This window comes from Jatrophihabitans sp. (assembly GCF_036388195.1).
Lineage (GTDB): Bacteria > Actinomycetota > Actinomycetes > Mycobacteriales > Jatrophihabitantaceae > Jatrophihabitans_A.
Window position 1 is genome coordinate 1 of sequence record NZ_DASVSG010000108.1, and the last position, 55708, is coordinate 55708.

Below are 55708 nucleotides of genomic sequence, written 5' to 3' on the forward strand. Positions count from 1 at the left end.
AGAGGGCCGGTACCGATCAGGTACCGGCCCTCTCTGCGTCACAGCCGAACAGCTACCAGCGACTGTGGGCCTCACGCAGGCCCGCAAAGACCCCGCAGCAGGCGCGAGAGCTACTGCGTGGACCTGGTCGCCGAAGGGGACGCCGACCGGCTCGGGCTGGACGCCGGCGTGCCCGACGAAGCCGGGCTGCTCGGAGCCCGCGAGGTCCCGGTGGGCGTAGCCGTCGGGGACGGCGCCGCGGTGGACTTGGCCTTGGCCAGCGCCGCCGAGATGGCGCTGTCGATCTCGGCCACCGTCACACCGGCAGAACCGACCCGCTTCCCGTCCACGAACACCGCTGGCGTGCCGTTGACGCCCCGCTTGGACGCAGCCTCCGTCACCCCGGCCACCAGGTCCTTGTGCTCGTTCGCGGTCACGCAGGTGGAGAAGCTGGCGCTGGTGATGCCCGCCTCCTTGCCCCAGGCGATCAGCTGCGAGTCCGGCCGGCCCTTGCTGTTCTCCGCCGGCTGGTTGTTCTGGCCCGAGGCGTTCTTGCCGTACAGGATGTCGTGGAACTTCTGGAAGGTCTCAGGGCTCTGGTCCGCGGCGCAGTACCCGGCGTTCGCCGCCCGGGACGAGTACTTGTTGCCGTTGGACAGCGAGTCCAGGAACGACATCACGTGGTAGTTGACCTTGATGTTGGTGGCCTTGATCTTGGCCGCCAGGTTGGTAGCCAGCCCGCTCTGCTCCAGCGCGTTGCAGGTCGGGCACTGGAAGTCCTCGTAGAGGTCCACCAGCACCGGCGCCTGCTGGTTGCCGACCCTGACCCCGGTCGCGCTGCTGGCGTTCGCCGCGTCGACGTCGCTGGAGATCTTGGCCCGGCTGCCCTGTACCCCACCCCCGATCAGGGTCACCAGCAGCACCACCGCTGCCGCTCCGGCCGCGATGTAGCGCTGCTTGTACCGCAGCTCCGCCTCGGCGGCAGCCACCGCGGAGCGGTACCGGCGGACGTTCTTCTCGCTGCGGGCCTGCTTGGCCGTGAGCTCGGGCACCCGCTCGGAGTCGATGATCGCCTTGTCGGCCGACAGCCTGCTCAGCGGCCAGCGGATCAGGTACGCCGACAGCGCCAGCAGCGCCAGGTCGCGCAGGATGTCCAGGGTGTAGCTGGTCGAGGTGGTCGGCCCGCCGCCCCGGCCGAAGCAGCCGCACTGGATCTCCAGGCCGCGGGCAGCCGCCTGCACGATCCCTGCCAGGAACACCAGCAGCAGCGCCGCGCTGACGATCGCGGCGTACCGGGTGATCAGGCCGAACAGCAGCAGGAGGGCCAGCACCAGCTCCAGCGTCGGCAGGCCGTAGCCGATCGCCTTGCTCAGCCACTCCGGGGTGGCGTCATAGGCCCGCACCACCTGGACGAAGCGGCGTGGGTCGCCGATCTTGGCCAGCGCGGCCCAGGCCCAGACCGCCGCGAGCACCACCCGGACGGCCAGGCCCGCCCAGCTGAGTCGGTCTCCACGTGGGGACAGCCGGGCGGACAGCGCTGGGAACCTCACGTCGTAGAACCCCTTACTTGATGTCAGCCACCAGTGGCAGGTCGTGGGCGACCTGCGCGGCCTCGTTGTTGCTCTGCAGGAACGCCACCCGTGCGTAGTCGTCCGTACCATAGAGCAGCACTTGGGACGAATGGGTCCGGCCCTCGTCCTCGGCGAGTGTCACGTGCGCGGCGACCTGCGCGGCGTCGATCTCCGACTGGGTCCCGCGCAGCCCGATGAACCTGTTCGGCAGCCCCGGATCGAACTTGGCCAGGTAGCTCTTGATCACCGCGGCGGTGTCGCGCTTGACGTCGGTCGTCACGAACACCACCTGGGTCTGCTTGCGCACCTCCTCGGGCACCTGGCGCAGCCCGTTGGCGATGTCGGCCAGGGTGGTCGGGCAGACGTCCGGGCAGGTGGTGTAGCCGAAGAACAGCAGCGTCGGCTTGCCGGCCGTCTCGGCGCCGAACCGGAACTCCCGTCCCGCGGTGTCGGTCAGGGTGAACTGCGGCCGGGGCCGCGGCGGCGTCAGCGCGAGGCCCTGGTAGGTGCTGTCGGTGTGGTCGTTGAGCTCGCCGCGGACCTCGGTGGCGGTGCTGCTCGGTCCGGTGGAGCCGTCGGATCCGCAGCCGGCCACCGACAGGACGGCCAGCACGGCGAGCACCGCGGCGGCGGCACGTGGTCGGCTCATCTACGGCGCCACGGCGATCGGGGCCGGCGCGGTCACCGCGATCACCGGGGCGGTCAGCAGCAGCTGCCCGGCCTTGGCGAAGGTGAGCTGGAAGTTCACGCTCTGGCCCGGCTTGAGCGGGCCGTAGAGCTTCTCGATCATGACGTGCCCCTTACCCGGCGAAAGGGCGGCACTCCCCTGCGCCGGAATGCTGAGCCCGGCGCTGTTGCGCATCGCGCCGGAGGATTCGACGTGCAGGCTGGCCTGCGCCCCGGCTCCGGACTGGACCGTGGTCAGCACGTCCGCGACGCCGGTGGTGTTGTAGATCGTGAAGTACGCCGCGGCATTGATCCCGTTCGCCGGCTCGCGGACGTAGGCGCCGCTCACCACGATCGGCCCGCGCGGCACGGCGGGGGCAGCAGCGTCGGTTCCGGCCGCCTGCGGGATGGCTCCCCGGACCAGGCCGGCCAGGCCCGCGACGATCAGGAGGACCGCGGCGACCAGCGGCAACGGAAGGCGCTTCACGGCGTCCATGATCCCTCAGCCTCGCCATGACTTCGCTGTGAGAACGCCGGATGCGTCATGCGGCACACATCTCTCAGGACACCTCGACCCGGGCGACTGCGACCGTCGAGTCGAATTCCGAGGTCTGGACGGTCAAGGTCAGCTCCCAGACCCCGGCGACCGGCAGCAGCACGTCGTTGGAGACGTAGCTGGCCGGCCCGCTCGCCTGCAGCGCCACCGGGATCGGCCCGAGCTGCTGGGACGGCAGGCTGGCGGTGGCCGTGACCCCGATCGGACGCGGGCCGCCGCTGAGCCGCACCGCGATCCGGACGTTGCCGTGCACCCCGGGCGCGACGTCGACCGACGCCCGGGTGACCGCGCTGACCTGGACCGTCGCGTGCCGGGGCTTGCTCCGCTCGGCCGCCAACGCCACCTTGCCCGGCGGCTGGAAGACCAGCACCCCGGTCGCGGCCAGCACCAGCGCGCCGATCACCACCTCGCACAGCAGCGTGCGGCTCAGCCCGGACGGCAATCCGAGCCCGGAGCCCCACCCGGCTGTGGTGGCTTCGGACGTCGTGGCTGTCGTTGCTCTGGACGTAGGGGCTGTCGTTGCTCCGGTCGGGGTGGCTGTCGTTGCCGTCGTTGCCGCGGGCATCGCGCTCGCGGTGACCGGTGCGCTCGCGGTGACGGGCACGTTCTCGGCGACCGGCGTGCTCGCGGTGATCGGCGCGTTCCTACGCTGGACCGCCCGCCGGGCCAGGTACCCCAGCCCGAGCACCGCGACGAACAGCGCCACCTTCAGCAGCACCAGCCGGCCGTACTGGGTGGTGGTGAGCGCGTCGAGCGCCCCGACCTCGCGCCAGGCCTGCAGGGTGCCGGTCACCGCCAGGGTGGCGATGCACACCATCGCGATCCTGGAGAAGATCGGCAGCCCGGCCGCCAGCTGCGCCCGGTCAGCATCGGCGCCCACCAAGCCGGCCCCGTCCGGAGCGGGCTCGTCCGAGGCAGACCCGTCCGAGGCAGACCCGTCCAAGGCGTCCCCGCCCGAGGCAGACCCGTCCAAGGCGTCCCCGCCCGAACCAGCCCTCCCAAAGCCAACCGGGTCAGACCCGGCACGGCTGAGCGCCGCCGTGAGCAGCACCACCAAACCGCCCAGCCAGATGATCATGGCGCTCAGGTGCAGGGCGTCCACCAGCACCCACAGCCAGCGCGGACTGGCCGACTGGGTGTGCCCGGTCGCGGCGAACGTCACCACGATCGCCGCCCCGACGGTGGCCGCCGCCCCGGGCCCGCCACTCGGCCGGCGCCGCGGGTCGCCGTCGAACAGCGAGGCGAGCACCATCCCCAGCACTCCGAGCAGCAGCACCCGCAGCGACAGCAGCTGGCCGGCGTTGCCGTGCAGGCTGGCATCGAGCAGGCCGGTGTCAGCGAGCGTCGACAACCCCGTCCCGGCCCCGTACGGCCCTTCCAGCAGGTACTCGGTGACGGCGCCGGCGGCGGCCAAGCCCCAGCCGGCCCAGACCAGCCGGCGGATCGAGCGACGGTAGCTACCGGCCGGCCACAGGGTGAACACCAGCCAGCTGCCGCCGACCATCCCCACCCCGGCGAAACTGAGCCAATGGCTGACCGCCAGGCCGGTCGAGACCGCGCGGTCGACCGGCGCCGACCCGGACGTCCCGGTGCCGAGATCCAGCGGCCCGTCGCCGACCACGTACCGGATGCTGCCGGCCACCGGATGCGAGTCCGCCGAGATCACCCGGAAGCTGGCCAGGTAGCTGCCGTCACCCAGCCCCGGCCTCAGCGCCACCGTCACCGAGCTGCCGTTGCCGCCCGGATGGGTCGGGGACCCCTTGTCGACCCGCCGGCCGCCTGAGTCGACCACCCGCAGGTAGCCCAGCTGCAGCCCGACCTGCTCGTTGAACCGCAGGGTCACCGACGCCGGCGACTGGGTGAGCCTGCTGCCGTCGGCCGGGTCCGAGCCCACCAGCACGGTGTGCGCCGACGCAGGCGGGGCCAGCAGGACGCCCAGCACCAGGGCGCCAAGGACTGCCAGCAGGACGTGCAGCCACCGCCTCACGCGGCCCCCCGATCCCGGCGCGGCAGGGCCCGCGACAGGCTGGAGCCATCGCTGCGGGCCGCCGGCCGGCCTGGGGTGGGCACCCGCTCGGCGCGCGCCAGGACGGCCACCAGCAGCAACCCCAGCACCACCCCGGCATGGCTGCTGAGCCGGGCGCCGGTGACCGCGCCGGCCAGCAGATCGGGCACGCTGAGCACCGCGAGCACCACCACGAACGCGAGCAGGATCGGCGCGGTGCCGGCTGCCCGGGCCGGCCGCAAGGCCACCGCAAGCAGGGCGGCGCCGACCGCGACGTTCCAGGCCGCGCTCTCGTGGGCCTGGTGCGCGCCCATGTGCATCGCCGCGTCCATCCCGATGTTCGCCCCCCACGCCCCCGGCGCCGCCAGCGCCCACTGCAGGACGGCCACCAGCGCCAGGCCGAGCTGCAGCAACCGTCGCCGCCGCAGCAACCGGGCCGCGGGCAGCCCGGCGTCGCGCAGGATCTGCTCGCTCAGGTCCGGTGGCGTGGCGCCGGACACCCGCAACAGCCGTCCGGCCCGGGTGGCTGTCGCCAGCCAGGTAGAGCACTCCTGACAACCTGCCAGGTGCTCGTCCAGCACTACGCTCGGCATGCCGGGAGCCTCGCCGTCCAGACGGGCCGACGCGGCTTCCCGGTAGGGCTCACAGGTCATGCTCAGGACAGTCGGATGCACCGGCTGTTCAGTTCCCGTCCTGTGGCCAGGGTCACGGGGTTAGGGTGCAGACACCAGACGAACCCATCCGTTCGCGCCCGCACGTCGAATTGCCTTCACACCCGCCTCAACACTTCCCGGAAGGAGACCCGGTGCCGCCAGAGCAGGATCTCGACGCCGTCACGCTGTCGGCGCTGCGGGCCCGGACCGGTGACTCCGAGGCCGCGACGTCGTTCGTCCGCGCCTGCCAGGGCGACGTCTGGCGGCTCTGCGCGCACCTGGGCAGCTACTCCGACGCCGAGGACCTGACCCAGGAGACCTTCGCCCGCGCCTTCGCGTCCCTGCACCGGTTCGCCGGCCGGTCCTCGGCCCGCACCTGGCTGCTCTCGATCGCCCGGCGGGTCTGCGCCGATGCCATCCGCACCCGACGTCCGAGCACCCCGGTCGCCGAGCTGGAGCTGCCCGGACGCGCCGTTGACCCCGCCGACACGGTCAGCCTGCGGCTGCTGCTCGACAGCCTCGACGCGCCGTTCCGGGAGGCGTTCGTGCTGACCCAGATGCTGGGGCTGGCCTATGCCGAGGCGGCCGAGGTGATCGGCTGCCCGGTGGGCACCATCCGATCCCGGGTGGCGCGAGCCCGCGACGCGCTGGTGGCCGGTCTCGGCGAGGGCGGCGTGCGGGCCGTCCGCAGCGCCGGCTGAGCTCCTCGAGACCGAAACCCCTGCCGAGCTGCTCAAGACCCGGAACCCCTGCAGAGCTGCTCAGGCGGGATCTGCGGCCGAACTCAAACCCGTCCCCGTGCGCGGACCTCCTCCGAAGCCCGCCGCTCGGCGATGAACGAGGCGAACGGAATCGTGCCGGCCAGCATCACCAGGCCCAGCTTCAGCCAGCGCCAGCGCAGCCGGATGCCGAGGTCCAGCGCCGTGACCAGGTACACCATGAACAGGAAGCCGTGCGCGGTGCCGATCACCGAGACCGGGCCGGGCTGGTGCGCCAGGTACTTCATGGGCATGGCCACGAAGGCCAGCAGGAGAAGCATCACCCCGGTGACGAACGCCAGGATCCGGTAGCGCAGGAGCGCCGCGGACAAACCACGCTGGCTGGCGGTCGTGGTGCTGGTCACTCGGTGGCCTCTCGGTCGGCGGCGCTCAGCTGCGCCAGGTAGGCGTTGAGTCTGCGCCGCTCCGGATCGGTCTCCTCCGCGGGGCTGGACGGAGCCTGGGTGTAGCCCCGGTACCGGCTCGCCGGGGCCGCGGACGGCCGCTCGGCAGCGGCGTCCCCGGCCGGCCGCCCCCGGTCAGAGACGATCCGGAACCACATCAGCACGGTGAAGCCGACGAAGGCCCACCACTGCAGCGCGTAGGCATAGTTGCGCAGGTCGCCGTGGTGCCGGATGGCGGCCCGCCACTGCCAGTGCCCGAGCCAGATCATCGCCGCGCAGACGGCAAGCGTCACCAGGTGCAGCAGCAGCCACTTCGGCCGCAGCAGCGTCAGCTTGCTCGGACGTCCGGACACGCCATCACGGTACGTCCTGCCGCTGGCGGCCAGCCAGGGCGCTGGCGGGTTTGCCCCGTCCGGGCTCAGCTTTCGAACGGGGGCCGTCCGGGCTTCCAGGCGTACAGCTCCAGGGCGATGTTGTCCGGATCGCGGAACTCCAGGATGTGGGCCAGCCCGATGTCCTTCACCCCGGCGTGGGGGATCCCCGCCTCGTCCAGCGAGCGGGCGATGTTCTCCAGATCGGCCACCCCGTCGACCAGGAAGGCGAGATGGTCCAGGCCCACCCGGTTCTCGTCGAAGCGGTCTCCGGCCGGCGCTGCTGGACGAAGCCCGAACAGGGCGGCGCCGACCCGGTAGATCACGCCGCCGAACAGGAAGCTCAGCTGCTCGCGGGTGGCCTCGTCCGCGCCTTCGGGCACCTCCAGGGCAATCGGCATCCCGAACACCTGCTCGTAGAAGGCTCGGGAGCGGGCGATGTCGGTCACGGTCAGGCGGACGTGGGAGTAGGCGGTGGTGATCGGCATCCAGCGATCATGCCACCGCCTCCGAGACGGCCTGCGCCGGCAGCTGGCAGGCTGGCGGGATGGATCCGGTGATCGTGGTCGGCGCGGGAATCGCGGGCATCAGCTGCGCCCGGGCGCTTGCCGAGGCCGGCGTGGCAGTGCAGGTGCTCGACCGTGCCGGGCAGCCCGGTGGCCGGATGGACAGCCCGCAGCACGCCGGCCGCCCGGTCGACACCGGCGCCTCGTACTTCACGGTGTCCGATGACCGCTTCGACCGCGTCGTCCGGGACTGGCAGCGACGGGGCCTGGCCAGGCCCTGGTCCGACACCTTCGAGGTGTACGAGCACGGCGCCACCCGGCGCACCGCGGGTCCGTCGCGGTGGGCCGCCGACGCCGGCCTGCGCGCCCTGGTTCAGGATCTCGCCGACACCGCGGGCCTCAGCGTCGAACGGGCCGGCGTCGAGCTCGTCGCCCGCGCCGGGTCCGGGCTCACCGTGGACGGCCGGCCCGCCTCGGCGGTGCTGCTGGCGATGCCGGACCCGCAGGCCAGAGCGATCCTGCAGCCGGCGCTGGCCGCCGAGCGGGCCGGGCTGTACGCCCGCTTCGATCCGGTGCTGGTGCTCAGCGCGGGCTGGCCGGAGCGCGTCTGGCGCCGCTTCGACGGCATGTTCGTCAACGGCGACGAGCGGCTGTCCTGGATCGCCGACGACGGCAGCCGGCGCGGGGACGGGGCGCCGGTGCTCGTCGCGCACTCCACGACGTCCTGGGCGGCCTCCCGGCTCACCACCCAGGACGAGGACGACGCCACCCAGCTCGCCACGCAGGACGAGGACGACGCAGCCCAGGCCCTGCTGCAGGCGCTGCAGGACGTGCTGGACATCGACACCGCGCCGTCCTGGACGCGGCTGGACCGATGGCCGCACGCCAAGCCCGCGGCCGGCCGGGCGGCCAGCTTCCAGCTGTGGCCGAGCCTGGTCGGGGCCTGCGGGGACGGGTGGTCGGAGCGGCCGCGGGTGGAGGCGGCGTTCCTGTCCGGCCTGCTGCTGGGCCAGGCGGTGGCACGGCGGCTGGGCCGACCGGGAAGCTGAGGCCGACCGGGAAGCTGAGGAGGGCAGCGCTGACACCGAGGTGACGCCACCGGCCCGGAGTTGGCATGATGGGTTCCATGCTTCTCGTCCGCGCCCTCGCCCGCCCGCTCCTGGCCGCCCCCTTCATCGCCGGTGGGGTGAGCACCCTGCGCAAGCCCACCAGCCGGGTTGCGGCTGCCGACCGGGTGGTGAACCCGCTGCTCGCCCGGGTGCCGCAGCTGTCCAACACCGAGCAGGTGGTCAAGATCGACGCAGCCGCCAAGGTGATCGCGGGCTCCATGCTGGCCTTCGGCAAGCTGCCCCGGATCTCGGCCGCCGTGCTCGCGGTCAGCCTGGTGCCGACCACGGTCGCCGGCCACCCGTTCTGGGATGAGCAGGATCCGGCCCGGCGGGCCCAGCACCGGCAGCAGCTGATGAAGAACGGCGGCCTGCTCGGCGGGCTGCTGCTGGCCTCGGTCGACACCGCCGGGCGCCCGTCGCTGGGCTGGTGGGCCAGGCGCACACCCCGGGTGCTCAGCCACGCGGCCAGCGGGCTGCGCCGGGACACCGAGCTGGCGCTGCAATCGGCCTCCCACAACGTCCGGGAGAAGCTTCCGATCTGACGCTCTGACTGCTCGCGCGCGCTCCGCGTCGCGGCTGCGTGCAGCCACGTCCGGGCGATCAGGCCATGAAGATGGTCAGCGCGCCCATCACCGGGAGCGTACAGTCGATAACCGGGGACAGCAGCGTCCTTGCCCTGGCAAGGGCGATTCGTTTTTTCGCGCCAGCTTGCTGGAGACATCTTAATGAGGACACGCATGACGGCACCCCCCGCGATCGGCGTGAACTGATGGCTTCCGCGTTGCAAGAACTTGCCGCGGCCTTCGCCGGCCTCGAGCCCCACGTGGTCAAGTCCGCCCCTGCCGAGAGTGTGCTCAACTCGATCACCAGCAACGCGGTGCGGGTGGTCCAGGGCGCCGAGCACGCGGCGATCACCCGCGGCCGGCCCGGGGCCTTCAAGACGGTGGCCGAGACCGGCGACGTGCCGCTCAAGGTCGACGCGATCCAGTACGAGCTCGGCTCCGGCCCCTGCGTCGATGCCATTGTCGACAACACCACCTACCACTGCCCCGACCTTGCCGAGGAGCAGCGCTGGCCGGACTTCGGGCGGCGCGCCGTGGAGGAGGTAGGCATCCGCAGCATGCTGTCCTACCGGATGTTCCTCGAAGACGACGACCTGATCGCCGGTCTCAACCTGTATTCCAGCAAGACCGACGCCTTCGACGAGGCCGCCATCACCACGGGCCTGCTGCTGGCCACTCATGGCGCCCTGGCGCTGTCGGCGCTGCGCCGCGGCGACACCGCCGCCCATCTGGCCCGGGCGCTGGAGAGCAACCGCGAGATCGGGGTGGCGATGGGCGTGCTGATGTCGCAGCACAGGATCACCCGGGAACAGGCGTTCGACCTGCTGCGGATCACCAGCCAGCACACCCACCGCAAGCTGTCCCAGATCGCCGCCGATGTCGCTGACACCGGCACCCTGGAGCTTCCCAAGCTCCAGTAGCGCTGCTCGGGCTAACGCTAGGGCAGGATGTCCTGGGCTTTCTGCTTGATGCCCTGTTTCACCATGCCCCAGGCGTTCTCGTCACTGGGTCGGAGCAGCGCGACACCCCTTAGCTTCTGTTTAGCTCGGGCCCTGACTGTTCAAGGTTTCCCTAGGGTGTCGTCGTCCTTCCTGTCTACTGGAGATGCCTGCCAATGGCAACGGCCTGCTGTCACGTCATTACATTCGGTGATCAGCAGTAGCGGCCGGGCTAGTCGGCCGATCCTCCAGAGCGCCCCTCGCGCGGCGGCACAGGCCAGGGCTCTTGCGGGCAGCAGGCAAAGCGAGTAAGTGTAAAAGCCTATTGTCGGCGATGAGAGCCCCAAGCAAGCGATCTCTTGGCGTCCGCCGGCTTGCGCGGAGAAGTCGCGCGCCTCTCTGAGTCCCGACGGCTACTGCCCGGTCGGTGACTGTTGCCCGCCGGAGAATCCCATGGCGCTGTCTGAGGAAGAGCACTCGAAACTGACCGAGGTCGAGCGGGAACTGGCCGCCGACCGGTTATTGGCATCGTTCTTCGCCTTTGCGGCGGCTGAACCAGGCCGCCCACGGCCCGGGCCGGCCCGGCGGATGCGGTGCTCGCAAGCCCGGCGGCGCTGAGCAGAGCGGCGCGGCTGATCGCGCAGGGCCGTCGCGGCCGTTCGCCGCTGACGCCTTGAGGACCGCCGGGGTCAGGACGTCCGGCGTCGCAGCGTGGCCGCGCCCAGCGCCAGCGCGGCCACGATGCAGGCCACCACCACCAGGACGTCGCGGATCAACACGGCATCGACGGTGCCCTGCCCGACCCGGCCCAGCCCCTCGACCGCGTAGGACATCGGCAGCACGTTGCTCAGCCAGCGCAGCAGGTCCACCATCTGCGCGCGCGGCGTCAGCAGCCCGCACAGCAGGAACTGCGGCAACACCACCGCGGGCAGGAACTGCACCGCCTGGAACTCGGTCCGGGCGAAGGCGCTCACCAACAGGCCCATCGCCATCCCCAGCAGCGCGCTGGCCATGGCCAGCACCAGCACCCAGCCCACGCCTGCCGGCGCGCTCAGCCCCAGCCAGCCGAACGAGATCAGGGATACCACGCCGACCTGGACGACCGTGGCGGCGGCGAAGGCCAGCGCGTAGCCGATCAGCAGGTCCAGCTTGGCCAGCCGGGTGGTGAACAGCCGCTCGAGGGTGCCGCTGGTGCGCTCGCGCAGCATCGCCACCGACGTCACCAGGAACATCGCCACGAACGGGAAGACACCCAGCAGCGACAGCCCGATCCTGTCGAACGTCCGCGGCGAGCCGTCGTAGATGTAGCGCAGCAGGATCATCAGCGCGCTCGGGACGACCACCAGCATCGCGATGGTGCGCGGATCGTTGCGCAGCTGCCGCAGCACCCGCCACGCGGTGGCCAGGGTGATCGACGGGTTCATCGGGGCGCCTGCTCGGACTGCTCGGACTGCTCGGACTGCTGGGATTGCTCGAACTGCTCGGACTGCTGGGACGCCAGCCGCAGGAACGCCTCTTCCAAGTCGTCCGCGCCGGTCTGCTGCCGGATCGCGGCCGGGGTGTCGTCGGCGTACAGCCGGCCCTCGCGCAGCAGCAGCAACCGGTCGCAGCGGGCCGCCTCGTCCATCACGTGGCTGCTGATCAGGACGGTGCTGCCGGCTCGGGCCAGGTCGTGGAACAGGTTCCACAGGTCCCGCCGCAGCACCGGGTCCAGCCCCACCGTGGGTTCGTCCAGCACCAGCAGCGGCGGTGACCCGACCAGCGCGCACGCCAGCGACACCCGAGCCCGCTGGCCACCGGAGAGCGCGTCCACCCGGTCGCCGGCACGGTCGGCCAGGTCGACCGAGGCCAGCACCTGATCGATCCGGTCCGCGCCCGAGGTCAGCGCGGCGAAGTACCGCAGGTTGTCGCGCACCGACAGGTCGGCATAGACCGACGGCGCCTGGGTGACGTAGCCGATCCGGGTCCGCAGCGCCCGGTCACCGGCCGCCAGGCCGAGCACGGTGACCGTTCCGGACCGGACCTGCTGCACCCCCACGATCGCGCGCAGCAAGGTGGTCTTGCCGCCGCCGCTGGGCCCGAGCAGGCCGGTGACCTGCCCGGCCGGCACCGCGCAGCTCAGGTCGTACAGCACCTGGCGCTTGCCCCGGTAGACGACCAGGTTCTCCACGGCGACTGCTGGCTCGGCCATACGCAGCTCCGGAAACTCCGACGGACACCCCTATTTGCGCCGAAGATTACGCCCTGCCTGGAATACCCCGGCGGATCTGACTGCGCGTTACGCGATCCGCGCGAACCAGAGTCCGGATGTGGGGCGTCGATGACTGCGCACGCAGCCGCTTGAGGTGTTGCCCTCGATCGTGACGATCTCACCGCCGCCGGCGGACCACACCCAGCCCATGTGATCGCTGCCGACGCCGAAGACGTCGCCGGCCTGGGGTCGGCTCACCAGCTTGCCGTGCTGCGAGGCCCAGGTGTGAACCGACCGCACCGCGCCCGGGGTGTCCCACGGGGTGCGCCGGTTGCGGTCGGTGGCGTTGTCCCAGCACCACGACACGAAGTACGCGCACCACGGACTGGGCGGATAGTTGCCGAACCAGCGGACATAGCGCTGATGGGGCACACCGCCGTTCTCGCCCTGCTCGCAGACGCCGGCTCGAAGCTCGGCCCCGGCGTAGCGCAGCGCCTTCATCACCCGCGGGTCGGCGGAGGCCATCAGGGAGCGGACCGATTCCTTGGTGGTGTCGAGGGTGGTGTCGAGGGTGGTGTCGAGGCCAACCTCCACCGCCCCGGCGAACGCGGCATCCGTCGGAGGTGGCTGCTGCTGCGGTGAGTCGACCGGTTCGACGTCCGCCAGGGCGTCTGCCGGCGTGTCCGGGGTGCTCACCCGATGCCTCCGGCCCGCAGCATTCCCAGACCAGCACGCTCGCCCAGCCGTCTGGCGGCCTCTTCGGCCTGCAGCCGGATACCCGGTGGGACCGGCCCGGCGCCGCACTTGGGGCAGTACTGCGCCGACATCGGAAAACTGTGGTTCTTCGGGCAGCCGATGTAGCCGGGGGCAGCCGTCCAGATCGGCGCGTTGACGGCCGCCTTGAACCCCGAGTTGGACGCCAGGTTCTGGTACGCCTGCGCAAGCGCCGCATCCATCATCTGGTCCGCCTCACGCCACAGCGGATCCTCCGGATGTGCCGGATACAGCGCTGGCGGTTGCGTGCTCGGATGCTTGGCCATCCACGCTTGCTCGAACATCCTTCGAGCTGCGCGGACCTCCGGCGTGCCTGCGATATCCATCTGATCCCCCATCAGCAGCGGTCTGGGTGATCGTCCTCGCATTCGACGCAGCGCGCCATAGCTGGAACTGACATAACAACCTCGGCTCACTCCAGGTCTTCGACGGCGGGCGCTGACCGGCTATCTCAGGACCGGTACCGCCGGTGCCACTCGTCTCGCCGGCTCGGCAGCGCCAACATCGCGAGCCAGCTGAACACGGCGATCAACAACCCGCCCAGCACCGCCGCCCGGAAGCTGTCGACGTCCAGGTGGCTGCTGAGCCCGGCGGTGATGGCCAGCAGCGCGGCGTTGACCACCAGCAGGAACAGGCCCAGGGTCAGCACGATCAGCGGCAGGCTGAGCAGTTTGAACACCGGCCCCAGGATCGCGTTCACCACCGAGAACAGCACCGAGATCCACAGCAGCGCCCCGAAGCCGCCGTTGACCTCGATGCCGGGCACCATGACCGCCACCACCCCGATGACCGCCGCGAGCAGCAGCAGCCGGATCGCCAACCGCACCAACATGGCGCCCTCCTCCGCGACGCTCGCCGGGCTAACCGCTCGTCAGCCCTGGTAGTGGTGGCCGATCGCGGCCAGCGCCTTGTCCACGGCGGCCAGGCCCTGGCGCATCTCCTCGTCGGTGATGGTGCACGGCGGCACGATGTGCAGCCGGTGGTAGTTGGTGAACGGCAGCACGCCGTTGGCCTTCAGCGCCCCGACCAGCTCGGTCATCGCCGGTGAGGTGCCGCCGTACGGCGCCAGCGGCTCCTTGGTGGCCCGGTCGGTGACCAGGTCCAGCGCCCAGAACACCCCGAGCCCGCGTACCTCGCCGATCATCGGGTGCCGTTCGGCCAGCTCCCGCAGCCCGGGGCCGAGCACCTGCTCGCCGATCCGGGCGGCGTTGGCGATGATGCCCTCCTCGGTCATCGCCGTCATGCTCGCCACCGCCGCGGCACATGCCAGCGGGTGCCCGGAGTAGGTCAGCCCGCCGGGGAACGCCCGGTCGTCGAACGTCCGGCAGATCTCGTCGGAGATGATCACGCCACCCAGCGGGACGTAGCCGGAGTTGACGCCCTTGGCGAAGGTGATCAGGTCCGGCGTCACGTCGTAGTTCTCGACGGCGAACCAGCGGCCGGTCCGTCCGAACCCGCACATCACCTCGTCGGCGATGTAGACGATGCCGAACCGGTCGCACAGCTCCCGCACCCCCTGCAGGTAGCCCGGCGGCGGCGGCATGATGCCCGCGGTGCCGGGAACGGTCTCCAGGATGATCGCGGCGATGGTGGCCGGCCCCTCGAAGCTGATCACCTGCTCCAGGTGCTCCAGCGCGCGCTGGCACTCCTCGGCCTCGGTGCTGGAGTGGAAGGGCGAGCGGTACAGGAACGGGCCGAAGAAGTGCACCGCGCCGCTGGCGCCGAGGTCGTTGGGCCAGCGCCTGGGGTCACCGGTCAGGTTCACCGCGGTCTGGGTGCCGCCGTGGTAGCTGCGGTAGGTCGAGAGCACCTTGGTGCGTCCGGTGTGCAGCCGGGCCATCCGGACCGCGTACTCCACCGCCTCGGCGCCGGCGTTGGTGAAGAACACCTTGGCCATGTTCTCCGGCGCCCGCTCGATGATCATCCGGGCGGCCTCGCTCCGGGCGGCGTTGGCGTGCTGCGGTGCGATCGTGCACAGCAGGTCGGCCTGCTCCTTGATCGCGGCGACCACCTTCGGATGCTGGTGCCCGATGTTGGTGTTCACCAGCTGCGAGCTCAGGTCCAGCAGCTGGTTGCCGTCGCCGTCGGTGACGTAGCTGCCGGCGGCCGCGGTGATCACCAGGGGTTTGAGCGCGGCCTGCGCCGACCAGGAGTGGAATACGTACTGTCGGTCGAGTTCGTAGGTGGTCTCGGCGGTCATCTGAAGATTCCTGTCTGGCGCAGCGGCCCTTTAGGTTGGCAGCGGTTCGACCACTCGGTGGGCCGAGCACTCGGCGGGACGCAGTCACCCACCCGGTGATCGTAGAGAGTGCGCCCGTCGCACCGTCAAGGCCGCAACGTCGAAAAGGCCCGGGACACCGACCTGCTGGACCTGGCCTGAGGACGTTCTGGGCTCAGACCCGGTACTCCTTGAGCAGGCCACGGCTGATGATGGTCTTCTGAATCTCCGAGGTGCCCTCGCCGATCAGCAGGAACGGCGCCTCGCGCATCAGCCGCTCGATCTCGTACTCCTTGGAGTAGCCGTAGCCGCCGTGGATCCGGAACGCCTCCTGGGTCACCTCGGCGCAGTACTCGCTGGCCAGCAGCTTCGCCATCCCGGCCTCGACGTCGTTGCGCTGGCCGGCGTCCTTCAACCGGGCCGCGTTGACCATCAGCAGGTGCGATGCCTCGACCTTGGTCGCCATCTCGGCCAGCTTGAAGGCGATCGCCTGGTGCTCGGCGATCTTCTTGCCGAAGCTCTTGCGCTGCTGGGCATAGTCCACGGCCAGCTCGAAGGCGCGCAGCGAGATGCCGCAGCCCCGGGCGGCGACGTTGACCCGGCCGACCTCGATGCCGTCCATCATCTGGTAGAAGCCCTGGCCGCGCTTGTCCGGCCCGCCGAGCACCTCGTCGGCGCCGACCGCGACGTTGTCCAGGATCATCTCGGTGGTCTCGACGCCCTTGTAGCCCATCTTCTCCAGCTTGCCCGGGATCCGCAGCCCCGGCCGGGTCTCGCCGAAGCCGGGCTCCTTCTCGAGCAGGAAGGTGGTCATGTTGCGGTAGACCGACTCCGCGCCGAGGTCGTCCTTGACCAGGGTGGCCACCACCCGTGACCTGGCGCCGTTGGTCAGCCACATCTTCTGGCCGTTCAGGCGGAACCCGTCCCCGTCGGCGGTGGCCCGGGTCTTGATGGCGGCGACGTCGGAGCCGACGTCGGGCTCGGACATCGAGAACGCGCCGCGCACCTCGCCGGTGGCCATCTTCGGCAGCAGCCGCTGCTTCTGCTCGTCGGTGCCGTGCTGCATCAGCAGGTAGGCGACGATGAAGTGGGTGTTGATCACGCCGGAGATGCTCATCCAGCCCCGGGCGATCTGCTCCACCACCAGGGCGTAGGTCAGCAGCGACTCCCCCAGCCCGCCGAACTCCTCCGGGATGGTCAGGCCGAACAGCCCCATCTCGGCCATGCCCGCGACGATCTGCTCGGGGTACTCGTCGGCGTGCTCGAGGTCGTGGACGGTCGGCAGGATCTCCTTGTCCACGAACTCCCGGACGGTGGACAGGATCTCCTTCTGGATGTCGCTGAGACCGGCTGTCTGGGCGAGACGAGCCATGATGGCGCTACCTCCGGAGGGGGGTTGGGTTACCGGCCAGTATCGGGGCCGTAAGCCTTATGAGGCCAGCGGCCGCCCGGTGACAAGGCTCTCAGCGCTAGCTCTCCGGCGGGGTGAATGCCGAGGTGCGGGTCAGGCCAGCGGCCCGGCCCTTGGCCGCGATCACCAGCGCCATCTTGCGGGACGCCTCGTCGATCATCTCGTCCCCGATCATGGCCGAGCCCTTCGCCCCGCCCGCTTCGGAGGTGTAGTAGTCGTAGGCGTCCAGGATCAGCTCGGCGTGGTCGTAGTCGGCCTGGCTGGGCGCGAACATCTCATTGGCCGCATCGATCTGCCCCGGGTGCAGCACCCACTTGCCATCGAAGCCGAGGGCGGCCGAGCGGCCGGCCACCCGCCGGAACCCGTCGACGTCGCGGATCTGCAGGTACGGCCCGTCGATGGCCTGCAGGTCGTGGGACCGGGCCGCCAGCAGGATCGACATCAGGATGTGGTGGTAGGCATCGCCCACGTCATAGCCCGGTGGCTGCTCGCCGACCACCAGCGAGCGCATGTTGATCGAGGCCATGAAGTCGGCCGGGCCGAAGATCAGCGTCTGGATGCGCGGCGAGGCCTGCGCGATCTCGTCGATGGCCAGCAGGCCGCGGGCGTTCTCGATCTGGGCCTCGATGCCGATCCGGCCGACCGGCAGGCCGACGGTCTTCTCGATCTGGGTCAGGGTCATCTCCAGCCACTGCACCTGCGCCGCGCTCTGCACCTTCGGCAGCATGATCGCGTCCAGGTTGGCGCCGGCGCCCTCGACCACCTCGATGACGTCGCGGTAGGTCCAGTGCGTGGTCAGGTCGTTGACCCGGACCACCCGGATCTTGTTCCCCCAGCCGCCCTCGTTCAGCGCCGCGACGATGTTCTTGCGGGCGCCGGGCTTGGCCAGAGGCGCGCAGGCGTCCTCGAGGTCCAGGAACACCTGGTCGGCCGGCAAGCCCTTGGCCTTCTCCAGGAAGCGCGGGTTGGAGCCGGGCACCGCCAGGCAGGAGCGGCGGGGACGCAGCGGCTCGGGCTGGGCAGGAAGTGAGTCAGAGGCCGTCATAGCTGCTGAGGATGCCACCGCTGGCAGTGGGAGCGCTGAGCGATGTTCGCGGTGTCACATCGTCCGGGGCTCTGCCGTCGGACTGTGGACCTGCGCTTGACCCTTCCATTCCCTTTGTCCGCTACATACGATTCAGTTTATTTCTCGGGAGATCCTTATGAAGCTTGGCACCCGGTCCCGGATCGCCATCGCGGCAGCCATGCTCAGCAGCGGCGCGCTGCTGGCGCCGGCTAGCCCGGCGGCAGCGACCAAGACCCCCTGCACGTTCCAATACTGCGACACGCTGATCCAGTACTACTCGGACTCCACCAAAACCTACTTGGTGGGGGAATACGAGAACGGCCCCTGTGGGCAGGTCAATTGGGGCCAGCAGACCGCGTACGTCGAGCGGATCCTCAGGAGGTGCTAACCAGGGTCTCCGGCTGATCGGGCCTACCCCGCCGCGCTGGGGCTCATAGCAATTGTCCTAATTCGCGTGTTAATCGAGAACACACCTTTGTAGCTCCAGCTCAGGAGGCACCATGAAGCTCGGCACCCGTTCCCGGATCGCGATCGCGGCGACCGTGCTCGCCACCGGAGCCCTGCTGGGGCCGGCCGCCGAGGCGGGAACGACCCTTCCCTATCCTCCGCCGCAGTGCATGGAGGACCACTGCGACATGCTGATCCAGTACTACTCCGACGCCACCTACACCGTCCGCGTCGGGGAGTACGGCTCGGAGGTCTGCGGCTACATCGAGTGGGGTCAGGTCACCGAGTTCAAGAAGGGCTTCCGTAGATACTGCTAGCCGAGGCCCGACCGCCTCAGAACCGGCCTCAGTCCCGGTGGGCACCGGCCCGCAGCCCTCTGATCAGAACTCGGCCATATCCCATCAGGAAACTCGGCCATATCCCATTCAGGAGTAGTAGATGAATCTTGGCACTCGTTCCCGGATCGCGATCGCGGCAACCGCCCTCACCGTCAGCGCCCTGCTGACCTCCAGCACGCCGGCTGCGGCCTATGACACCTGCACCGTCGACTGGTGCGTCGGCGTAGTGCTGTACTACTCCGACTCCACGTACACCCAGTTGGTCGGCGAGCGCTCCTACGCGCCCTGTGGGGCGTACCAGTGGGGGGAAACGACCCGGCACTACGTCGAAACCAGGGCGTGCTAGCACGCTCGCGACTGCTGTGCCGGACTATCCGTCGTGACTAGTCCAGATCGGGCACCGGCTCAACGGCCCGGTCGCGCGAGCGGGACCGCACCACCACGACCAGCCCGGCCAGCAGCAGCACCAGCCCGGGGATCGCGCTGGCCGGTGGCCGCTGGTGCAGCCAGACCGCCGCGATCAGCGCCGCGCCCGGCACCTCGATCAGGATGGTCAGGCTGACGAACGTGGCGCTGACCGAGCGCAGCACCACATTGATCAGGCTGTGTCCCAGCAACTGGGCGCAACCGGTCACGGCCAGGATCAGCACCCAGGCCCGGCCCGAAAAGCCACCGAGCGGCTGACCGCCGGCCAGGCAGGCTGCCAGCAGGCCCAGCGCGCAGACGCCGTAGCAGATGGTGGTGTAGGTCGCCGTGGACATCCCCCGGCGCGCGCTCGCGCCGGCCGTGACGTAGGCCGCCGCGAAGATCCCGCCCAGCAGCGCCAGCCCGTCCCCGGCCAGCGCTCGGGCCGAGACCGCGAAGTCGGCGCCGGCGATCAGGGCGGTGCCGACGATCGCCAGCGCCATGCCGAGCCAGGCCAGCCGGGGCAACCGGCGGCCGGCCGCCGCCGCGATAAGTCCGGTGAACACCGACTGGGTCGCGACCAGGGCGGTGGCCGAGGCGACCGAGGTCAGCTTGACCGAGGGCACCCAGGTACCGAAGTGCAGCGCCAGGAACACCCCGGCGACCGAGGCCAGCGCCCAGCCCCGCCGGTCCAGGGCGGCGAACTCGGACCGGTGCCGCAGGCCCACGACGAGGCCGGTGCCGCCGGCGCCGAGGGCATTGCGCCAGAACGCGATGGCCAGCGCCGGCGCGGCGGTGGCAGCCATCATCGGCCCGGACGCCGACACCCCCGCCAGCGCCACCGCCAGCAGCCCCGCATCGCGGGCAGACGGCAGGACCAGCGACTCCAGGGGCTGCTCGATACGCGACACCCGACCATCCTGACAGTCCTAATCTCCTGACCTCATGCCCACTAAGCTTTGCCCGTGAGCACCGCGACCCGCGTCTTCGTGGCCAGGCTGGCCGGCCTGGGGGTCTTCGACCCCAACGGCGACCAGCTGGGCCGGGTACGGGACGCGGTGGCGACCCTGCGGGTGGGACGCCAGCCGCCGCGCATCCTCGGCCTGGTGGTCGAGGTGCAGCACCGGCGGCGGATCTTCGTCCCGATGGGACGGGTCACCCGGATCGAGCCGGAGGCGGTGGTGCTGACCACCGGCAGCGTCAACATCAGGCGCTTCGAGCAGCGGCCGAACGAGCTGCTGGTGCTCGGCGAGGTGCTGGACCGGACCGTGGTGCGGATCGAGGACGGCGCCCGGATGGTGGTGGTCGACGCCGCCATGGAGCAGAACCGCACCCGGGACTGGGTGATCACCAAGCTGGCGGTGCGCTCGGTCACCAGCAAGCTCGGACGCCGCCGCGCGGTGCTGCAGCAGGTGGACTGGAACGACGTGGACGGGCTGTCGGCGACCGAGCACGGCCAGGGCGCGGACTCCCTGCTGGCGGTGCTGGCCGGGCTGCGGCCCGCTGATCTGGCCGCCCAGCTGCAGGGCATGCCGGACAAGCGGCAGCAGGAGGTGGCCGAAGCGCTCAACGACGAGCGGCTTGCCGACGTGATGGAGGAGCTGCCCGAAGAGGATCAGATCAACATCATCAGCGGGCTGACCGACGAGCGCGCGGCCGACGTCCTGGAGAAGATGAACGACGACGACGCGGCCGACCTGCTGCGTGAGCTGCCCGCCGACGAGCAGGAGCGGCTGCTGGAGATCATGGAGCCGGAGGAGGCTGCTCCGGTTCGCCGGCTGATGACCTATGGCGAGTACACCGCCGGCGGCATGATGACCTCCGAGCCGGTGGTGCTGCTGCCGGACGCGACCGTCGCCGAGGCGCTGGCCAGGTTGCGCAATCCGGATCTGTCGCCGGCGCTGGCCGCCCAGGTGTACGTGGTCCGCCCGCCGCAGGCCACCCCCACCGGACGCTTCCTCGGGGTGGCGCACTTCCAGCGGCTGCTGCGCGAGCCGCCGTCCTCGCTGGTGTCCGGGGTGCTCGACGACGGCATCGACCCGCTGACACCGGAGTCGACGCTGCAGGAGGTGACCCGGCACCTGGCGACCTACAACCTGGTGGCGGTGCCGGTGGTGGACGAGAACGACCGGCTGCTGGGCGCGGTGAGCGTGGACGACGTGATCGACCACCTGCTGCCCGAGGACTGGCGCGATCGCGACGAGCTGCCCGCGGACGCCGCCACCACCCGCCGGAGGGCCCAGTGAGCGAGAATCGCAGCGAGCGCCAGCGAGCGAGGATCGGAGCGAACGCCGCGATGAGCGCTCGCGCGAAGAGCCGGCCAGCGCAGAGCGAGAATCGCAGCGAGCGCCAGCGAGCGAGGATCGGAGCGAACGCCGCGATGAGCGGGTCACCGTGACCGAACCGCGTCGCCGGCTGGACCAGCCCAAGGCGCCCCGTGGCCTGCGCGCGCCCAAGTTCAGCGCCGATGCGATCGGAACGGCGGCCGAGCGCATCGCCCGGTTCTTCGGAACCGCGCGTTACCTCGCCATCCAGACCGTGCTGGTGATCTGCTGGATCATCTTCAACGCGGTCGCGATGGGGGTCTGGAAGTTCGACCCGTACCCGTTCATCCTGCTCAACCTGGCGTTCTCGACCCAGGCCGCCTACGCCGCGCCGCTGATCCTGCTCGCCCAGAACCGGCAGGCCGACCGGGACCGGATCCAGGCCGACGCCGACCGCAGGCGCGACCAGCGCGCGATCGCCGATGCCGAGTACCTGGCGCGAGAGATCGCCGCGATCCGGATCGCGCTCGGGGACGTGGCCACCCGCGACTACCTGCGCTCGGAGCTGACCCGGCTGGACCGCAGCCGGGGCGAGGACCGGGACGGCTGAGCCGTCACCGGGGCAGCTCGGCCGAGCCGGCGCCCTGGCTGAGCCGGCGCCCTGGCTGAGCCAGCCTCCTAGGCTGGGCGGCCCGGCAAGGAGGTCAGTGCCCGGCGCCGGCCGGTCGCTCAGCCGGCTCGATCTCGATCTGCTGTTCGAGTTCCTTCAGCCGGCGGTAGTCGACGTCGATCGCCTCCTCGGTCGGCGCGGCGAGGATCACCCAGGCCAGGAAGCTGGACAGGTCGGTGGTGGACTGCACCCAGTCACCGGTGCCCTTCGGGAAGTTCTTCGTCGCGTAGGTGGGCAACCGATCGACCTCGTCGAAGATCTCGGCGTTGCGCCAGATGCCGGCGTGCGGCGCTGAGATGAACACCCCGCACAGGTGCTGCAGCAGGTCGTAGGACGGCTTGAACTCCCCGTGCACCCAATGCCTGACGGTGCGCAGGATGTGGTTGGAGCCGGTAGCCATCTTGCTGATCAGCTGATGGCCGCCGCCGGCCGGCCGCTCGGCGATCTCGACCAGTCGCGGGCCCTGCGGGGTCAGCATCACCTCGGCGTGGCCGCAGCCGTTGCGGAAACCGAGGGCGTCGAGCACCTGCAGCGTGTACTCCCACACGATCTTGGTCTGCTCGTCGTCGGGCGCCAGGAAGTCCACCCGGTCATAGATGCCGATCCGGTCGCCCTTGCGGATCTTGGTGTAGCGGCAGACGTCGATCAGGCCGTGCTGGCCGTCGACGGTGTAGGAGTCGACCAGGTACTCGTGCCCGGCAGCGAACTCCTGGATCAGGATCCCGCCGTTGACCATCCCCAGATCATTGATCCCGGTCGCCATCCGGGCCAGCAGCGGCCGCCAGGCGTCGCTGCCCGCGGGGACCAGGTGAACGTCTTCGGTGCCGCCGCTGTTCGGCGGCTTGACCACCAGGTCGTGGTCGGCCAGGCCGCTGTCGACGATCCAGGCCGCGATCTCGTCGGCGTCGGCGGAGAACAGCTGGCGCAGGTGCGGAACTCCGGCCGCGGCCACCGCCTTGGCCATCTCCCACTTGTCGCGCCGGGCATCGGCCAGCTCCGCGACGTTGCCGGCGGCGGGCAGCAGCCTCACCATCAGCGCCTCGTACAAGCGGATCGCGGACTCGCACCCGGGGACGATGCAGATCGGGTCGTACTTGGCGAGGTCGGCGGCCAGCGAGTCGATCCGGTCGGGCGAGTAGTCGCCCTCGAAGTAGTGCACGTGCTCGAAGTTCTCCGGATGCCAGCTGCCCGCCATCACCGGAACCGGCTTGGGGGTGGACAGCACCGCGATCGGGGTCACGCCTTCGTCGCGGAATGCCCCGGGATACTCCCGGCCGGTGGACAGCGGGTCGACGATGATCGCATAGCGAGTCATGAGTGATACCTGCTTTCAGCAGCGGACGGGTACGTGATCAGCTCGGCGGCGCCGGCTCAGCCCAGCTCGTGGAAGCAGCAGGACGCGATCGCGCCGGTCGTCATGTTGAGCACTCCCGCGTCTGACTTGCTGGTGCCCCGCAGCAGCATTCCGGAGTACCCGCGAGCGCCGAGAAAGCCGCCCCAGAGCACCACCCACTCCTCGGTGCCCGGCCCGTCGAGCTTCGGGAACGACTCGGTGAACGGGTGGATCCGCCGCTGCAGCACGAACTGCTCGTCCATGGCCGAATCGATCAACCGGCGCCACTCCTCCGGCTCGGTCTGCCAGCCCGGCACCACGCCCATGCCGCCGTGCAGCAGGGTCGGCTTGAGGATCAACTCGGTGCGCTCGGTGAGCGCATACTCCTCCAGCGACACGCTGCGGCCGTCCTCGACGGTGACCGGCCCGGAGCGCACCATCCGGGTCCACGGCAGGAACCGGTCCAGTGTCGCCAGCTCCTCGGCGCTGAACAGGTGCCGGTTCGACTCGTCCGACAGCAGCGCCAGCGCGCCCTTGCTGCTGTAGAGCTCGGCGTCCATCGGCGAGAAGATCGCCACGTTGCCACGTTCGGCGGCCTGCAGCACCGGATCGATCAGCGCCGGCCCGGTGGGGTCGAGCAGGTCCTCCATGAGGAACAGCCGGTAGATCACCTCGATCTTGCGATCACCCAGCCAGATCGAGTCGTCCTCCAGCCGCAGCTGCCCGATGTGGCACGGCAGCGCCTCGATCCCCAGCGCGTCGAAGACCGCGACGTTGGTGCGCAGCTGCGGCTCCAGGGTCGCGAAGCTGGCCGGCCAGTCGCAGAGCGCGACCACCGGACGGGTGCCGCTGGGCACCTTGCACTCGGCGAACAGCGTCTCGGCGACCTCGAGCATGGTGTCGGCGTAGCCGAGGTTGTTGGCCTGGAGGAACTCGGCTATGAACGGCTGCTTGGCCATGGCCCGATTGAGCGCCATGTTGTCGACGCCCCCCAGCGCGCTCGACATGTTCATCTCCATCACCCGGAAGCCGGCTTCGTCGATGTACAGGTCCGCGCGAGCCAGCCGGCTGGGCGCGCTGCCGCGACCGCGCACCACCGCCGAGACCTGCTCGGGCGTCATTCCGGTCGACGCCGCGAACGCACCCAGGTCGCCGCCGAACAACCGGTTCGGCAGGCTGGTCACGCACGAGTACAGCATCTCCAGGTCGGCTTCCAGCTGATCGACCTGGGCCCGCTCCAGGAAGCCCGGCCGGGTCAGCATCTTGCCGTTGTAGGTGGTGTCGACGGTGCTGCTGATCAGCTGATCGACGAGCTCCCTCGCCGACAGCCCGCTCTGGGCGAACGCCTCGAGGTAGCGGTCGGTCAGTGCGTTCTGCGTCATGCGGAGCCCTTCTGGTCGGTACCGGAATGAAGGTGCGAACGGTGGTGGATCCGGTCAGGGCACAGCCGGCGGGTCGGCCGGCTCGATCACGATCTGCTGCTCGAGCTCCTTCAACCGGCGGTAGTCGCGGTTGATCTCCTCTTCGGTCGGCGCCGCCAGGGTCACCCAGGCCAGGGCGCTGGAGATGTCCTCGGTGGCCGGGACCCAGTCGCCGGTGTGCTTCCAGAAGAACCGGTTGACGAAGCTGGGCAGCTGCTCGAGCTCGTCGAAGATCTCGGCGTTGCGCCAGATGCCGGCATTGGGAGCTGAGATGAAGATGCCGGACAGGTGCTGCAACAGCTGGTAGGACGGCAGGAACTCACCGTTCACCCGATGCCTGACGGTGCGCAGGATGTGGTTGGAGCCGGTGGCGAGCTTGCTGATCAGCTGGTGGCCGCCGCCGGCCGGCCGCTCGGCGATCTCGACCAGTCGCGGGCCGTCCGGCGTGAGCATCACCTCGGCGTGGCCGCAGCCGTTGCGGAAACCGAGGGCGTCGAGCACCTGCAGCGTGTACTCCCACACGATCTTGGTCTGCTCGTGGTCCGGCGCCAGGAAGTCCACCCGGTCATAGATGCCGATCCGGTCGCCCTTGCGCACCTTGGTGTAGCGGCAGACGTCGACCAGGCCGTGCTGGCCGTCGACGGAGTAGGAGTCGATCAGGAACTCGTTGCCGGGGGCGAACTCCTGGATCAGGATTCCCCCGTTGACCATGCCGAGGTGGTTGACGTCGTTGGTCATCCGGGCGAGCAGCGGCCGCCAGGCGTCGCTGCCCGCCGGCACGATGTGGACATCGTCGGTGCCGCCACTGTTCGGCGGCTTCACCACCAGGTCGTGGTCTTGCAGGCCGCTGTCGACGATCCAGGCCGCGATCTCGTCGGCGTCGGCGGAGAACAGCTGGCGCAGGTGCGGAACTCCGGCCGCGGCCACCGCCTTGGCCATCTCCCACTTGTCACGCCGGGCATCGGCCAGCTCCGCGACGTTGCCGGTGCCCGGCAGCAGCTGCACCACCAACGCCTCGTACAGCCGGACGCCCGTCTCGGCTCCCGGCAGGATGCAGATCGGGTCGTACTTGGCCAGCTCGGCCGCCAGCGAGTCGATCCGCTCGGGCGAGTAGTCGCCTTCGAAGTAGTGCACCTGCTCGAAGTTCTCCGGATGCCAGGTGTCCACCAGGACCGGCACCGGCTTCGGGGTGGACAGCACCGCGATCGGCGTGGCGCCGGCGTCGCGGAAGGCGTGCGCGTATTCACGTCCGGTGGACAGCGGGTCGACGATGATTGCATAGCGAGTCATGAGCGATTACCTGCTTTCTGAGCTGACTTGCGCGTCGAGGAAACCGGGCTCCGTGGTGGCGGCCGCCGCGGTGCCCGGCGCCTCGGGAGCTGGCGTCTCGCTGGCCAGGGACTCGGCCTCGGCCGCATCGATCCGGCGCATGCCGGAGGTGGCCAGGACCATGGCAAGCAGGCTGGCCACACCGAAACACCACCACACGTTCAAGCCGATGGCGTCGTAGAGGAACACCCCGAGGCCGGGGCCCACGGCGCTGCCGAGGCTGAACATCAACTGGGTGGAGCCGATGTAACGGCCGCGCAGGTGATCCGGGGCGACCATGCCGGGGTAGGCGAACAGCGTCGGCCCGGCGACGATCTCGGCCGCTGTCCAGACCAGGGTGCCGATCAGGAAGATCGCCACGCCCCAGGGCAGCGCGTACAGCGAGAAACCGGCGCCCAGCAGCGCGAAGCCGAGCCCGACCACCAGTTTGATCGGCAGCTTCTGGGTGAACTTGGTGACCAGCAACTCGCAGGTGATCACGATGAAGCCGTTGAGCGCGATCACCAGGCTGAACCAGAAGGTGGCAAGGCCCGCGTCGCGCATGGTGAGCGGCAACGTCGAGACGTACTGGATGTAGACCGCGGCGTTGACCAGCATGGCCAGCAGGTACATGACGAATCGCCGGTCGGCCAGCACCGCGCGGTAACCGTCGGGTTGAGCCGGAGCGGCCTCGGCCTCGGCCTCGGCCGGCGCCGGCTTGGCCTCGCGTCGCGGAAGCGCGATAGCGGCTATCACCCCGTACCCGAGGGCGGTTATCGCCTCGGCCCAGAACAGCAGGTCATAGCTCACGACGATCAGCGCGGCGCCGATCAACGGGGCGGCGGTGGTGCCGAGGTTCAGCGCCCACCGGTACAACGCGAAGATCATCACTTGGCGCTCTTTGTCGGTCAGCTCCGACAGCAGGGTGGCCGAAGCCGGCCGGTAGAGCTGGCCGATCAGGCCCACCAGGAAGACCGCTGCCACCAGCGCCGGGTAGTAGCCCAGGTACAGCACGCTCAGCAGCATCACCGCGCTGCCGCCCATCGACACCAGCGTGGCCAGCCGGGGGCCGAGCCGGTCGGCGAGCGCGCCACCGACCAGCACCCCGAGCATCGATCCGACCCCGTAGGCGGTCAGGGCGAAGCCGGCCTCGAACTTGGTGAAACCCCGCTGGGTCAGGAACAGCACCAGGAAGGTCTGGAAGAAAGCCCCGAGCCGATTGACGAAGACCCCGAGCAGGATTGCCCGCACCGGAGCGGGCGAGAGCTTCCAGGTGCTCCAGATGCCGTCGTCCCGGGGCGCCGCCGCCGTGCTGTCGGCGCCGGCGGGCGCCGAACTCGAGGAGCTCACGTCAACTGCTCAGCATCCTGGACGGGCCGGGGCTGCTCGGTGATGACCAGCGCCGCGGCGGCCTGCTCGATCGCGCTGGCACAGGCCTCGGCGGTCTCGGCGACGACGGTGAAGTAGGCGACCCGGCCCCAGACGGTGCCGGCCGGCGGCGGCGCGAGCCGCTGGCCCGGCTGCGCGCGGACCATCGCGCGATCGATGCTGGCCGGCAGCGCCGCCTCGTCGATCTCGATGGAGCCGATGGTCATCTCATGCGGCACGTAGCTGAACCGGACCGCGCCGAACAGCTTGCGGTCAGGCGTCATGTCGGGTTCCCGGCCGCAGGCCACCGCTGCCGCGGCCAGGCCCGGGTCGATGCCGGTGACCCGCATGCCCAGGTACGGGATCAGGTCGCCACCGAGCCGGGCGTTGACCTCGATCAGCTTCGGCCCGGACGGCGTGAGCCGGAACTCGGTGTGCGTCATGCCGTCGGTGAAACCGAGTGCGGCGTGCGCGTGCTCCAGGGCCCGGATCATCTGCGGATCGGCGAGCATCGGGTCGGCCCCGTCGACGAAATGGCCGATCTCCTCGAAGTACGGCGGGTAGCCGAGCACCTTGTGCGCCAGGCAGATCGGCCGCACCTGGCCCTGGAAGACCGCGCAGTCGACGCTGATCTCGGGACCGTCGGCGTACTCCTCGACCAGCACCGCCTGATCGTCATAGATCAGCGCGCCGGGCACATTCATCTCCCGCGCGAACGTGAAGTGCTCGCGCAGCCCGGCCTCGTCGTGCGCCAGCACCACGCCGAGGCTGGCAGCGATCGCCCGGGGCTTGAGCACCACCGGATAGCCGATCTCGGCCGCCGCGTCGAGGGCCGCCTCGAGCGTGCCGACCGCTATGGAGCGGGGCTGGGGGACGCCGGCCGCAGCCATCGCCTCGCGGGTCAGGTGCTTGTCCCGGCAGCGCAGCACCATCTCCGGATCGCCACCGGGCAGGCCCAGCACCTGCGCGATCTTCGACGCCGGCAGGATCCGGGCCTCGTCCCAGCACAGCACGCCGTCGATCCGGTCCCGCTCGTTCAGCTCAAGGGCGGCCGGGATCATCACCTCGGCGTCCAGGGTGTCGCTCAGCACCGTGGCAGCGTCGATGTAGCGCTGCTCCCACTGCGGCTCGGCTGTCAGGAAGAGGTGGATCCGGTACTGCTCGGCGATCGATTCGAGCAGGTACTCGCGGAACTGGTGATCACCGGTCGAGATCAGCAGCAGGTGCGGCCGCTCGTCCGGACGTTGGTTGGCGTGCTCACTGCTCATAGCCCTGCTCCTTGGACACGTTCTGGCGGCCGCTCACCGCAGCGTTCACCGCGCCGCCGGCCGCTGCCAGCTCCTCGATGTGTGAGATGCCCGATGAGCCGTCGGCGCGCTGCCATCGTTCGGTGAGCCGCACCCGGCCGTCGGGCAGCACTGTGGGAGTGCTGACGCAGCGGCCGGCCACGACCTCGCCATCGGCCATGATCTGGCAGTAGGCAGCCTCGATCACGCCGTCATTGTCACAGATCCCCACCAGCCGGCCGGTGCGGACCCGGTCGCCGCCGAACTCGGCCCAGACCAGCTCGGACTGCTGGTGGTAGTGGCCGATCACCGAGCCGGGCAGCACCTCGAGCGGGCCGAACTGCCGGCCGTCGTAGTTCGGGCCGCGATAGCTGAGCTGGTCATAGCTCGGCGCACGGCTCGACTGGCGACCCGGCCCCGGCTGCTCCCCCCGTTCGGACATGCTCAGTCCCACTGCACCGGGCCCAGGTCGTCACGGACCGCGAAGATCTCCCCGCCCAGCATGGAGTTGATCACCACCGCGGCCCGGACCGGCAACAGGGTCAGGTTGGCATCGGCGATGCCGTGGCTGTACCGGGCCCGGTTGAGGACGTAGATCCGGTGACCGTTCATGCCCTTCCAGCGCACCGAGTAGTCCTCGTCGACCACGATGTCGCCGTCCTCGTCGACATCGAGGCGGTCGCGCAGCTCGACCGAGAAGGGCATCGGCGCATCCTGGCGGCCGACGGCGATGATCGCGTACCGGACCCGGTGCTCCTCCAACCGCTCGGCCGTGGTGCACTGCAGCACCAGCTCGTCCCCGTCGGCCTGGCCCTCGGTCACGTCGCGGCCGGGCAGCAGCTTCACCGGGAAGTCGCCGTACTCCAGCATCCGGTCGTAGTTGGCCTGGTAGAGCACCCGCAGCGCGCCGGGGGTGAGCGCGTCCCCGGTCGGAGCGGCCTCCTCGACCAACCGCTTGCGGGTGCTGCGGGTCAGGCCCTGCAGGAACTGCTGGTGTGCCGGGCGGTAGATGTCGTTGGCCGCCGGCGAATCGTCGATGGTCTGGAACCACTGCCTGCGGCCCAGCCACTTGATGTTGGTGAAGCCGGCGCCGAGCAGCCGGAGAACGGCCTCGACGCCGGTCTGACCGCCGCCGATCACCGCGACCGGAGCGCTCGGGTCTGCGCTCATGTCGGGCAGGTGGCTCGCCAGGTCATCGGCGATGAAGGCCCGGTCCTGGGGCATCGTCGCCAGACCGGCCGGCACGCTGGGCCGGGTGCCGACGCCCATCACCAGGTGTTCCGAGCACGCCACCGGCGACCCGTTGGAGTAGGCGTAGAAGCCCTCGTTCTCGACGAAGTTCACCTCGTCGATCGGGGTGTTGTAGTGGATGTCGTTGATCTTGCTGGCCGCCCAGCTGAGGTAACGCATGTACTCCCGGCGCGGGATCACGTCGAACTGGGAGTTGATCAGGGCGAACAGCCGGCTCTCGGTGACCAGGTAGTTGAGAAAGCTCAGCTCGTGCGTCGGGTCGACCAGCGACACCAGGTCCTTCATCCACGACGTCTGCATCCGGACGCCGGGGTGCAGCAGGCCCGAGTGCCAGCTCGAGTCCGAGGACTTGTCGAACAGCGCGATGTTCTCCTCGGTCCTGTGCTGCAGCAGCGCCGCAAGGCTGAGGTTGGCCGGTCCGGCTCCGATGCCGATGGCGAAGAAACGCGGCAGCTCGGTGGTGTCGTTCATGGTGGGTGGTCTCCGTCCGGTCAGGGGTGGTGGTGCTTCAGGTCGGGCCGGTGGCCATCGGCAAGCTGGATCGCAGCCTGCCGGCTGGCGGCCAGTGCGGTCTTGGCCGCACCGCCTGACCCACCGGTGTAGGTGAACAGCCCGTTCTCGGCTCCGGGAACCGGGCGTAACGCAAGCCGTGCCGCCGTGCAGTAGCAGTCCGCGGCGCTGGTCGGCTCGGCGGCCCCGGCCAGCCGCAGCTGCGGAAAGCGGCTCAGCGCGAGCTCCTGAGCCCTCCGGCTGAGCGCCGGATCGATCCCCGGGGCGTCCGGGCTGACGTTCCACGCCTCGGTCGGCACTCCGAGCAGCAGGCCGCCGTCGGAGGTGGGCTTGCCGTACAGGCCGCTGGGCTCGTCGACGAAGGCCTGCGGGAGCCAGCCGGTGGTGCGGTACACCGTGTACTGGATGGCCTTGGTCCGCAGGTCGCCGGCGTCCCAACCGCAGGCTCGCAGCAGGCTCGGCGTCCAGGCGCCGGTGGCCAGCACCACGACATCGCACTGGTGTGCGGCGCCGTTGAGCTCGAACCGTCCGGGTGCCACCGCGCTGACAGCGCCGTCGGGCAACAGCGTGACGTTGCCGCGACCGGCCAGGTCGGCGAGCACGCAGCCACGCAACCGAGCCGGATTGACGTAGCCGGCCTGCCGTTCGCCGATCGCGATCGGGCCCGATCCGCTGTCGCCTGCCGAGGCGCTGCCGGCGGCCAGCTCCGCGGCAGGCAGGTTCCAGCCGCGGCCACGCAGGTCGGTTGCCGTCAGCAGCTCCACCGAGTCAGGCACCTCCGCCTCGATCTCGGCCGCGACCTTAGGCAGCTCGGCCGGATCCAGCGGCCGGTAGACCGAACCGGCCAGGGTGAAGCCGGCCCAGTCCTGGAGCTGCTGGTCACCCAGCAGCTCCAGCAGGCTGTCGACGGCCAACCGGCGCTGCTCGGGCTCGGTCTCATAGCCGCGCACCAGGCCGCCGGAGGCCGCGGTGGCATCGCGCTCACGGGCGGCGCCAGGAGCTATCCATACCTGGTCGATTCCTGGCTGCTGGGCCAGCCGCCAGGCGAGCAGTGCGCCGGCAACGCCGCCTCCGAGAACACTTACGCGCATCTTCGTGAGCTACCTGCCGTCCCTGCCGCCGAGCGCTTGGCGCAGCAACTCGACCTCGGCGCTCGCGGTGGTGCTGCCCAGATTGGCGAGCAGGCAGCGGACCGCCAGGCCCGGGTCGAATGCCTCCGGACGCAGGGCGTCCAGGGCACGGGCAAGGTCTGCCGAAGCCAACGGCGCCGGCAGCGGATCGCCAGCCGTGGACCCGGCCAGCAACGGCGCCACCCGATCGCGGAAGGCCTGATAACCCTCCATGGTGAAATTGCTCTGGTACCGGTCGGGCCCGTCCCAGGCCAGGTACAGCCGCACCATTTCAGCGTCTTCGACGGCCAGTAGGTCATCGACCCAGATCGCGTGACTGCGGCTGGTCGAGAACTTTAATCCGTCCAGGGTGTACCACTCGTTGACGATGCTGCCGCCGTGCTGGGCCGGTTCCACGCCGAGCGCTGCAAACAGGGCCGGCCACATCAGCGCGGAATAGAAGCCGTTGTCCAGGCCGTGAATGTGCCAAACCTTGTCAACCTGACGCCACGCTGTCTGCGCCGCTTCGACGCTGTCCTGCGTGGGATCGATGCCCTTGGCCACGCACTCGTAACCGTTGAGCCCGAGCTCGAAGTTGACGTCGAGCCGCAATCCCGCCAGCGAGCCGGTTCCTTCCAGGCCCCAGTTCGTCGGAAAGGCCAGCGGCATCTCCGGCAGCCCGGTGGCGAGGTAGTCGGCCAGCAGGTCCCGGATCCGGCGCGGCTGCTCCATGTGCAGCCAGATCTCGGTGAACTGCTCGCGGAAGTCCTCCAGCGCCAGCACCGGAATCCGAGCCTGGAACGGCCGCGGCGCGCCACCGCAGCGGGCGCATTTGGGGTTCAGCAGGTTCTGCGCCGAGGTGAACCCGCCACAGCCTTCACAGGTGCCGCCGTTGGAGCCGAGGCCGCACCGCGAGCAGGTGCCGGTGACATAGGAGTTGTGCAGGGTGCGGCCGCAGTCCTCGCACTCGGACAGGGTGTACTCGCGCAGCGGGAATGCCTCGTCGGCGAGGTGACTGGCCAGCCGGGCAACGGCCGCCCGGTGATCTGCTTTCCCTGGATCTATCAGGACATCGGCCTCAATACGGGCCAGATGCATCGCAGCGTCGATCCGCTGCCGGTACTCCTGGATGACCTTGTCGACCTCGATCCCATCGTTCTCGGCGCGAGTGAGGACCCAGTTCGGGTGGATGTCGTATCCGTTCACGCTCACCACCCGCTTGCCGTGGCTGCGGGCCATCCTGGCGATGACGTCGCCGGCCAGGTAGGAGCCGGACAGGTGACCGAGGTGCAGCGGGCCGTTGGTGGTCGGCGGCGCGACGATGAGCGCGGTGGCCTTGGGCTCAGGCATCGGCGTGCTCCGCCGAAGCCGAGGTCAGGCTGGCCTCGGGGCGGTGGGCCTCGGCCGGTTCGACCGGCATCCAGTACGCGCTGAAGATCATCACCGGGATGTCCTGGCGGTTGTGGATGACATGCGCTTCTTCGCTGTCGAACAGGAAGGCCGAACCGGTCGGCATGTCGGTGATGACGCCGCCGGTCTCGACCGAGGCCGTGCCGCTGAGCACGACGGACAGTTCGAGTTCCGGATGGCAATCGCGCGGGCTGCTCTGGCCGGCCTCGACCGAGTACCACATCGCGTCGAACGGCATCGTCGAGCCCAGGCCGTACTGCTCCCAGCGGGCGACGTCAACGAATCCAACCTTGCTGCTGAGCGCGGAACTGCTGTCAAACTTGCGCATCTATGGTGGCTCCTTTTGCCCCCACGGTCTTTGCAGACCGTTGTTTCTTCGAGAAAGTAAGAGGCACCAGCGCAGTCCTGAATACCCGCGTAGCGGATATTCCTTTTCGTCGTTTTAGCCCTTGGTGCGCTGCCTGAATCGGCGTACTTCCCCGTTGCTCGAACATGGCGGCCGAACACTATGCGCGATACGCCACGCCGTCTACCGGATTGGAGTAATCAATCGACTTTGAGGCGATCGACACACAGGCTACAGACACCAAGGTGGCCTGAATAGTCACCGGCGATACCGGATGTGATAGGGGCCGCAGTCATAGTTGATGACGCAACGAACGACTGCTGGCGGCGACGGATCACCAATCCGGCTCAGTCACCGCGCGTCACCCTACGTCCCTGCTCGGCGCCGGATCGAGCTGCGTCATCAGCGCGTGCAGCTGGCGCAGCTCCGCCTCGGACAGCCGGGTGAGCACCAGCTCCGACACCCCGGCCAGATGCACCCGCGAGGCGTCGCGGAGGGTGTCGCGGCCCTTGGCGGTCAGCACGGTGTACATGCCGCGGGCATCGTCGGGATCGGGTTGCCGCTCCACCAGGCCGTCGTTCTGCAGCCGGTCGACCAATCTGGTCAGGCCGCTGCGCGAGAGCAGCACCGCCTCGGCCAGCTCCGACATCCGCAACCTGCTGTCCGGCGCCTCGGCCAGCTGGACCAGCACGTCATAGCTACCCAGCGCGATCTTGCCGTGGACCTGCAGCTGGTGCTCCAGCTGGCGCAGCAGATGGGTGTGCGTCCGCAGGAAACTGCGCCACACGGCCAGTCGCCAGTCACTGGCGCTCACCACGGCGGCCGCCGTTTCGGTGACCGGGCCGGAGTCGTCGGAATCGGACATCACCACGCACATCGTAGTGACGCCGAGCGCCGCCGTAGGATCTTTGGTGTGTCTCTTTCAGATGTAGCCGCAGACCCGAACGCCCTGCAGGCGGCCATTGCGGCAGCGCTGGCCGGCGTGCACGATCCTGAGATCCACCGGCCGATCACCGAGCTCGGCATGGTGGAGCGGGTCAGCGTGGCGCCGGACGGCTCGACCAGCATCCGGGTGCTGCTGACGGTGGCCGGCTGCCCCATGCGCGAGAAGCTCACCGCCGACGTCACGGCCGCGGTCTCGGCGGTTCCGGGGGTGTCCTCGGTCACGGTCGACCTCGGCGTCATGAGCGACGCCCAGCGCACCGACCTGCGCACCAAGCTGCGCGGCGACAACCCGGTGAACGAGATCCCGTTCGCCCAGCCCGGGTCGCAGACCAGGGTCTACGCCGTCGCCTCCGGCAAGGGCGGCGTCGGCAAGAGCTCGGTGACGGTGAACCTGGCCGTGGCGCTGGCTCAGCGCGGCTTGCGGGTCGGTGTGCTGGATGCCGATATCTACGGCTTCTCCGTCCCCCGGATGCTCGGGGTGACCGGCCGGCCCACCCAGGTCGAGAAGATGATCATGCCGCCGCAGGCGCACGGGGTGAAGGTGATCTCGATCGGCATGTTCACCCCCGGCAACACCGCCGTGGTGTGGCGCGGACCGATGCTGCACCGCGCCCTGCAGCAGTTCCTGGCCGACGTGTACTGGGGCGATCTGGACGTGCTGCTGATGGACCTGCCGCCGGGCACCGGCGACATCGCGATCTCGCTCGCCCAGCTGGTGCCCTCGGCCGAGCTGCTGGTGGTCACCACCCCGCAGCTTGCCGCCCGGGAGGTGGCCGAGCGGGCCGGCTCGATCGCCCTGCAGACGCACCAGCAGATCGTCGGCGTGGTGGAGAACATGAGCTGGCTGGACCTGCCCGACGGCACCCGGTTGGAGCTGTTCGGCGCCGGCGGCGGCCAGGCGGTGGCCGACTCGCTGACCGCCTCGACCGGCACCAAGGTCGGCCTGCTGGGCCAGGTGCCGATCGACGTCGCGATCCGCGAGGGCGGCGACGACGGCACCCCCATCGTGCTGTCACACCCGGACTCGGCTGCCGGCCGCGCGTTCGGCGCCATCGCCGACACCCTCGCGGGTCGGCAACGCAGCCTGGTGGGCCGTCCGCTCGGGCTGTCCGCGGTCGCCCGCTGACCGCACCTCAGGCCCGGCGCTCAGGGTCCCGGCCGTTCGGCCCGGCTGACTCAGGTTGCTTCGAGGTCGATCGGGGGATGTTCCCCCGGTGCCAGCGGCTGCTCTACAGGCCGGGCCGGCTTGCTCAGGTCGATCGCCGGGGACGGCGCGGGGTCGTCCTCGCCGCGCAGCGCCCGCTGGATGGCCTCCTTCGGATTCAGCGAGCCGAAGTCGTCGTCGCCCAGCAGGGCATTCTTGATCGCGGTGCGCGGGTTGAGCGAGGAGAGGTCGAAGTCGGCGAATTCCGGCCCGAGTTCGGAGTTGAGCTGGGTCCGGGCGCCCTGGGCGACGTCGCGCAGCGTCCGCAACATCCGCCCGGCATCCTTGGCCAGCTCCGGCAGCCGGTCCGGGCCGAAGACGATCAGCGCGATCGCCGCCAGCAGCAGGAACTCCAGCGGCCCGATGTTGAACACGAGGTCAGCCTAGCCGGGCTCAGCTGGTCCCGAGGGTGACTTTGGCCTGGCCGGCCACGCCGTCGCGGACATAGCGCAGCGTGACGGTGGCTCCCGGCTTGGACTCCGAGACCGCGACGGTGAGCGCGTCGCCGGAATCGATCAGGGTCTGGTCGAACATGGTCACCACGTCGCCCTCCTTCAGCCCCGCTTTGGCGGCCGGCCCGTTCGGAACGATCTGGACCAGGTAGGCCCCGTCGCGGGTTCCGTCGGTGACGCTGCGGCTGCTGGCGCCCAGGTCGGCGTGCCGGACCTTGCCGGTGTGGATCAACTCCTCGGCGACCGCCCGGGCGGTGTTGACCGGGATGGCGAAGCCGACCCCGATGTTGCCGCTCTGGCCGCTGGACTGGCTCACCGAGGCGATCGCGGTGTTGATGCCCACCACCGCTCCCGCGGCGTCCACCAGCGCGCCACCGGAGTTGCCGGGGTTGATCGAGGCGTCGGTCTGGACCGCGTCGATCACCGCGTCCGGCTCGCCGTTCTCCCCCGGCAGCCGCAGCGGCCGTTTCAGGGCGGAGACGATGCCGGCGGTGACCGTGCCGCGCAGGCCCAGCGGGTCGCCGATGGCCACCACCGGGTCCCCCACCGCCAGGGTGTCGGAGTCGCCGAGGCTGGCCACCGTCAGGCCGGTCTTGTCGACCTTGATCACCGCCAGGTCGTTGCGGGGATCGGTGCCGACCACCCGGGCCGGGCTGGAGGACCGGTCGGCGAACACCACCCGGATGGTCGGGGACGAGGCGAAGGCCACCACGTGGTTGTTGGTGAGGATGTAGCCACCCTTGTCGATGATCACCCCCGACCCCGAGCCGGCGGCGTCGGCGGACCGGACGTCGATCGAGACCACCGCCGGGCTGACCCGCTTGGCGATGTCGGCCACCGAGCCCGGCGCCCGGTTGGCCGGGGTGTCGGTCTTGGCGAGCTTCACGTTCGGATCGGTCAGCACGGCATGGGCGCGCTGGGACAGCCAGTACCCCACCCCGCCGCCGACCCCGCCGGCGATCAGGCCCGCCACCAGCACCAGCGCCAGCGCCGACAGCCCGAAGCGGGCGCGCTTTCCGGACGGGGCTGCCTTGGCGTTGGCCTCGGGCCCGGGCTCCTCGACCGAGTCGGCCATCCCGACGACCTCGTCGTCGGCGTACACCGGTGGCCCGGCGATCCAGTACGGCGACTGCGGGTCGCGCCACGGGTCCACCGCCGCGTCCGCCTTCCACCAGGGCGAGCCGGGGCCGGGCAGGGACGGACTGAGCCGGTCGCCGGGCGCCGGCGCGAACTGCCCCGAGCCCGCGAAGGCCTCGGTGAGCTGCGCGGGCACCGGCTGCCGCGGCGAGGTGTGCCGGGGTGGCAACCGATCCCCCGGGGCCGGGGCGAAGACGGCGCCGGAGCCGGCCGGGGCGCTGAAGGTCTCGTGGTCGGCGGCCGAGACCGGGGGCCGGGACGGCGGCTGTGGCGTCGCCGGGGTGGACGGCTCGAAGGAGCTCTCGATGCCACCGGGGCGGGCAAAGGGCGAGGAGTCGACGCCGTCGTCGAGAGAGTCGCTCACGTGCCCTCCGTCCGTCGTGCGCTGATTCCGGCGGCCTGGGCGTACCGAGCCGTGATCTCGATCCTTTGAGTCTGCCCGAGCGCCGTGCGGCAGGCCAAGGGCAGGGTCTCCGCGCCGGAAGAGAGCCGACTCCTCAGGGGCATGTTCGGCAGCCGGCCGAGATCCATGAACCGCTCAACCGCTCGCTGCTACGGCGTGGCGGTGGGGGCGCCGGCCATCGGCGCCGCAAAACCCGTGGAAGACCACTCGACGTGCTGGGCCGGGGCGGTGGTGAGCGCGGACCGGTGGATGGCCGTGCGCGCCTGCTGGGCCGGCCGCCGCAGCGGAGCCAGGGTCATCGACGACGGCCCGCCCAAGGCCAGCGCAGGCCGGCTGGCCGGGTCGGTCGAGGTGCTGGCCGGGCCGGTGGAGGTGCTGGCCGGGCCGGCTGGGGAACGATCAGCCGGCAGCAGCGAGCCTGCGCCGGCCAGCGGGCTTCCCGTTCCCGATCCCAGGGTCTGGCCGCCGGTCACCGAGCCGGCCGCGTTGGCCGCTCCCGACTGGACCTGCCGGTCAGCGCTGGCCGCCAGCGTCGAGACCTGCCCGCCGAGCGTCCCGGCCGCGACCACCGCGGCGGCCGAGGCCAGCACGGTCATCGGCAGCGCGACCCGGCGGCGCGCCGGGGCCGGGGGCTGGGTCCGGAACTGGGTCTGGGCCGGGGGCTGGGCCTCGAGCTGGGTCTCGTCCGGGGGCTGGGCAGGCTCATGGGGTTGCCGGGCGTGGCCCGCCGCGCGGGCCTTGCGCACGTCATGGGCGATGAACATCGCGGTGCCGTCGGCGCCGAGCACGGTCGGCAGCCCGCCACGCGACGGCGGCGGCAACGGAGCTGACATCGGCAGCCCGTTCAACCGGTCGAGCAGGCCCGACGGCAGCGCCGGCGCCTGTGCGGCGCGCAGCATCATCGCCGCCTCGCGCTGCCCGCGGACGGCATCGGCGCACTCGGCGCACTCGGCGCAGTGCCGCTGGGCCCGGCTCGCCGCAGCCGCCGACAGCACGCCGTCGGCGAAAGCCGCCACGGCGTCCTCGGACAGATGCGGCAGGCCGAACACCCGCGGACTGGACATCTACGCGCTCACTCCCACGTCGAACCCGGTGGCGTCGAGCGGCTCCGGCCGCGCCGGCGCCCGATGGGCCAGCGCTTCGCGCAGCAGCACCCGACCCCGGTGGATGCGCGAGCGGACCGTCCCCACCTTGATGTCGAGGGTCAGGGCGATCTCCTCGTACGTCAGGCCCTCGAGGTCACACAGCACCACCGCGGCCCGGAAGTCGGCCGGCAGCGCGTCCAGCGCGCGCTGGATCTCAGGATCCAGGTTGTTCTGCTCGTAGGCCCGCTCGGGGCCGGGCTCCTCGGTGGCCAGCCGCTCGGAGGCGTCCTCGGCCAGGGCGTCGAACCGGATCTTCTGCCGGCGGCGCACCATGTCCAGGAACAGGTTGGTGGTGATCCGGTGCAGCCAGCCCTCGAACGTCCCGGGGGTGTAGTCGGCCAGGGAGCGGAACACCCGGACGAAGGTCTCCTGGGTCAGATCCTCGGCGTCGGAGCGGTTGCCCGACAGCCGGTAGGCCAGCCGGTACACCCGGTCTGCGTGCTGGCGGACGATCTCATCCCACGACGGCGCGACCCAGTCGGCCGGTTCAGCGGCATGCGAGGACAACGTGGCAACCGGCGACGTCGCCGCCCCGTGCCCACCCATCGAACTAGCCACACCGAGATTCAGCGTGGACATCGAGCGATCACCTGTTCTTCCAGTGGCACCCCGGCGGTTCTGGCCAGGACCACAACAGCCTCGCAGGGGTGGCTGTGTATTACCTAAACGTCTCACGGCGCGCTCACGTTCCCGGCAGGGCAGCGTTCGACCGCCACGATGTCTAGGCTCCTGCCCGTGCACACCTATACCGACGTTAGCGCCGCCTTGTCCCGGTCGCTCGCTGAGCTGTGCCTGGAACGGCTGGCGATGCACGCGCCGCTGGATCGCTCGCTGACCCCCGAGGACCTCAGCGCCGCGGCCGGGCCGACCGTCACCGAGAGCGGCATCGGAGCCAAGGAGGCGCTGCGGCTCTGGGAGGAGGTCCTGGCGCCGGCCTGCCTGTCGGTGGACCACCCCCGCTACCTGTCCTTCATCCCCGGCGCGCCGACCAAGGCATCCGCGGCCTTCGACATGCTGGTCGGCGCCTCCAGCGTCTACGGCGGGACCTGGCTGGAGGGCTCCGGCGCGGTCTATGCCGAGAACCAGGCGCTGCGCTGGATCGCCGACCTGGCCGGCCTGCCCGAGGACGCCGGCGGGGTGTTCGTCCAGGGCGGCACGATCGGCAACCTGTCCGCCCTGGTGGCGGCGCGCGAGGCCGCCCGGCACAAGCGGCAGGGACCGCCGCCGGCCCGGTGGTCGGTGCTGGTCAGCGACGAGACGCACTCCTCGGTCAAGCACTCGCTGCAGGTGGTGATGGACGTCGGCATGGTGAAGGTCCCCGGCGACGAGCGCGGCCGGCTGACCGGGGACGGGATCCGCGCCCGGCTGGCCGAGCTGCCCGAGTCCGAGCTCGACGGGATCTTCGCCGTCGTGGGCACCGCCGGCACCACCAACGCCGGGGTCATCGACGACCTGGCCGGGATCGCCGAGGTGGCCCGGGAACGGGACTGGTGGTTCCACATCGACGGCGCCTACGGCGGCGCGGGGCTGGCGGCGCCGTCGGTGCGGCCGCTGTTCGCCGGCGTCGAGCATGCCGACTCGTTCATCGTCGATCCGCACAAGTGGCTGTTCGCCCCGTACGACTGCTGCGCGCTGGTCTACCGGGATCCGGTGCTGGCCCGCGCCGCGCACACCCAGAAGGCCGGTTACCTCGACGCCGTGACGGTGGAGGGCGAGTGGAACCCCAGCGACTTCTCGGTGCAGCTGACCCGGCGGGCCCGCGGCCTGCCGTTCTGGTTCTCCCTCGCCGTGCACGGCACCGCGGCCTACACCGAGGCGGTCGAGCAGACCCTGCGGGTCGCCCGGGCCGGCCAGGAGCTGATCGAGGCGGCCGAGCACGTCCGGCTGCTGGTGGAACGCGACCTGTCGGTGCTGATCTTCGAGCGGATCGGCTGGCAGGCCGCTGACTACACCCTCTGGACGGCGCGGATGCTGGCCGCCGGCGTCGCCTTCGTGACCCCCACCAGCCATGCCGGCCAGCCGTGCACCCGCTTCGCCATCGTCAACCCCGAGACCACCGTCAACGACCTTGCCGTGATCATCGACTCGATGAAGTAGCACCCGCCGCGGGCCATTTCGATCGCCGGTCACCGCGACCGGCCCGCCCGGCGCGCCCGGGCCGGCTCGCTCGGTAGAGTCTGACGCCATGGCCGACGCGTATCTCAACTCATCCAGCCTCGCCTACGCCGAGAACTTCCTGGCCGAGGACGAAGTCATCGCGGCAGCCCGGGCCCGGGGGGCCGAGCTCGGCTGCACGCCGATCGGCCGGGGCGGCGGGGCGACCCTGCGGCTGCTGGCCACCCTGGTCGGCGCGAAGTCGGTGGTCGAGGTCGGCACCGGCGCCGGCGTCTCGGGCCTGTGGCTGCTCAGCGGCATGCGCCCGGACGGCGTGCTCACCACCGTCGACACCGAGCCCGAGCACCAGCGGGCCACCCGGCAGGCCTTCACCGAGGCCGGCATCGGCACCACCCGCTACCGGCTGATCAACGGCGCCGCGGGCGAGGTGCTCCCCCGGCTCAACGACAGCTCCTACGACCTGGTGTTCGTCGATGCCGACAAGACCGGCTACAGCGAGTACTACGAGCAGGGCGTCCGGCTGCTGCGCAGCGGCGGGGTGCTGGCCTTCGACAACGTGCTGTGGCACGACCGGGTGGCAGATCCCAACGCCCGCGACGCCGAGACGGTGGCGCTGCGCGAGCTGGGCCGGACGCTGCGCGAGGACGCCCGGCTGGTGCCGGCGCTGCTGCCGGTCGGCGACGGCCTGCTGGTCGCTGCCAAGCGCTGAGCCACGGGGCGCCTGGCCGCGCTGGCCCCCGCGGGCCAGCGCGGCTGACAGCTCAGCCGGTGGCCTTGACCAGCTCGTCCAGGGCTGCCCGGATGATCGGCCGGTCCTGGCTGGACGTTCGGGTCAGGGCCAGCAGCCGGCGGCTCATGCCCGGCCCGGCAAGTGGCCGGATCTCGATCTCGGCGACGTTGTCGGCCACCGCAAGCCGCGGCAGCACCGCGATGCCGTGCCCGGCCGAGACCGCCCGCACCAGCAGCAGCATGTCGTCGGTCTCCCACCGGACCTGCGGCTCGAAGCCCTCGGCACGGCAGGCGAACCGGACCGCCTGGCCGCAGGCGGCGTCCAGCGGCGGCATCACCCAGCTGGCGCCGGACAGCTCCGACAGCGTCACCTCGCCCCGTCCGGGCAGCGCCCCCACCGCGCTGACCACCACCAGCGGCTCGGTGCACAGGTCGGTGGCCAGCAGGTAGTCCGGCATCGGGACCGGCACGCCGTCGTAGACGTCGACGACCGCGATGTCTAGGTCGCCGTTGAGCAGCTGATCGATGCTGCGCGCGGGCTCGGCGACGGTGACGGTCAGCTCCAGCGCGACATGCTCGGCCGCCAGCCGGATCGCGGCGGTGCTGACCAGGGCGGCGGCGGCCGAGGCCACCGTGCCGATCCGGACGTGGCCGGACAGCTCACCGGTCAGCCGGTCCAGATCCGCCCGGGCCTCCTCCAGCAACTGCAGGATCGAACGGGCGCGGGCGACCAGCGCCTGGCCGGCGCCGGTGAGCAGCACTCCGCGTGAGGACCGGTCCAGCAACGGGGTGCCGGCCTCGCGCTCCAGGATGGTCAGCTGCTGCGACACCGCCGACGGGGTGAGCCCCACCTCCCGGGCAGCCGCGGCGATGGAGCCACGCAGATCGACCTCGCGCAGCAGCCTGAGCCTGCCGACATCCAGGGATGCGTTCACCGCGCCCGCCATCCTCTACGCTAGGGCAACCATAATTTTCTCTAACGACCGTTCTTAGACTAACGTAAGCACAACTGCAGGTGTCCGCCACGTCCCGCCGCCCGCCGGTGGTGCGGTGGCCGCGGGCGCCGAACGGGGAAGGATCCACCATGGCACGCTCGATCAACGAAGTTCGGGTGATCGGCCTCGGCAAGGTCGGCGAGCTGGTCGCCCTGCTGCTCGCCGATTCCGGCTTCGCCGTCACCGCCTACGACGCCCGGACCCGCAGCGATCTGCCGTTCGCCTGCAAGGCGCTCGACGTCCGCGACGCCGCCGGGTTGCGGGCCGCGCTGACCGGCAGCGATGCCGTGGTGTCCTGCCTGCCCTACAACCTCAACCTCGGTGTCGCCGAGGCGGCCCACGACGTCGGCGTGCACTACTTCGACCTGACCGAGGACGTCCCGACCACCAACCGGGTGCTGGAGCTGGCGTCGCAGGACCCGCGCGCCCTGTACGTGCCGCAGTGCGGCCTGGCCCCGGGCCTGATCGGCATCGTCGGCTCGTGGCTGGCCAAGCAGTTCGACGAGATCCGCTCGATCGAGCTGAAGGTCGGCGCGCTGCCGCGGCACCCGGCCGGCCTGCTCGGCTACGCCTTCAACTGGTCGGCCGAGGGCGTGGTGAACGAGTACCTCAACGACTGCGAGGTGCTGCGGGCCGGCCACCGCCAGATGGCGCCGGCGATGACCGAGAACGAGCGGGTGGTGATCGGCGGCGTCGAGCTGGAGGCGTGCCTGACCTCCGGCGGCCTCGGCACCATGTGTGACACCTACGAGGGCCGGGTGCAGCGGCTGGACTACAAGACCATGCGCTACCCGGGCCACTTCGAGCTGATGCGGTTCTTCTTCGACGAGCTGGGGCTGCGCCAGCGCCGGGAGCTGGCCGGGGAGATCCTGATCGACGCCAAGCCACCGGTGGACGACGACGTGGTCTACCTGCACGCCGCCGTCGAGGGCCGGGGCGACATCGCCGGCGGCCAGCTGTACCGCAAGCAGTACGTCCGGGCCTACCAGCCGCTGGCCATCAACGGCCGGTCCTGGCGGGCCATCTCCTGGACCACGGCCGCCTCGGCCGTCGCGGTCCTCGAGCTGGTCGCCGACGGCCGGCTCCCGCAGACCGGCTTCGTCAAGCAGGAGGACATCTCCTTCGCCGATCTGCTGTCCACCAAGAGCGGCGCCCTGTTCGGCGACCTCGGAAAGGTCTAAAGAGATGACTGCCATGATGTCCCACCACGACGTGACCAGCCGCACCACCGAGATCCTGGCCCGGCTCGGGGTGAGCGACCCCTTCACCACTGACGGCGACCTCAGCTGCCGGACCCCGATCACCGGTGGCGAGCTCGGCCGGCTCCGTTCGCACACCGCCGACGAGGTCGCCGACATCGTCGGGCGCGCCCAGCAGGCCTTCCAGCAGTGGCGGCTGGTGCCGGCCCCGGTCCGCGGCCAGCTGGTCCGCGAGCTGGGCAACCTGCTGCGCGAGCACAAGGAGGACCTCGGCGCGCTGGTCTCCATCGAGGCCGGCAAGATCGTGTCCGAGGGCCTCGGCGAGGTCCAGGAGATGATCGACATCTGCGACCTGGGCATCGGGCTGTCCCGGCAGCTGTTCGGCAACACCATCGCCACCGAGCGTCCCGGCCACCGGATGATGGAGCAGTGGCTGCCGCTGGGTGTCGTCGGCGTCATCTCCGCCTTCAACTTCCCGGTCGCGGTGTGGTCGTGGAACTCCGCGCTGGCGCTGGTGTGCGGTGACCCGGTGGTCTGGAAGCCGTCGGAGAAGACCGTGCTCACCGCCCTTGCCTGCCAGGCGCTGGCGGCCGAGGCCGCTCGCCGGGTCGGCGCGCCGGAGGCCGTGACCCAGCTGGTGATCGGCGGCGCGGACGTCGGCCAGGCGCTGGTGGACGACCCCCGGGTGGCGCTGATCTCGGTGACCGGCTCGACCCGGATGGGCCGGGCCGTGGCGCCCCGGGTGGCGGGCCGGTTCGGCCGGTTGCTGCTCGAGCTCGGCGGCAACAACGCCGCGATCGTGGCGCCCAGCGCCGACCTGGCCCTGACGGTCCGCGGCATCGTGTTCTCCGCCGCCGGCACCGCCGGCCAGCGGTGCACCACCCTGCGCCGGGTGATCGCGCACTCCTCGATCGTCGACGAGCTGGTCGAGTCGCTGAAGAAGGCCTACTCGACCCTGCCGATCGGCTCGCCGCTGGAGCCCGGGACGCTGGTCGGCCCGCTGATCGACGGCGCGTCCTACGAGGCCTTCCAGAAGGCGATCGCGGTGGCCCAGGCCGACGGCGGCGAGCTGATCGTCGGCGGCGAGCGGGTGCCGCTGGGCGAGGGCGAGCAGGCCGAGCAGTCGTTCTACGTCCAGCCGGCGATCGTGCGGATGCCCCGGCAGACCGACATCGTGAAGGCCGAGACGTTCTCCCCGCTGCTGTACGTGCTCAGCTACGACAGCTTCGACGAGGCGATCGCGATGCAGAACGACGTGGCGCAGGGACTGTCGTCCTCGATCTTCACCCTCGACGTCCGCGAGGCCGAGCTGTTCATGTCCGCGGCGGGCTCGGACTGCGGCATCGCCAACGTCAACATCGGACCGTCCGGCGCCGAGATCGGCGGCGCGTTCGGCGGCGAGAAGGAGACCGGGGGCGGCCGGGAGTCCGGATCGGACTCCTGGAAGGCCTACATGCGCCGCGCCACCAATACCGTCAACTACTCGACCGAGCTCCCGCTCGCACAAGGCGTCGAGTTCGGCTGAGCACGGCGGCGGCCCGGACGGCTGGTCACCGACCGGGGCGGGTATGCCTCTGAGCCGTTCCCGGAGGCTCAGGGGCATACCAACGCCGGACGGCCCGGCTAGGGCGGCTCAGGCCAGCGCTCCGGCCAGCCCGACCTCGACCTGGCAGCTGCTCAGGCCAGGCCGACCCGGCGGGCCGCCAGCTCGATCCGGTCATCCGGCGCCACCGCCGCCACCCTGAGGTAGCCGGCGGACACCGAGCCGTACAGCTCCCCCGGCGAGGCCACGATGCCGGTCTGCGCAGCCAGCATCCTCGACGCCTCCCAGGCGTCGCCGTCCGGAGCCTCCAGCCAGAGGTAGAACGCCCCGTCCGGCATCTTGGCCGGCAGCCCCACGGCGGCCAGCACCTGGCACAGCCGCTGCATCCGCCGCCAGTACCGCTCGCGCTGCGCCTCGACGTGCTCGTCGTCGGCCAGCGCCACGGTGGCGGCGTGCTGCACCGGCCCGGGCGGCATCAGGCCGGCGTGCTTGCGCACCTCCCGCAGGTAGTGCACCAGCTCGGCGTCCCCGGCATAGAAGCCGATCCGGGCGCCGGCGAAGTTGTCCCGCTTGGACAGCGAGTGCAGCGCCAGCACCCCGGCCGTCCCGCCCCTCAGGATGGTGGTGGCCGGCTGGCTGTAGCTGAACTCGGCGTAGCACTCGTCGGAGATCACCGGGACGTCGCGGTCCCGGCCCCAGCGGGCGGCCTCGGCCAGGTCCGACATCTCGCCGGTGGGGTTGCCCGGCGAGTTCACCCACAGGCACAGCGCCCGGGCGGCGTCGGCGTCGCCGATCTCGTCCAGCCGCAGGTAGGGCACCGCCCGGCAGCCGGCCAGGATGGCGCCCATCTCATACGTCGGGTAGCTGATCGCCGGGTACAGCACGGTGTCCCGGTCCGGGGTCCGGAGCTTCAGGTACTGCGGCGCCGAGGCGACGAACTCCTTCGTCCCGACGCAGGCGGCCACCTCGGCGTCGGCATCCACCGTCGCGCCCAGCCGGCGGGAGATCCAGCCGGCCGCGGTGGCCCGCAATGCCGGCGTGCCGATCGACGGCGGGTAGCCCTCGACCCGGCCGGGCGCGGCCAGCGCGGCGATCACAGCCGGCGGCGCCGGGTCGCACGGCGTGCCGACGGACAGGTCGATGGCGCCGCCCTCGAGCCGGTTGCCGATCGCCTTCAGCTCACCGAGCCGCTCATAGGGATAGGGCGGTGGGACGAAACCGGTCGTCATGGCTGGGTCCTATCGGTGAGCGGACTAACGGTGGTCGGGCTGTCGGTGGTCGGGCTCTCGGTGGCCTGGCTGCCCGGAGAGCCGCCCGGCAGCCGGTCGGCCAGCAGCTGGGCCAGGTGCAGGCCGGCGCGCTCGCTGAGCTGGTCGAGCTGGGTACGGCAGGAGAACCCGTCGGCGAGCACTACGGTATCGGGCCCGGCGCCGCGCACGGCCGGCAACAACGCCTGCTCGGCGACGGCCACCGACACCTCGTAGTGGCCGCGCTCCACCCCGAAGTTGCCGGCCAGCCCGCAGCAGCCACCCACCGTCTGCAGCTGGGCGCCGGCGCCGGTGAGCAACGCGGTGTCGGCTGCGAAGCCCAGCACCGCGTGCTGATGGCAGTGCGGCTGGACGACCGCCTCGACGCCGTGCAGCGACGGCGGGCTCCAGCCGCGCTCGGTGAGCAGCTCGGCGAGCGTCCGGGTCTGGCTCCGCAGCCGCTCGGCGCGCTCGTCGCCGGGCATCAGCTCGACCGCGTCCGAGCGCAGCACCGCGGTGCAGGACGGCTCCAGGCCGACCACTGGCATCCCGAGCGCCAGCGCTGGCCCGAGCGCGTCGAAGGTGCGGCGCAGCTGCCTGCGGGCGCCGTCGAGCTGGCCGGTGGAGATCCAGGTCAGCCCGCAGCAGATCTGGGAATCCGCGATCCGCACCGAGCAGCCGGCGGCCTCCAGCACCTCGACGGCGGCCTTGCCGACCTCCGGCGAGAAGGCGTTGGTGAAGGTATCCACCCACAGCAGCACCGGATCACCGGGCGCTGCCGGGTGCTCGGCGAACCAGTCCCGGAACGACCGCGGCGCGAAGTCGGGCAGCGGCCGGCGCTGGTCGATGCCACCGATCCGTTTGGCCAGCGCAGCCAGCGACGCCGGCCGCAGCAAGGCATTGGCCAGCCGGGGCGCCCTGGTGGCGAGCCGGCTCCAGCGCGGCAGCCAGCCCAGCAGGTAGTGCGCGGCCGGCCGCAGCTTGCCGCGGTAGCGCTGGAACAGCATCTCCGCCTTGTAGGTGGCCATGTCCACCCCGGCCGGGCAGTCCGAGCTGCAGCCCTTGCAGGCCAGGCACAGGTCCAGCGCCTCCACCAGCTCCGGTGACTGCCAGCCATCGGTGAGCAACTCGCCGTTGGCCAGCTCCTGCAGCACCCGGGCCCGGCCGCGGGTCGAGTGGGTCTCGTCCAGGGTCGCCAGGTAGGACGGGCACATCACCCCGCCGGCGGCGGTCAGGTCCGCCCGGCACTTGCCCACCCCGACGCAGCGGTGCACGGCCGTGCTGAACGAGCCGCCGTCGTGGGGATAGCTGAAGCCCAGCCCCCGGCCGCCCGAGCCGGTCAGCGGACGGGCCAGCGGCAGCCGCAGGTCGGCATCGACCGGGGCGGGGTCGACGATCACCCCGGGGTTGAGCAGGTTGTCCGGGTCGAAGATCGCCTTGACCGAGCCGAACAGCCCGATCGCCTCGGCGGAGTACATGGCCGGCAGCAGCTCGCCGCGGGCCCGGCCGTCGCCGTGCTCGCCCGACATCGAGCCGCCGTACGCGGCGACCAGGGTGGCTGCCTCCAGCAGGAACTCCCGGAACGCCGGCGGCCGGTCGGCCAGCGGGAAGTCCAGCCGGACGTGCACGCAGCCGTCGCCGAAGTGGCCGTAGGCCAGCCCGTCGATCCGGTGCCTGGCCAGCAGGGCGAAGAACTCGCGCAGGTAGCCGCCGAGCCGCTCCGGTGGCACCGCCGCGTCCTCCCAGCCGGGCCAGGCCGGGGCGTTGGCCGGGGTGCGGCCACCGAGGCCGGCGCCGTCCTCCCGGATGCGCCAGAGCCGGCGGGCGTCCTCGCCGGTCACCACCGCCGACGCAGCCGGTGCGGCGGTCCGGACGACCTGCTCGGCGGCGGCGACTGCCTCGGCCAGGTTCTGGCCGCCGGTCTCGACGAACAGCCAGCCACCGCCCTCGGGCAGCGGCGGGACGGCGGCCGGGCCGCGCCGGCTGCGCAGCACCTCGACCAGCCGGGCGTCCATGCCTTCCAGGGCCAGCGGCCGGCACGGCAGCACCGCGGGCACCGCGTCGGCGGCGCTGGCCATGTCCGGGTAGGCCAGCACGGCCAGCGCGGTGGCCGGGGCGAGGTCCACCAGGCGAACGGTCGCGGCGGTGCTGAGCGCCAGGGTGCCCTCGGTGCCGGCCAGGAACCGGGCCAGGTGGCCACCGTTCTCCGGCAGCAGGTGCTCCATCGAGTAGCCGGAGATCTGGCGTCCGAACCGGCCGAACTCGGTGCGGATCAGCGCCAGGTTGGCCTGCGCCAGGGACGACAGCCGGGCGCCCACCGGGTCCGCGAGCCCGGCCAGCGGGGCGGTCTGCAGGGCGCGGCCGTCGGCCAGCAGCAGCGACAGCGACTCGACGTTGTCGGCGGTGCGGCCATAGGCCAGGGCGCGCGGGCCGCAGGCGTTGTTGGCGATCATCCCGCCGACGGTGCAGCGCGCAGAGGTGGAGGGATCCGGGCCGAAGCGCAGCCGGTGCACGGCTGCGGCCCGCTGCAACCCGGACAGGATCAGGCCCGGTTCCACGGTCGCGGTGCGGGCGTCGGGGTCCAGCGCGATCAGCCGGTTCAGGTGCCGGGAGAAGTCCAGCACCAGGCCGGGCCCGACGGCGTTGCCGGCGCACGAGGTGCCCCCGCCGCGGGCGGTCAGCGGTGTTCCGGTGCGCCGGGCCACCTCCAGCGCCAGCGCCACCTCCTCGGCGTGCCGGGGGAACACCACGACCTGCGGAACCACCCGGTAGTTCGAGGCGTCGGTGGCGTACTCGGCCCGGCGCCGGCTGCTGGCATCGACCTCGGCGACGCCGGCACGGCGCAGCTCGGCGGCCAGCGTCTCGGGGTTCACACCGTCAATCTTGACAGCCGGCGGGCTGGGCGGCCCGCGCGGCTACGGGCCCGGTCGCCTGGCGCGCAGGTCTCACCGGCGGTACTCGCGCGGGTCGGTGGCCAGCAGGGTCGTCGAGACGTTGGTCTGGTTGAACCCCTTGAAGCCGCCCCGGCGCGCCAGGTTCTCCAGGTGCGAGCCGGCGGCGCCGGTCTCGGCGATCTCGGCGGCCCGGTCCGGGTCGAGCTGGCCGGCGGCGGCCAGCGCGGCCAGCCGGGCGGCCGGCACCGGCCACCACTCCGCCTCGGTGAACGCCTGCCGCAGGTAGGGGTAGTCGGAGAACGGCCGCATCGAGGGCTGGCCCAGCTCGGCCAGGGACGCGGTCAGCTCGTCGAAGGAGAACTGGCCCTCCAAGTGGTGCATGCCGGCCGCGAGCAGGGACTCCCCGTGCAGCGCGCACCACATCCCCACCGTGCCGTAGCGGCCGGTCTCCCCCAGCTCGGTGTGGGCGAAGTCGAGGTCGACCTCGGCGGCGGTCAGGTCCACGTCGGCGAAGATCACCCCGCCGCAGCCGGGATGTTCGAGCACCTGGGCGCCCCAGCCGGCCTCCGCGCCGGCGTAGAACCGCTCGCGGGTCCGGAAGCCGAGCAGGGTCAGGAAGCCGATCAGCGGCGCGAACGCAGCGCGCGAGGACCGGAAGGTGTGGTGGTCGTTGTTGCCCCAGCCCAGGCCCAACCGGTCCTGGCGGGCGTGCTGCACCGCGGCCGCGGTGTTGTGCCGCTGCCAGTAGGCGCGTTCGGCCTGCAGGAAGTAGGAGGCGGCCAGGTCCGGCCCGACCAGCTCGACGGCTCGGTGGGCGGCCGGCAGCTGGGCCCGGACGCCGGCCGCGCCGGTCAGCGCCCGCGGCCGCTCCGTGAGCAGCCGCCAGGCCTCGGCCGCGGCGCCGGCCTGAGTCGCGGAGAACACCTGCGGGACGGTGCCGGCTGCCCACGAGCGCCGTTCCACGCCGGCCAGCAGCACGCCGTTCTGCTCGCTCACCACGACCCGGCGGTATCCGGCCAGCGGCGAGCCCTGCAGCTCGGCAGGGACGTCGGCGCCGGTGTCGCGGGCATAGCTGGTGGCGAAGGCGGCGATGTCGTCGGTGCGCAGCGCCAGCTCGTAGTGCTCGGCCACGACCACCGCCGGCAGCTGCGCCCCGGGGTGCCGCCACAGATCGGGCTGGCCGGTGCGCTGGTATCCGACGGCGGCCAGCTCATCGACGGTGACCGGTCCCGCCACGCAATCGAGCCAGTCCTGCAGGCGGGTGGCCGTCTGGCGGGCGAGCCGGCTGGTGAACTCGGCCAGCTCCGGGCTCTTGCCGATCGCCTCGGTGATCAGGCGGTCGACCAGCGCCTCGGCCTGTGGATGCAGCTGCCAGTCATAGGAGGTCATGCCTCCATTCTCCCGGGATCCCAGGCTTCGACCAAGGTGAGCAGTATGAATTCTGGATGGTCTAAGGATTAGCGTTGCTAACTATCTGGCAACAGCGGCTGCCACGCCTGAGCCTGGGAGCCTAAGCTGCGCTGATGCTACCCCCGCATCAGCTGCACACCCTGCGCACCGTGCTGGCCACCGGCTCCTACGCCGGCGCCGCGGCGGAGCTCCGCTATACCCCCTCCGCGGTCTCCCAGCAGATGTCGGCGCTGGAGCGGGCGACCGGCCTGGTGCTGTTCGAGCGCAGCGCGCACAGCGTCCGGCCGACCCCGCACGCCCAGCTGCTGGCCGAGCGGGCCGCCGAGGTGCTGGCGATGCTCGCCGCCCTCGACCGCGAGGTCGCCGCGATCGCGCGGGGCGAGGCCGGGCGGTTGCGGATCGGCAGCTTCCCGACCGCTTCGGCCAGGCTGCTGCCCGGCGCCCTGGCCACCCTGCGCCAGCAGCGTCCGGGCGTGGAGATCGAGGTGGACGAGGGCGAGCTGGACGAGCTGCTGCCCCGGCTGCTCGCCGGTGAGCTCGACCTGGCGCTGGCCTACCGCTATGACAGCGCGCCCGCCGGCTGGCCGGCCCGGCTGGTCGAGACCCCGTTGCTGCGCGAGCCGCTGTCGCTGCTGCTGCCCACCGGACACCGGCTGGCCGGCGCCGGGCCGCTTCGGCTGGCCGCGCTGGCCCATGAGCGCTGGGTCGCGCCGCTGGCCGGCTCCCCCGGCGCGCTGAACCTGGACCGGCTGGCGGCCCGGGCCGGCTTCGCGCCGCGGATCAGCTTCCGCAGCAACGACTACTCGGTGGTCCGCGGCCTGGTCGCGGCCGGGCTGGGTGTGGCGCTGGTTCCGGGGCTGGGGATCAGCGAGACCGACGGCGTGCTGGCGATGCCGCTGGCGGGCCGCCCACCCCGTCGGGCGGTGTCGGCGCTGCACCGGGCGGCGGCGCCGAACGGGCTGATCTCCGCAGCGCTCACCGCGATCCAGGCCACCAGCCGTCTCAGCTGCTGAAACAGGCCGCCGGAGCAGTGCCGTCCAGGCCCAGCGCCACCGCTGCCCGGGCCGCGATCGGCCCCACCACGTTGCCGGTGCCGTTGTAACCACCGCAGGCGACCACCCCCGGACGGGCCTCGGTCACCACCGGACGGCCGTCCTCGGTGTAGCCGACCGAGGCGGCCCAGCGGTGGCTGACCACCACCGGATCCCCGGCGAACCGGGCCGCGACCCGCTCGATCCAGGCCTGTACGCCCTCGGTCGGAACCGCCTGCGCGGTCCATTCCTGCTCGGTGAACTGGTCCCGGCCGCCGCCGGCGAACACCCGGCCGGCCGCGTCCTGCTGGGCGTAGTCATAACCCCACCGGCCGTAGATCGGGCAGGGCAACCGGCCCGGCCGGACCGGCTCGGTGGCCAGCATCTGCAGCCGCGCGGTGCGCACCCGGCCGGCGAGCTCGGGCAGCAGCACCTCCAGCCGGCCGTCCACGGCGACCACCACCAGCCCGGCCGAGACGGCGCCACCGGGGGTCTGGACCCTGCCCTCGCTGATCGCGGTGACCGGGCTGTTCTCGAACAACCTGGCATCGCCGGCGTACCGGGCGGCCAGCCCCAGCGCTCGGCGAGCCGGGTTCATCGCCGCGTCCTCGGGCAGGAACAGCCCGGTGCCCAGCTCGCCGTCGTAGCGCTCCACCTTGATGCCGTGCTGGCGCATGAAGTCGTACTGCCGCTCGCAGTCGGCGAGCTCGACCTGCCGGTCAGCCTCCTCGGCCTCGTCCACCGGGTCCCCGGGCAGCCCGGCGATCCGCAGCGACCCGACCTGCCGGACCACCTCCGGGCCGAGCAGGCCGGCCAGGTCGGTGATCTCGATGACCGTCTGGCGATACAGCTCCAGTGCGGCTTCGGAATCCCAGCGGGCGCCGGCCTGGTGGATGCCGATGGCCGGCCCGGCGAGCAGGAACCCGCCGTTGCGCCCCGCCGCGCCTGCTGCCACCCGGCCGGCGTCCACGCCGACCACCGACAGCCCGCGCCGCAGCACCTCGCCGATCGCGGCCAGGCCGCTGCCGCCGAGGCCGACCACGCACACGTCTGCCCGCAGGTTCTCGCTCAGCGCCGGCAACCCCTGCCAGCGGGCCACCTCGGGATCGGCGTCCCAGCCGACCTCGGTCACCGCAAGCCCATTCAGAAGCCGGCCCGCTCGGCCTTGCCCAGCACCACCACGCCGCTCTCGGACACGTGGTAGCGGTCGCGGTCGTGGTCGAGGTCCACCCCGATGTGGGCGCCCGGGGCGACCACCACGTTCTTGTCCAGGATCGCCCGGCGTACCACCGCGCCTTCGCCGATCACCACGTTGTCCATGATCACCGAGCCCTCGACGTAGGCGCCGTTGCGGATCTTGACGTTGGGCGACACCACGCTGCCCCGGACGGTGCAGCCGGAGATGATCGCCCCGGCGCCGACGATGGACTCCTGGGCCAGGCCGCCGTCGACGAACTTGGCCGGCGGCAGCTGCTCGTGGAAGGTGTAGATCGGCCACTGGGAGTTGTACAGGTTGAAGATCGGGTGGACGCTGACCAGGTCCATGTTCGCGTCGTAATAGGCGTCCATGGTCCCCACGTCGCGCCAGTAGCCGCGATCGCGGTCCTCGGAGCCGGGGACGACGTTGTCGTCGAAGTCATAGACCGAGGCCCGGCCCCGCTCCACCATCCACGGCATGATCGAGCCGCCCATGTCGTGCACCGAGGTCGGGTCCTCCGCATCGGCGCGCAGCGCCTCGATCAGCGCCTCGGTGCTGAAGATGTAGTTGCCCATCGAGGCGTAGCTGACGTCCGGGTCATCGGGTAAGCCGGGTGGCTCCGCTGGTTTTTCCAAGAACTGCAGCACCTTGCCGTTGGCGTCGGCGTCGATCACGCCGAACTGGTCGGCCTGCTCGCGCGGCACCCGGATGCCGGCCACGGTGACCCCGCAACCGGACTCGATGTGCTGGTCCAGCATCTGCTTGGGGTCCATCCGGTACACGTGGTCGGCGCCGAAGACCACGATGTGGGTCGGTTTCTCGTCCGAGATCAGGTTCATCGACTGCAGGATCGCGTCGGCGCTGCCGGTGTACCAGCGCGGGCCGAGCCGTTGCTGCGCCGGCACCGGGGTCACGTAGTTGCCGAGCAATTGCGACATCCGCCAGGTCTGGGTGATATGGCGGTCCAGCGAGTGCGACTTGTACTGGGTGAGCACGCAGATCCGCAGGAAGCCCGCATTCACCATGTTCGACAGCACGAAGTCGATCAGCCGATAGTTTCCCCCGAAGGGCACCGCCGGCTTCGCCCGGTCCGCGGTGAGCGGCCACAACCGCTTGCCCTCACCACCGGCCAGCACGATGCCGAGCACCCGAACGCCTGCAGCCATAGAGCCACCCTAAACCGGATTGTCAGCGGCGTCACACCTCGCCGTCCGTGCGGCTCGCTCAGGGGATAGCGTGCTAGGCATGCGCGCAGCACTGATCAGCCGTGAGTATCCGCCCGAGGTCTACGGCGGGGCCGGTGTCCATATCGAGTTCCTGGCGCGGGAGCTGCGCAAGCTGATCGACGTCGAGGTGCACTGCTTCGGCGCCGACCGGGACGAGCCCGGCGTGCATGCCTACCGGACGCCACCGGGGCTGGCGGCGGCCAACCCGGCGCTGGCCACCCTGGGCGTCGACCTGGAGATGACCGCCGGTCTGATGTCTGACGGCGGGTCGGTCGCCGACGTGGTGCACTCGCACACCTGGTACGCCAACCTGGCCGGGTACCTGGCCTCGATGATGTATGACATCCCGCACGTGGTGACCGCGCACTCGCTGGAGCCGCTGCGGCCGTGGAAGGCCGAGCAGCTCGGTGGCGGTTACCGGATCTCGTCCTGGGCCGAGCGCAGCGCCTACGAGGCCGCGGCCGCGGTGGTCGCGGTCAGCACCGGGATGCGCGCCGACATCCTCGCCGCCTACCCGGCGCTGGAGGAGTCCCGGGTGCGGGTGATCCCGAACGGAATCGACACCGAGCTCTACCACCCGGTGCCCGGCCGGGACGTGCTGCAGCGGTACGGGCTCGATCCCGACCGGCCGATCGCGCTGTTCGTCGGCCGGATCACCCGGCAGAAGGGTGTCGGGCACCTGGTCGCGGCGGCCGGCGGCTTCACTCCCGGCGTGCAGCTGGCCCTGTGCGCCGGCGCTCCGGACACCCCGGAGCTCGCCGCCGAGATCACCTCGGCCGTCCAGCGGCTGCAGGCCGGCCGGGAGGGTGTGGTCTGGATCCAGGAGATGCTGCCGCGCGAGGAGCTGCTGCAGCTGCTGACCGCCGCCGACGTGTTCCTCTGCCCGTCGATCTACGAGCCACAGGGCATCGTCAACCTCGAGGCGATGGCGTGTGAGACCGCGGTGGTGGCCTCCCGGGTCGGCGGCATCCCGGACGTGGTGGTCGAGGGCGAGACCGGCCTGCTGGTGGACTACGACGCCGCCCGGCCGGAGGAGTTCGAGGCGGGCTTCGCCGCGGCCGTCAACTCGGTGATCGGTGATCCGGACCGGCTGCGGGCGATGGGGCTGGCCGGGCGCGACCGGGCGGTCAGCGAGTACGGCTGGGACGCGATCGCCGCCCGGACCGTCCAGCTGTATGAATCGCTGCTCTGACGGCGCTCAGCTCGCCGCGGCCTCGAAGTAGCGGGCGCTCAGCTCGCCGCGGCCTCGAGGTAGCGGGCCAGCAGCCGGGTGCCGAAGCCGGTGGCGCCGGCGCAGAGCAGCGGCCCGTCCGAAGCGGCCCGGGCCGGCCCCGCGATGTCCAGGTGCGCCCAGGCGACGTCCCCGCCGACGAACGGCTGCAGGAACAACGCCGCCGTGATCGCGCCAGGGATGCCGGGGTCGTTGCGCGCGTCGGCCACCGGGGATTCCAGCTGCTTGGCGTACCGGTGCTCCAGCGGCATCCGCCAGATCGGCTCACCGGTCGCCTCGGCGGCCTGCTCCAGCTCATCGGCGAGGCCGTCGTCATTGGCGAAGTACCCGGCGGTCTCCGGCCCGAGCGCTATCCGCATGGCTCCGGTCAGGGTGGCGATGTCGATCAGGACGTCCGGC

56 protein-coding genes (1 of these 56 cut by a window edge) are annotated in these 55708 nt (G+C 71.1%); 17 read left to right on the top strand and 39 right to left on the bottom strand.

Annotation, left to right across the window (positions count from 1 at the left end):
- Positions 1–110 precede the first annotated feature (110 nt).
- The 5 genes from VF612_RS11050 to VF612_RS11070 all read right to left on the bottom strand — a co-directional run bounded on the left by VF612_RS11050 (position 111) and on the right by VF612_RS11070 (position 5430).
- On the bottom strand, positions 111–1529 hold the full coding sequence (locus VF612_RS11050; RefSeq protein WP_408659905.1) for a MauE/DoxX family redox-associated membrane protein: 1419 nt from the start codon (positions 1527–1529) through the stop codon (positions 111–113).
- A gap of 13 nt (positions 1530–1542) precedes the next feature.
- The gene (locus VF612_RS11055) at positions 1543–2199 is read right to left on the bottom strand and encodes an SCO family protein (protein ID WP_408659906.1); all 657 of its coding nucleotides are present in this window, start codon (positions 2197–2199) and stop codon (positions 1543–1545) included.
- Complete coding sequence (locus tag VF612_RS11060) at positions 2200–2712, bottom strand: copper chaperone PCu(A)C (RefSeq protein WP_408659907.1); 513 nt, start codon at positions 2710–2712, stop codon at positions 2200–2202.
- A gap of 64 nt (positions 2713–2776) precedes the next feature.
- A complete protein-coding gene (locus VF612_RS11065; RefSeq protein WP_408659908.1) occupies positions 2777–4759 on the bottom strand; it encodes a copper resistance CopC/CopD family protein in 1983 nt (660 codons plus the stop codon).
- Positions 4756–5430, bottom strand: a complete 675-nt coding sequence (locus tag VF612_RS11070) for a zf-HC2 domain-containing protein (protein ID WP_408659909.1) — start codon at positions 5428–5430, stop codon at positions 4756–4758. Before VF612_RS11070 ends, VF612_RS11065 begins: the two co-directional genes overlap by 4 nt.
- A gap of 152 nt (positions 5431–5582) precedes the next feature.
- On the opposite strand from VF612_RS11070, the gene VF612_RS11075 reads away from it, so the two are divergent.
- On the top strand, positions 5583–6131 hold the full coding sequence (locus VF612_RS11075; protein WP_408659910.1) for a sigma-70 family RNA polymerase sigma factor: 549 nt from the start codon (positions 5583–5585) through the stop codon (positions 6129–6131).
- 83 nt (positions 6132–6214) lie between these two features.
- Here the strand turns inward: VF612_RS11075 and VF612_RS11080 are convergent, their stop codons facing one another.
- The 3 genes from VF612_RS11080 to VF612_RS11090 form a co-directional block, all read right to left on the bottom strand.
- Positions 6215–6520, bottom strand: coding sequence for a DUF3817 domain-containing protein (locus VF612_RS11080; RefSeq protein WP_408659960.1), 306 nt, complete (start codon positions 6518–6520; stop codon positions 6215–6217).
- Between the two features lie 29 nt (positions 6521–6549).
- A complete protein-coding gene (locus VF612_RS11085; protein WP_408659911.1) occupies positions 6550–6945 on the bottom strand; it encodes a hypothetical protein in 396 nt (131 codons plus the stop codon).
- Positions 6946–7010: 65 nt separating this feature from the next.
- Positions 7011–7451 carry a VOC family protein gene (locus VF612_RS11090; protein WP_408659912.1) on the bottom strand — a complete coding sequence of 147 codons (441 nt, stop codon included), beginning with the start codon at positions 7449–7451 and terminating at the stop codon, positions 7011–7013.
- Positions 7452–7510: 59 nt separating this feature from the next.
- On the opposite strand from VF612_RS11090, the gene VF612_RS11095 reads away from it, so the two are divergent.
- The 4 genes from VF612_RS11095 (at position 7511) to VF612_RS11110 (ending at position 10697) form a co-directional block, all read left to right on the top strand.
- On the top strand, positions 7511–8518 hold the full coding sequence (locus VF612_RS11095) for an NAD(P)/FAD-dependent oxidoreductase (RefSeq protein ID WP_408659913.1): 1008 nt from the start codon (positions 7511–7513) through the stop codon (positions 8516–8518).
- Positions 8519–8595: 77 nt separating this feature from the next.
- Positions 8596–9120, top strand: a complete 525-nt coding sequence (locus VF612_RS11100; RefSeq protein WP_408659914.1) for a DoxX family protein — start codon at positions 8596–8598, stop codon at positions 9118–9120.
- Between the two features lie 227 nt (positions 9121–9347).
- Entirely contained in the window at positions 9348–10061 is a 714-nt protein-coding gene (locus VF612_RS11105; protein ID WP_408659915.1) for a GAF and ANTAR domain-containing protein, read from the top strand.
- A gap of 471 nt (positions 10062–10532) precedes the next feature.
- Positions 10533–10697: a hypothetical protein gene (locus VF612_RS11110; RefSeq protein ID WP_408659916.1), complete on the top strand. Its 165-nt coding sequence runs from the start codon at positions 10533–10535 to the stop codon at positions 10695–10697.
- A 71-nt stretch (positions 10698–10768) separates the two neighbouring features.
- Here the strand turns inward: VF612_RS11110 and VF612_RS11115 are convergent, their stop codons facing one another.
- The 8 genes from VF612_RS11115 to VF612_RS11150 all read right to left on the bottom strand — a co-directional run bounded on the left by VF612_RS11115 (position 10769) and on the right by VF612_RS11150 (position 17718).
- Positions 10769–11503 carry an ABC transporter permease gene (locus tag VF612_RS11115; protein ID WP_408659917.1) on the bottom strand — a complete coding sequence of 245 codons (735 nt, stop codon included), beginning with the start codon at positions 11501–11503 and terminating at the stop codon, positions 10769–10771.
- On the bottom strand, positions 11500–12270 hold the full coding sequence (locus VF612_RS11120) for an ABC transporter ATP-binding protein (protein ID WP_408659918.1): 771 nt from the start codon (positions 12268–12270) through the stop codon (positions 11500–11502). Before VF612_RS11120 ends, VF612_RS11115 begins: the two co-directional genes overlap by 4 nt.
- An 87-nt stretch (positions 12271–12357) precedes the next feature.
- Entirely contained in the window at positions 12358–12966 is a 609-nt protein-coding gene (locus VF612_RS11125) for a CHAP domain-containing protein (protein ID WP_408659919.1), read from the bottom strand.
- A complete protein-coding gene (locus VF612_RS11130) occupies positions 12963–13382 on the bottom strand; it encodes a hypothetical protein (RefSeq protein ID WP_408659920.1) in 420 nt (139 codons plus the stop codon). The genes VF612_RS11125 and VF612_RS11130 overlap by 4 nt, the downstream gene beginning before the upstream one ends.
- Before the next feature lie 113 nt (positions 13383–13495).
- Positions 13496–13876, bottom strand: coding sequence for a phage holin family protein (locus VF612_RS11135; RefSeq protein WP_408659921.1), 381 nt, complete (start codon positions 13874–13876; stop codon positions 13496–13498).
- A gap of 39 nt (positions 13877–13915) precedes the next feature.
- Positions 13916–15244, bottom strand: a complete 1329-nt coding sequence (locus tag VF612_RS11140) for an aspartate aminotransferase family protein (protein WP_408659922.1) — start codon at positions 15242–15244, stop codon at positions 13916–13918.
- A gap of 193 nt (positions 15245–15437) precedes the next feature.
- A complete protein-coding gene (locus tag VF612_RS11145) occupies positions 15438–16634 on the bottom strand; it encodes an acyl-CoA dehydrogenase family protein (protein WP_408659923.1) in 1197 nt (398 codons plus the stop codon).
- Positions 16635–16731: 97 nt separating this feature from the next.
- The gene (locus VF612_RS11150) at positions 16732–17718 is read right to left on the bottom strand and encodes an HpcH/HpaI aldolase/citrate lyase family protein (RefSeq protein ID WP_408659924.1); all 987 of its coding nucleotides are present in this window, start codon (positions 17716–17718) and stop codon (positions 16732–16734) included.
- A gap of 157 nt (positions 17719–17875) precedes the next feature.
- On the opposite strand from VF612_RS11150, the gene VF612_RS11155 reads away from it, so the two are divergent.
- The 3 genes from VF612_RS11155 to VF612_RS11165 all read left to right on the top strand — a co-directional run bounded on the left by VF612_RS11155 (position 17876) and on the right by VF612_RS11165 (position 18870).
- Complete coding sequence (locus VF612_RS11155) at positions 17876–18127, top strand: hypothetical protein (RefSeq protein WP_408659925.1); 252 nt, start codon at positions 17876–17878, stop codon at positions 18125–18127.
- Between the two features lie 112 nt (positions 18128–18239).
- The gene (locus VF612_RS11160) at positions 18240–18503 is read left to right on the top strand and encodes a hypothetical protein (protein ID WP_408659926.1); all 264 of its coding nucleotides are present in this window, start codon (positions 18240–18242) and stop codon (positions 18501–18503) included.
- Between the two features lie 121 nt (positions 18504–18624).
- On the top strand, positions 18625–18870 hold the full coding sequence (locus tag VF612_RS11165; protein WP_408659927.1) for a DUF6289 family protein: 246 nt from the start codon (positions 18625–18627) through the stop codon (positions 18868–18870).
- A gap of 37 nt (positions 18871–18907) precedes the next feature.
- Here the strand turns inward: VF612_RS11165 and VF612_RS11170 are convergent, their stop codons facing one another.
- A complete protein-coding gene (locus tag VF612_RS11170) occupies positions 18908–19840 on the bottom strand; it encodes a DMT family transporter (protein ID WP_408659928.1) in 933 nt (310 codons plus the stop codon).
- A gap of 54 nt (positions 19841–19894) precedes the next feature.
- Here VF612_RS11170 and VF612_RS11175 point away from each other — a divergent pair, with 54 nt between their 5' ends.
- Together VF612_RS11175 and VF612_RS11180 are read left to right on the top strand one after the other, a co-directional pair.
- Positions 19895–21175 (top strand): magnesium transporter MgtE N-terminal domain-containing protein, encoded by a 1281-nt coding sequence (locus tag VF612_RS11175; RefSeq protein ID WP_408659929.1) that lies wholly within the window; start codon positions 19895–19897, stop codon positions 21173–21175.
- Positions 21176–21323: 148 nt separating this feature from the next.
- On the top strand, positions 21324–21803 hold the full coding sequence (locus VF612_RS11180; protein ID WP_408659930.1) for a DUF1003 domain-containing protein: 480 nt from the start codon (positions 21324–21326) through the stop codon (positions 21801–21803).
- Positions 21804–21897: 94 nt separating this feature from the next.
- Here VF612_RS11180 and VF612_RS11185 read toward each other — a convergent pair whose 3' ends face one another.
- From VF612_RS11185 to VF612_RS11235, 11 genes are all read right to left on the bottom strand, one after another.
- Positions 21898–23178 (bottom strand): hypothetical protein, encoded by a 1281-nt coding sequence (locus VF612_RS11185; RefSeq protein WP_408659931.1) that lies wholly within the window; start codon positions 23176–23178, stop codon positions 21898–21900.
- 56 nt (positions 23179–23234) lie between these two features.
- The gene (locus VF612_RS11190) at positions 23235–24578 is read right to left on the bottom strand and encodes a hypothetical protein (protein WP_408659932.1); all 1344 of its coding nucleotides are present in this window, start codon (positions 24576–24578) and stop codon (positions 23235–23237) included.
- A gap of 54 nt (positions 24579–24632) precedes the next feature.
- A complete protein-coding gene (locus tag VF612_RS11195) occupies positions 24633–25907 on the bottom strand; it encodes an ATP-grasp domain-containing protein (RefSeq protein ID WP_408659933.1) in 1275 nt (424 codons plus the stop codon).
- 6 nt (positions 25908–25913) lie between these two features.
- Positions 25914–27275, bottom strand: coding sequence for an MFS transporter (locus tag VF612_RS11200; protein ID WP_408659934.1), 1362 nt, complete (start codon positions 27273–27275; stop codon positions 25914–25916).
- Positions 27272–28561: an ATP-grasp domain-containing protein gene (locus VF612_RS11205; protein WP_408659935.1), complete on the bottom strand. Its 1290-nt coding sequence runs from the start codon at positions 28559–28561 to the stop codon at positions 27272–27274. The genes VF612_RS11200 and VF612_RS11205 overlap by 4 nt, the downstream gene beginning before the upstream one ends.
- Positions 28551–29021, bottom strand: coding sequence for a hypothetical protein (locus VF612_RS11210; RefSeq protein WP_408659936.1), 471 nt, complete (start codon positions 29019–29021; stop codon positions 28551–28553). Before VF612_RS11210 ends, VF612_RS11205 begins: the two co-directional genes overlap by 11 nt.
- Before the next feature lie 2 nt (positions 29022–29023).
- On the bottom strand, positions 29024–30301 hold the full coding sequence (locus VF612_RS11215) for a SidA/IucD/PvdA family monooxygenase (protein WP_408659937.1): 1278 nt from the start codon (positions 30299–30301) through the stop codon (positions 29024–29026).
- A gap of 20 nt (positions 30302–30321) precedes the next feature.
- Positions 30322–31431 (bottom strand): NAD(P)/FAD-dependent oxidoreductase, encoded by a 1110-nt coding sequence (locus VF612_RS11220; RefSeq protein ID WP_408659938.1) that lies wholly within the window; start codon positions 31429–31431, stop codon positions 30322–30324.
- A 9-nt stretch (positions 31432–31440) separates the two neighbouring features.
- Positions 31441–32799, bottom strand: a complete 1359-nt coding sequence (locus VF612_RS11225; protein ID WP_408659939.1) for a class I tRNA ligase family protein — start codon at positions 32797–32799, stop codon at positions 31441–31443.
- Complete coding sequence (locus VF612_RS11230; protein WP_408659940.1) at positions 32792–33097, bottom strand: cupin domain-containing protein; 306 nt, start codon at positions 33095–33097, stop codon at positions 32792–32794. The genes VF612_RS11225 and VF612_RS11230 overlap by 8 nt, the downstream gene beginning before the upstream one ends.
- A gap of 469 nt (positions 33098–33566) precedes the next feature.
- Positions 33567–34070 (bottom strand): MarR family winged helix-turn-helix transcriptional regulator, encoded by a 504-nt coding sequence (locus VF612_RS11235; RefSeq protein WP_408659961.1) that lies wholly within the window; start codon positions 34068–34070, stop codon positions 33567–33569.
- A gap of 48 nt (positions 34071–34118) precedes the next feature.
- Between VF612_RS11235 and VF612_RS11240 the strand changes: the two genes are divergently transcribed.
- Positions 34119–35276 carry an Mrp/NBP35 family ATP-binding protein gene (locus tag VF612_RS11240; protein WP_408659941.1) on the top strand — a complete coding sequence of 386 codons (1158 nt, stop codon included), beginning with the start codon at positions 34119–34121 and terminating at the stop codon, positions 35274–35276.
- A gap of 50 nt (positions 35277–35326) precedes the next feature.
- Here the strand turns inward: VF612_RS11240 and VF612_RS11245 are convergent, their stop codons facing one another.
- The 4 genes from VF612_RS11245 to sigE all read right to left on the bottom strand — a co-directional run bounded on the left by VF612_RS11245 (position 35327) and on the right by sigE (position 39070).
- A complete protein-coding gene (locus VF612_RS11245) occupies positions 35327–35728 on the bottom strand; it encodes a sec-independent translocase (protein WP_408659942.1) in 402 nt (133 codons plus the stop codon).
- A gap of 19 nt (positions 35729–35747) precedes the next feature.
- Positions 35748–37307, bottom strand: a complete 1560-nt coding sequence (locus tag VF612_RS11250) for a trypsin-like peptidase domain-containing protein (protein ID WP_408659943.1) — start codon at positions 37305–37307, stop codon at positions 35748–35750.
- 188 nt (positions 37308–37495) lie between these two features.
- Positions 37496–38410, bottom strand: a complete 915-nt coding sequence (locus VF612_RS11255; RefSeq protein WP_408659944.1) for a hypothetical protein — start codon at positions 38408–38410, stop codon at positions 37496–37498.
- Entirely contained in the window at positions 38411–39070 is a 660-nt protein-coding gene (gene sigE / locus VF612_RS11260; RefSeq protein ID WP_408659945.1) for an RNA polymerase sigma factor SigE, read from the bottom strand.
- A gap of 156 nt (positions 39071–39226) precedes the next feature.
- On the opposite strand from sigE, the gene VF612_RS11265 reads away from it, so the two are divergent.
- Together VF612_RS11265 and VF612_RS11270 are read left to right on the top strand one after the other, a co-directional pair.
- Entirely contained in the window at positions 39227–40588 is a 1362-nt protein-coding gene (locus VF612_RS11265) for a pyridoxal phosphate-dependent decarboxylase family protein (RefSeq protein ID WP_408659946.1), read from the top strand.
- A gap of 88 nt (positions 40589–40676) precedes the next feature.
- The gene (locus VF612_RS11270; RefSeq protein ID WP_408659947.1) at positions 40677–41315 is read left to right on the top strand and encodes an O-methyltransferase; all 639 of its coding nucleotides are present in this window, start codon (positions 40677–40679) and stop codon (positions 41313–41315) included.
- A 52-nt stretch (positions 41316–41367) separates the two neighbouring features.
- Here the strand turns inward: VF612_RS11270 and VF612_RS11275 are convergent, their stop codons facing one another.
- A complete protein-coding gene (locus VF612_RS11275; protein WP_408659948.1) occupies positions 41368–42270 on the bottom strand; it encodes a LysR family transcriptional regulator in 903 nt (300 codons plus the stop codon).
- A gap of 149 nt (positions 42271–42419) precedes the next feature.
- Here VF612_RS11275 and VF612_RS11280 point away from each other — a divergent pair, with 149 nt between their 5' ends.
- Together VF612_RS11280 and VF612_RS11285 are read left to right on the top strand one after the other, a co-directional pair.
- Positions 42420–43511, top strand: coding sequence for a saccharopine dehydrogenase C-terminal domain-containing protein (locus VF612_RS11280; protein ID WP_408659949.1), 1092 nt, complete (start codon positions 42420–42422; stop codon positions 43509–43511).
- A gap of 4 nt (positions 43512–43515) precedes the next feature.
- Positions 43516–45054 carry an aldehyde dehydrogenase family protein gene (locus VF612_RS11285; protein ID WP_408659950.1) on the top strand — a complete coding sequence of 513 codons (1539 nt, stop codon included), beginning with the start codon at positions 43516–43518 and terminating at the stop codon, positions 45052–45054.
- A 152-nt stretch (positions 45055–45206) separates the two neighbouring features.
- On the opposite strand, the gene VF612_RS11290 is transcribed toward VF612_RS11285, so the two are convergent.
- The 3 genes from VF612_RS11290 to VF612_RS11300 form a co-directional block, all read right to left on the bottom strand.
- Positions 45207–46301 (bottom strand): aminotransferase class I/II-fold pyridoxal phosphate-dependent enzyme, encoded by a 1095-nt coding sequence (locus tag VF612_RS11290; protein WP_408659951.1) that lies wholly within the window; start codon positions 46299–46301, stop codon positions 45207–45209.
- Positions 46298–49192, bottom strand: coding sequence for an FAD-binding and (Fe-S)-binding domain-containing protein (locus VF612_RS11295; protein ID WP_408659952.1), 2895 nt, complete (start codon positions 49190–49192; stop codon positions 46298–46300). The genes VF612_RS11290 and VF612_RS11295 overlap by 4 nt, the downstream gene beginning before the upstream one ends.
- Before the next feature lie 72 nt (positions 49193–49264).
- A complete protein-coding gene (locus tag VF612_RS11300) occupies positions 49265–50602 on the bottom strand; it encodes a hypothetical protein (protein WP_408659953.1) in 1338 nt (445 codons plus the stop codon).
- Positions 50603–50736: 134 nt separating this feature from the next.
- On the opposite strand from VF612_RS11300, the gene VF612_RS11305 reads away from it, so the two are divergent.
- Positions 50737–51636: a LysR substrate-binding domain-containing protein gene (locus tag VF612_RS11305; protein ID WP_408659954.1), complete on the top strand. Its 900-nt coding sequence runs from the start codon at positions 50737–50739 to the stop codon at positions 51634–51636.
- Here VF612_RS11305 and VF612_RS11310 read toward each other — a convergent pair.
- Both VF612_RS11310 and glgC read right to left on the bottom strand, forming a co-directional pair.
- Positions 51626–52786, bottom strand: coding sequence for an NAD(P)/FAD-dependent oxidoreductase (locus VF612_RS11310; RefSeq protein WP_408659955.1), 1161 nt, complete (start codon positions 52784–52786; stop codon positions 51626–51628). The genes VF612_RS11305 and VF612_RS11310 overlap by 11 nt on opposite strands.
- 11 nt (positions 52787–52797) lie before the next feature.
- Positions 52798–54018 (bottom strand): glucose-1-phosphate adenylyltransferase, encoded by a 1221-nt coding sequence (gene glgC / locus VF612_RS11315; protein WP_408659956.1) that lies wholly within the window; start codon positions 54016–54018, stop codon positions 52798–52800.
- Between the two features lie 79 nt (positions 54019–54097).
- On the opposite strand from glgC, the gene glgA reads away from it, so the two are divergent.
- A complete protein-coding gene (gene glgA / locus VF612_RS11320; RefSeq protein ID WP_408659957.1) occupies positions 54098–55270 on the top strand; it encodes a glycogen synthase in 1173 nt (390 codons plus the stop codon).
- Between the two features lie 38 nt (positions 55271–55308).
- Here the strand turns inward: glgA and VF612_RS11325 are convergent, their stop codons facing one another.
- Positions 55309–55708: the 3' end of a leucyl aminopeptidase family protein gene (locus VF612_RS11325; protein ID WP_408659958.1), read on the bottom strand. 1058 nt of this gene lie beyond the right edge of the window; the window shows 400 of its 1458 coding nt (coding positions 1059–1458); the start codon falls outside the window, past its right edge; the stop codon is at positions 55309–55311.

What these genes read in the sequence shown, in the direction of transcription:
- VF612_RS11155 (WP_408659925.1), top strand. Translation starts at nt 17,876, where the DNA reads ATGAAGCTTGGCACCCGGTCCCGGATCGCCATCGCGGCAGCCATGCTC.
- VF612_RS11070 (WP_408659909.1), bottom strand. Translation starts at nt 5,430, where the DNA reads ATGACCTGTGAGCCCTACCGGGAAGCCGCGTCGGCCCGTCTGGACGGC.
- VF612_RS11130 (WP_408659920.1), bottom strand. Translation starts at nt 13,382, where the DNA reads ATGGGGGATCAGATGGATATCGCAGGCACGCCGGAGGTCCGCGCAGCT.
- VF612_RS11285 (WP_408659950.1), top strand. Translation starts at nt 43,516, where the DNA reads ATGACTGCCATGATGTCCCACCACGACGTGACCAGCCGCACCACCGAG.
- VF612_RS11215 (WP_408659937.1), bottom strand. Translation starts at nt 30,301, where the DNA reads ATGAACGACACCACCGAGCTGCCGCGTTTCTTCGCCATCGGCATCGGA.
- VF612_RS11150 (WP_408659924.1), bottom strand. Translation starts at nt 17,718, where the DNA reads ATGACGGCCTCTGACTCACTTCCTGCCCAGCCCGAGCCGCTGCGTCCC.
- VF612_RS11115 (WP_408659917.1), bottom strand. Translation starts at nt 11,503, where the DNA reads ATGAACCCGTCGATCACCCTGGCCACCGCGTGGCGGGTGCTGCGGCAG.
- VF612_RS11100 (WP_408659914.1), top strand. Translation starts at nt 8,596, where the DNA reads ATGCTTCTCGTCCGCGCCCTCGCCCGCCCGCTCCTGGCCGCCCCCTTC.
- VF612_RS11210 (WP_408659936.1), bottom strand. Translation starts at nt 29,021, where the DNA reads ATGTCCGAACGGGGGGAGCAGCCGGGGCCGGGTCGCCAGTCGAGCCGT.
- VF612_RS11120 (WP_408659918.1), bottom strand. Translation starts at nt 12,270, where the DNA reads ATGGCCGAGCCAGCAGTCGCCGTGGAGAACCTGGTCGTCTACCGGGGC.
- VF612_RS11095 (WP_408659913.1), top strand. Translation starts at nt 7,511, where the DNA reads ATGGATCCGGTGATCGTGGTCGGCGCGGGAATCGCGGGCATCAGCTGC.
- VF612_RS11270 (WP_408659947.1), top strand. Translation starts at nt 40,677, where the DNA reads ATGGCCGACGCGTATCTCAACTCATCCAGCCTCGCCTACGCCGAGAAC.
- VF612_RS11255 (WP_408659944.1), bottom strand. Translation starts at nt 38,410, where the DNA reads ATGTCCAGTCCGCGGGTGTTCGGCCTGCCGCATCTGTCCGAGGACGCC.
- VF612_RS11105 (WP_408659915.1), top strand. Translation starts at nt 9,348, where the DNA reads ATGGCTTCCGCGTTGCAAGAACTTGCCGCGGCCTTCGCCGGCCTCGAG.
- VF612_RS11235 (WP_408659961.1), bottom strand. Translation starts at nt 34,070, where the DNA reads ATGTCCGATTCCGACGACTCCGGCCCGGTCACCGAAACGGCGGCCGCC.
- VF612_RS11305 (WP_408659954.1), top strand. Translation starts at nt 50,737, where the DNA reads ATGCTACCCCCGCATCAGCTGCACACCCTGCGCACCGTGCTGGCCACC.
- VF612_RS11160 (WP_408659926.1), top strand. Translation starts at nt 18,240, where the DNA reads ATGAAGCTCGGCACCCGTTCCCGGATCGCGATCGCGGCGACCGTGCTC.
- VF612_RS11145 (WP_408659923.1), bottom strand. Translation starts at nt 16,634, where the DNA reads ATGGCTCGTCTCGCCCAGACAGCCGGTCTCAGCGACATCCAGAAGGAG.
- glgC (WP_408659956.1), bottom strand. Translation starts at nt 54,018, where the DNA reads ATGGCTGCAGGCGTTCGGGTGCTCGGCATCGTGCTGGCCGGTGGTGAG.
- VF612_RS11220 (WP_408659938.1), bottom strand. Translation starts at nt 31,431, where the DNA reads ATGCGCGTAAGTGTTCTCGGAGGCGGCGTTGCCGGCGCACTGCTCGCC.
- VF612_RS11135 (WP_408659921.1), bottom strand. Translation starts at nt 13,876, where the DNA reads ATGTTGGTGCGGTTGGCGATCCGGCTGCTGCTGCTCGCGGCGGTCATC.
- sigE (WP_408659945.1), bottom strand. Translation starts at nt 39,070, where the DNA reads ATGTCCACGCTGAATCTCGGTGTGGCTAGTTCGATGGGTGGGCACGGG.
- VF612_RS11140 (WP_408659922.1), bottom strand. Translation starts at nt 15,244, where the DNA reads ATGACCGCCGAGACCACCTACGAACTCGACCGACAGTACGTATTCCAC.
- VF612_RS11090 (WP_408659912.1), bottom strand. Translation starts at nt 7,451, where the DNA reads ATGCCGATCACCACCGCCTACTCCCACGTCCGCCTGACCGTGACCGAC.
- VF612_RS11225 (WP_408659939.1), bottom strand. Translation starts at nt 32,799, where the DNA reads ATGCCTGAGCCCAAGGCCACCGCGCTCATCGTCGCGCCGCCGACCACC.
- VF612_RS11185 (WP_408659931.1), bottom strand. Translation starts at nt 23,178, where the DNA reads ATGACTCGCTATGCGATCATCGTCGACCCGCTGTCCACCGGCCGGGAG.
- VF612_RS11300 (WP_408659953.1), bottom strand. Translation starts at nt 50,602, where the DNA reads ATGACCTCCTATGACTGGCAGCTGCATCCACAGGCCGAGGCGCTGGTC.
- VF612_RS11195 (WP_408659933.1), bottom strand. Translation starts at nt 25,907, where the DNA reads ATGACTCGCTATGCAATCATCGTCGACCCGCTGTCCACCGGACGTGAA.
- VF612_RS11205 (WP_408659935.1), bottom strand. Translation starts at nt 28,561, where the DNA reads ATGAGCAGTGAGCACGCCAACCAACGTCCGGACGAGCGGCCGCACCTG.
- VF612_RS11165 (WP_408659927.1), top strand. Translation starts at nt 18,625, where the DNA reads ATGAATCTTGGCACTCGTTCCCGGATCGCGATCGCGGCAACCGCCCTC.
- VF612_RS11055 (WP_408659906.1), bottom strand. Translation starts at nt 2,199, where the DNA reads ATGAGCCGACCACGTGCCGCCGCCGCGGTGCTCGCCGTGCTGGCCGTC.
- glgA (WP_408659957.1), top strand. Translation starts at nt 54,098, where the DNA reads ATGCGCGCAGCACTGATCAGCCGTGAGTATCCGCCCGAGGTCTACGGC.
- VF612_RS11280 (WP_408659949.1), top strand. Translation starts at nt 42,420, where the DNA reads ATGGCACGCTCGATCAACGAAGTTCGGGTGATCGGCCTCGGCAAGGTC.
- VF612_RS11230 (WP_408659940.1), bottom strand. Translation starts at nt 33,097, where the DNA reads ATGCCGTTCGACGCGATGTGGTACTCGGTCGAGGCCGGCCAGAGCAGC.
- VF612_RS11290 (WP_408659951.1), bottom strand. Translation starts at nt 46,301, where the DNA reads ATGACGACCGGTTTCGTCCCACCGCCCTATCCCTATGAGCGGCTCGGT.
- VF612_RS11110 (WP_408659916.1), top strand. Translation starts at nt 10,533, where the DNA reads ATGGCGCTGTCTGAGGAAGAGCACTCGAAACTGACCGAGGTCGAGCGG.
- VF612_RS11060 (WP_408659907.1), bottom strand. Translation starts at nt 2,712, where the DNA reads ATGGACGCCGTGAAGCGCCTTCCGTTGCCGCTGGTCGCCGCGGTCCTC.
- VF612_RS11190 (WP_408659932.1), bottom strand. Translation starts at nt 24,578, where the DNA reads ATGACGCAGAACGCACTGACCGACCGCTACCTCGAGGCGTTCGCCCAG.